The organism is Lacinutrix sp. Hel_I_90, from assembly GCF_000934685.1.
In the GTDB taxonomy this organism is placed as follows: Bacteria; Bacteroidota; Bacteroidia; order Flavobacteriales; family Flavobacteriaceae; genus Lacinutrix.
This window is the reverse complement of record NZ_JYNQ01000001.1, coordinates 115343-173013: the sequence shown is the minus strand read 5'-3', so window position 1 is coordinate 173013 and position 57671 is coordinate 115343. Positions and strand designations below refer to the sequence as shown.

Annotated in this window: 56 protein-coding genes and 1 tRNA gene (2 of these 57 running past the window's edge); 38 read left to right on the top strand and 19 right to left on the bottom strand. The window is 34.0% G+C overall.

The window, feature by feature from the left end:
- The 8 genes from GQ46_RS00730 to GQ46_RS00695 form a co-directional block, all read left to right on the top strand.
- Positions 1 to 482: the 3' portion of a universal stress protein gene (locus GQ46_RS00730; protein ID WP_044397461.1), read on the top strand. The gene continues 373 nt to the left of window position 1, outside the view; 482 of the gene's 855 nt are visible here — the last part of the coding sequence; the start codon falls outside the window, past its left edge; the stop codon is at positions 480 to 482.
- A 12-nt stretch (positions 483 to 494) separates the two neighbouring features.
- Positions 495 to 902 carry a hypothetical protein gene (locus GQ46_RS00725; RefSeq protein ID WP_044397460.1) on the top strand — a complete coding sequence of 136 codons (408 nt, stop codon included), beginning with the start codon at positions 495 to 497 and terminating at the stop codon, positions 900 to 902.
- 72 nt (positions 903 to 974) lie between these two features.
- A complete protein-coding gene (locus GQ46_RS00720; RefSeq protein ID WP_044397459.1) occupies positions 975 to 1817 on the top strand; it encodes an ATP cone domain-containing protein in 843 nt (280 codons plus the stop codon).
- A 10-nt stretch (positions 1818 to 1827) separates the two neighbouring features.
- Positions 1828 to 3201, top strand: coding sequence for an MBL fold metallo-hydrolase RNA specificity domain-containing protein (locus GQ46_RS00715; protein WP_044397458.1), 1374 nt, complete (start codon positions 1828 to 1830; stop codon positions 3199 to 3201).
- A gap of 13 nt (positions 3202 to 3214) precedes the next feature.
- Entirely contained in the window at positions 3215 to 3634 is a 420-nt protein-coding gene (locus GQ46_RS00710; protein WP_044397457.1) for a hypothetical protein, read from the top strand.
- Positions 3635 to 3728: 94 nt separating this feature from the next.
- Positions 3729 to 4181 (top strand): Hsp20/alpha crystallin family protein, encoded by a 453-nt coding sequence (locus tag GQ46_RS00705; RefSeq protein WP_044397455.1) that lies wholly within the window; start codon positions 3729 to 3731, stop codon positions 4179 to 4181.
- 73 nt (positions 4182 to 4254) lie between these two features.
- A complete protein-coding gene (locus GQ46_RS00700) occupies positions 4255 to 4704 on the top strand; it encodes a hypothetical protein (RefSeq protein WP_044397453.1) in 450 nt (149 codons plus the stop codon).
- 54 nt (positions 4705 to 4758) lie between these two features.
- The gene (locus tag GQ46_RS00695) at positions 4759 to 5400 is read left to right on the top strand and encodes a hypothetical protein (RefSeq protein WP_044397452.1); all 642 of its coding nucleotides are present in this window, start codon (positions 4759 to 4761) and stop codon (positions 5398 to 5400) included.
- A gap of 226 nt (positions 5401 to 5626) precedes the next feature.
- Here GQ46_RS00695 and GQ46_RS00690 read toward each other — a convergent pair whose 3' ends face one another.
- The 7 genes from GQ46_RS00690 to GQ46_RS00660 form a co-directional block, all read right to left on the bottom strand.
- Positions 5627 to 7087 carry a hypothetical protein gene (locus GQ46_RS00690; RefSeq protein WP_044397451.1) on the bottom strand — a complete coding sequence of 487 codons (1461 nt, stop codon included), beginning with the start codon at positions 7085 to 7087 and terminating at the stop codon, positions 5627 to 5629.
- Between the two features lie 47 nt (positions 7088 to 7134).
- Positions 7135 to 7572 carry a hypothetical protein gene (locus GQ46_RS00685; protein WP_044397450.1) on the bottom strand — a complete coding sequence of 146 codons (438 nt, stop codon included), beginning with the start codon at positions 7570 to 7572 and terminating at the stop codon, positions 7135 to 7137.
- Between the two features lie 8 nt (positions 7573 to 7580).
- Entirely contained in the window at positions 7581 to 7994 is a 414-nt protein-coding gene (locus GQ46_RS00680) for a hypothetical protein (protein ID WP_044397449.1), read from the bottom strand.
- 186 nt (positions 7995 to 8180) lie between these two features.
- Positions 8181 to 11513: a sigma 54-interacting transcriptional regulator gene (locus GQ46_RS17325; RefSeq protein ID WP_082041687.1), complete on the bottom strand. Its 3333-nt coding sequence runs from the start codon at positions 11511 to 11513 to the stop codon at positions 8181 to 8183.
- 14 nt (positions 11514 to 11527) lie between these two features.
- Positions 11528 to 11899, bottom strand: a complete 372-nt coding sequence (locus GQ46_RS00670) for a response regulator (RefSeq protein WP_044397447.1) — start codon at positions 11897 to 11899, stop codon at positions 11528 to 11530.
- Between the two features lie 85 nt (positions 11900 to 11984).
- Complete coding sequence (locus GQ46_RS16980; protein ID WP_052503366.1) at positions 11985 to 14135, bottom strand: ATP-binding protein; 2151 nt, start codon at positions 14133 to 14135, stop codon at positions 11985 to 11987.
- A gap of 26 nt (positions 14136 to 14161) precedes the next feature.
- Positions 14162 to 16597 carry a PAS domain S-box protein gene (locus GQ46_RS00660; RefSeq protein WP_082041686.1) on the bottom strand — a complete coding sequence of 812 codons (2436 nt, stop codon included), beginning with the start codon at positions 16595 to 16597 and terminating at the stop codon, positions 14162 to 14164.
- Positions 16598 to 17104: 507 nt separating this feature from the next.
- Here GQ46_RS00660 and GQ46_RS00655 point away from each other — a divergent pair.
- From GQ46_RS00655 to GQ46_RS00620, 8 genes are all read left to right on the top strand, one after another.
- Positions 17105 to 18451, top strand: coding sequence for an exonuclease domain-containing protein (locus tag GQ46_RS00655; RefSeq protein ID WP_044397445.1), 1347 nt, complete (start codon positions 17105 to 17107; stop codon positions 18449 to 18451).
- The gene (locus tag GQ46_RS00650) at positions 18448 to 18864 is read left to right on the top strand and encodes a hypothetical protein (RefSeq protein WP_044397444.1); all 417 of its coding nucleotides are present in this window, start codon (positions 18448 to 18450) and stop codon (positions 18862 to 18864) included. Before GQ46_RS00655 ends, GQ46_RS00650 begins: the two co-directional genes overlap by 4 nt.
- A 70-nt stretch (positions 18865 to 18934) precedes the next feature.
- Positions 18935 to 19720 (top strand): DUF3108 domain-containing protein, encoded by a 786-nt coding sequence (locus GQ46_RS00645; protein ID WP_231567300.1) that lies wholly within the window; start codon positions 18935 to 18937, stop codon positions 19718 to 19720.
- Between the two features lie 5 nt (positions 19721 to 19725).
- Complete coding sequence (locus GQ46_RS00640) at positions 19726 to 20085, top strand: hypothetical protein (RefSeq protein ID WP_044397441.1); 360 nt, start codon at positions 19726 to 19728, stop codon at positions 20083 to 20085.
- Between the two features lie 55 nt (positions 20086 to 20140).
- Positions 20141 to 21178, top strand: coding sequence for a M28 family peptidase (locus tag GQ46_RS00635; protein WP_044404321.1), 1038 nt, complete (start codon positions 20141 to 20143; stop codon positions 21176 to 21178).
- Between the two features lie 82 nt (positions 21179 to 21260).
- Complete coding sequence (locus GQ46_RS00630; protein WP_044397440.1) at positions 21261 to 22820, top strand: M28 family peptidase; 1560 nt, start codon at positions 21261 to 21263, stop codon at positions 22818 to 22820.
- Positions 22821 to 23109: 289 nt separating this feature from the next.
- Positions 23110 to 23310 carry a hypothetical protein gene (locus GQ46_RS00625; protein ID WP_044397439.1) on the top strand — a complete coding sequence of 67 codons (201 nt, stop codon included), beginning with the start codon at positions 23110 to 23112 and terminating at the stop codon, positions 23308 to 23310.
- Positions 23311 to 23424: 114 nt separating this feature from the next.
- Positions 23425 to 23500, top strand: a tRNA-His gene (locus GQ46_RS00620).
- A 69-nt stretch (positions 23501 to 23569) separates the two neighbouring features.
- On the opposite strand, the gene bshB1 is transcribed toward GQ46_RS00620, so the two are convergent.
- The 3 genes from bshB1 to GQ46_RS00605 all read right to left on the bottom strand — a co-directional run bounded on the left by bshB1 (position 23570) and on the right by GQ46_RS00605 (position 26435).
- Entirely contained in the window at positions 23570 to 24286 is a 717-nt protein-coding gene (bshB1, locus tag GQ46_RS00615; protein ID WP_044397438.1) for a bacillithiol biosynthesis deacetylase BshB1, read from the bottom strand.
- Between the two features lie 91 nt (positions 24287 to 24377).
- Complete coding sequence (gene rlmF, locus GQ46_RS00610) at positions 24378 to 25268, bottom strand: 23S rRNA (adenine(1618)-N(6))-methyltransferase RlmF (RefSeq protein ID WP_082041685.1); 891 nt, start codon at positions 25266 to 25268, stop codon at positions 24378 to 24380.
- A gap of 18 nt (positions 25269 to 25286) precedes the next feature.
- Positions 25287 to 26435 carry a PLP-dependent aspartate aminotransferase family protein gene (locus GQ46_RS00605; protein ID WP_044397436.1) on the bottom strand — a complete coding sequence of 383 codons (1149 nt, stop codon included), beginning with the start codon at positions 26433 to 26435 and terminating at the stop codon, positions 25287 to 25289.
- A gap of 189 nt (positions 26436 to 26624) precedes the next feature.
- Between GQ46_RS00605 and GQ46_RS00600 the strand changes: the two genes are divergently transcribed.
- The 3 genes from GQ46_RS00600 to GQ46_RS00590 all read left to right on the top strand — a co-directional run bounded on the left by GQ46_RS00600 (position 26625) and on the right by GQ46_RS00590 (position 28407).
- Entirely contained in the window at positions 26625 to 27230 is a 606-nt protein-coding gene (locus GQ46_RS00600; protein WP_044397435.1) for a hypothetical protein, read from the top strand.
- Positions 27227 to 27961, top strand: coding sequence for a DUF3307 domain-containing protein (locus GQ46_RS00595; protein ID WP_044397433.1), 735 nt, complete (start codon positions 27227 to 27229; stop codon positions 27959 to 27961). Before GQ46_RS00600 ends, GQ46_RS00595 begins: the two co-directional genes overlap by 4 nt.
- A 74-nt stretch (positions 27962 to 28035) precedes the next feature.
- Positions 28036 to 28407 carry a hypothetical protein gene (locus GQ46_RS00590; RefSeq protein WP_044397432.1) on the top strand — a complete coding sequence of 124 codons (372 nt, stop codon included), beginning with the start codon at positions 28036 to 28038 and terminating at the stop codon, positions 28405 to 28407.
- A 65-nt stretch (positions 28408 to 28472) separates the two neighbouring features.
- Here GQ46_RS00590 and mscL read toward each other — a convergent pair whose 3' ends face one another.
- From mscL to GQ46_RS00570, 3 genes are all read right to left on the bottom strand, one after another.
- Complete coding sequence (gene mscL, locus GQ46_RS00585; RefSeq protein ID WP_044397431.1) at positions 28473 to 28925, bottom strand: large conductance mechanosensitive channel protein MscL; 453 nt, start codon at positions 28923 to 28925, stop codon at positions 28473 to 28475.
- Between the two features lie 339 nt (positions 28926 to 29264).
- Positions 29265 to 32519: a cytochrome c biogenesis protein CcsA gene (ccsA, locus tag GQ46_RS00575; RefSeq protein WP_044397429.1), complete on the bottom strand. Its 3255-nt coding sequence runs from the start codon at positions 32517 to 32519 to the stop codon at positions 29265 to 29267.
- 89 nt (positions 32520 to 32608) lie between these two features.
- Positions 32609 to 33016: a group III truncated hemoglobin gene (locus GQ46_RS00570; protein WP_044397428.1), complete on the bottom strand. Its 408-nt coding sequence runs from the start codon at positions 33014 to 33016 to the stop codon at positions 32609 to 32611.
- 60 nt (positions 33017 to 33076) lie between these two features.
- Between GQ46_RS00570 and GQ46_RS00565 the strand changes: the two genes are divergently transcribed.
- The 9 genes from GQ46_RS00565 (at position 33077) to GQ46_RS00520 (ending at position 43498) form a co-directional block, all read left to right on the top strand.
- Positions 33077 to 33838, top strand: a complete 762-nt coding sequence (locus GQ46_RS00565) for a Rossmann-like and DUF2520 domain-containing protein (RefSeq protein WP_044397426.1) — start codon at positions 33077 to 33079, stop codon at positions 33836 to 33838.
- Positions 33825 to 34355, top strand: coding sequence for an HAD family hydrolase (locus GQ46_RS00560; protein ID WP_044397424.1), 531 nt, complete (start codon positions 33825 to 33827; stop codon positions 34353 to 34355). The genes GQ46_RS00565 and GQ46_RS00560 overlap by 14 nt, the downstream gene beginning before the upstream one ends.
- 358 nt (positions 34356 to 34713) lie before the next feature.
- On the top strand, positions 34714 to 35622 hold the full coding sequence (locus GQ46_RS00550) for a geranylgeranylglycerol-phosphate geranylgeranyltransferase (RefSeq protein ID WP_082041684.1): 909 nt from the start codon (positions 34714 to 34716) through the stop codon (positions 35620 to 35622).
- 2 nt (positions 35623 to 35624) lie between these two features.
- Entirely contained in the window at positions 35625 to 36218 is a 594-nt protein-coding gene (locus tag GQ46_RS00545; RefSeq protein ID WP_044397418.1) for a Maf family nucleotide pyrophosphatase, read from the top strand.
- 31 nt (positions 36219 to 36249) lie between these two features.
- Positions 36250 to 37158, top strand: a complete 909-nt coding sequence (locus GQ46_RS00540; RefSeq protein WP_044397416.1) for a hypothetical protein — start codon at positions 36250 to 36252, stop codon at positions 37156 to 37158.
- A 36-nt stretch (positions 37159 to 37194) separates the two neighbouring features.
- Positions 37195 to 37725 (top strand): mechanosensitive ion channel family protein, encoded by a 531-nt coding sequence (locus GQ46_RS00535; RefSeq protein WP_044397414.1) that lies wholly within the window; start codon positions 37195 to 37197, stop codon positions 37723 to 37725.
- Positions 37726 to 37735: 10 nt separating this feature from the next.
- On the top strand, positions 37736 to 38815 hold the full coding sequence (corA, locus tag GQ46_RS00530; RefSeq protein WP_044404318.1) for a magnesium/cobalt transporter CorA: 1080 nt from the start codon (positions 37736 to 37738) through the stop codon (positions 38813 to 38815).
- Between the two features lie 220 nt (positions 38816 to 39035).
- A complete protein-coding gene (locus GQ46_RS00525; RefSeq protein WP_044397412.1) occupies positions 39036 to 41561 on the top strand; it encodes a PIG-L family deacetylase in 2526 nt (841 codons plus the stop codon).
- A 230-nt stretch (positions 41562 to 41791) separates the two neighbouring features.
- On the top strand, positions 41792 to 43498 hold the full coding sequence (locus GQ46_RS00520) for a sodium:solute symporter (protein ID WP_044397410.1): 1707 nt from the start codon (positions 41792 to 41794) through the stop codon (positions 43496 to 43498).
- A gap of 623 nt (positions 43499 to 44121) precedes the next feature.
- Here the strand turns inward: GQ46_RS00520 and GQ46_RS00515 are convergent.
- Entirely contained in the window at positions 44122 to 45573 is a 1452-nt protein-coding gene (locus GQ46_RS00515; protein WP_044397408.1) for a hypothetical protein, read from the bottom strand.
- A gap of 316 nt (positions 45574 to 45889) precedes the next feature.
- On the opposite strand from GQ46_RS00515, the gene GQ46_RS17510 reads away from it, so the two are divergent.
- Positions 45890 to 46063, top strand: a complete 174-nt coding sequence (locus tag GQ46_RS17510) for a Lacal_2735 family protein (protein ID WP_044397406.1) — start codon at positions 45890 to 45892, stop codon at positions 46061 to 46063.
- Positions 46064 to 46102: 39 nt separating this feature from the next.
- The gene (locus tag GQ46_RS00505; protein ID WP_044397405.1) at positions 46103 to 47218 is read left to right on the top strand and encodes an SDR family oxidoreductase; all 1116 of its coding nucleotides are present in this window, start codon (positions 46103 to 46105) and stop codon (positions 47216 to 47218) included.
- Here GQ46_RS00505 and GQ46_RS00500 read toward each other — a convergent pair.
- Both GQ46_RS00500 and GQ46_RS00495 read right to left on the bottom strand, forming a co-directional pair.
- On the bottom strand, positions 47215 to 47997 hold the full coding sequence (locus GQ46_RS00500) for an alpha/beta fold hydrolase (RefSeq protein WP_044397403.1): 783 nt from the start codon (positions 47995 to 47997) through the stop codon (positions 47215 to 47217). The two genes, GQ46_RS00505 and GQ46_RS00500, sit on opposite strands and share 4 nt — an antisense overlap.
- A gap of 77 nt (positions 47998 to 48074) precedes the next feature.
- On the bottom strand, positions 48075 to 49217 hold the full coding sequence (locus GQ46_RS00495; protein WP_044397400.1) for a cysteine desulfurase family protein: 1143 nt from the start codon (positions 49215 to 49217) through the stop codon (positions 48075 to 48077).
- A 170-nt stretch (positions 49218 to 49387) separates the two neighbouring features.
- Here GQ46_RS00495 and GQ46_RS00490 point away from each other — a divergent pair, with 170 nt between their 5' ends.
- Entirely contained in the window at positions 49388 to 50329 is a 942-nt protein-coding gene (locus GQ46_RS00490) for a hypothetical protein (protein WP_044397398.1), read from the top strand.
- On the opposite strand, the gene GQ46_RS00485 is transcribed toward GQ46_RS00490, so the two are convergent.
- Positions 50326 to 50898, bottom strand: a complete 573-nt coding sequence (locus GQ46_RS00485; protein ID WP_044397396.1) for a DNA mismatch repair protein MutS — start codon at positions 50896 to 50898, stop codon at positions 50326 to 50328. The two genes, GQ46_RS00490 and GQ46_RS00485, sit on opposite strands and share 4 nt — an antisense overlap.
- On the bottom strand, positions 50895 to 51095 hold the full coding sequence (locus GQ46_RS00480) for a hypothetical protein (RefSeq protein ID WP_231567299.1): 201 nt from the start codon (positions 51093 to 51095) through the stop codon (positions 50895 to 50897). The genes GQ46_RS00485 and GQ46_RS00480 overlap by 4 nt, the downstream gene beginning before the upstream one ends.
- A gap of 188 nt (positions 51096 to 51283) precedes the next feature.
- On the opposite strand from GQ46_RS00480, the gene GQ46_RS00475 reads away from it, so the two are divergent.
- From GQ46_RS00475 to GQ46_RS00455, 5 genes are all read left to right on the top strand, one after another.
- Positions 51284 to 53095 carry a T9SS type A sorting domain-containing protein gene (locus GQ46_RS00475; protein ID WP_044397391.1) on the top strand — a complete coding sequence of 604 codons (1812 nt, stop codon included), beginning with the start codon at positions 51284 to 51286 and terminating at the stop codon, positions 53093 to 53095.
- 87 nt (positions 53096 to 53182) lie between these two features.
- Positions 53183 to 53467, top strand: coding sequence for a DUF2752 domain-containing protein (locus GQ46_RS00470; RefSeq protein ID WP_044397390.1), 285 nt, complete (start codon positions 53183 to 53185; stop codon positions 53465 to 53467).
- A gap of 12 nt (positions 53468 to 53479) precedes the next feature.
- Complete coding sequence (locus GQ46_RS00465) at positions 53480 to 53794, top strand: CCC motif membrane protein (RefSeq protein ID WP_044397388.1); 315 nt, start codon at positions 53480 to 53482, stop codon at positions 53792 to 53794.
- Between the two features lie 24 nt (positions 53795 to 53818).
- The gene (locus tag GQ46_RS00460; RefSeq protein ID WP_044397387.1) at positions 53819 to 54103 is read left to right on the top strand and encodes a CD225/dispanin family protein; all 285 of its coding nucleotides are present in this window, start codon (positions 53819 to 53821) and stop codon (positions 54101 to 54103) included.
- Positions 54096 to 54503, top strand: a complete 408-nt coding sequence (locus tag GQ46_RS00455) for a DUF2752 domain-containing protein (RefSeq protein ID WP_044397385.1) — start codon at positions 54096 to 54098, stop codon at positions 54501 to 54503. The genes GQ46_RS00460 and GQ46_RS00455 overlap by 8 nt, the downstream gene beginning before the upstream one ends.
- A 59-nt stretch (positions 54504 to 54562) precedes the next feature.
- On the opposite strand, the gene rocD is transcribed toward GQ46_RS00455, so the two are convergent.
- On the bottom strand, positions 54563 to 55843 hold the full coding sequence (rocD, locus tag GQ46_RS00450) for an ornithine--oxo-acid transaminase (RefSeq protein ID WP_044397384.1): 1281 nt from the start codon (positions 55841 to 55843) through the stop codon (positions 54563 to 54565).
- 216 nt (positions 55844 to 56059) lie between these two features.
- Between rocD and rlmD the strand changes: the two genes are divergently transcribed.
- Both rlmD and GQ46_RS00440 read left to right on the top strand, forming a co-directional pair.
- The gene (gene rlmD, locus GQ46_RS00445) at positions 56060 to 57472 is read left to right on the top strand and encodes a 23S rRNA (uracil(1939)-C(5))-methyltransferase RlmD (protein ID WP_044404315.1); all 1413 of its coding nucleotides are present in this window, start codon (positions 56060 to 56062) and stop codon (positions 57470 to 57472) included.
- 13 nt (positions 57473 to 57485) lie between these two features.
- On the top strand, positions 57486 to 57671 hold the beginning of the coding sequence (locus tag GQ46_RS00440) for a hypothetical protein (protein ID WP_044397382.1). The gene runs 372 nt beyond the window's last position; the window shows 186 of its 558 coding nt (coding positions 1-186); its start codon is at positions 57486 to 57488; its stop codon lies beyond the right edge, outside the window.

Here is a 57671-nt window from a genome sequence, read left to right as displayed (position 1 = left end):
GAAAATCAGCTTTTGGTAGTGTCTCACTTTATGTAATGGAGAAGGTACGTAATTGTCCTGTTATCGTTGTTCCAGAAAGCGCAACTTACAAACTGCCTAAAGAAATAGTATTCCCTACAAGCTACAAAACACATTTTAAGCAACGTGAATTAAATTATCTAGTAGACATCGCAAAAAAATGCGAGGCCACTATTGCTGTTTTACATATTTCCAAAGATGGGAAACTAAATGAAGAACAGGTGGAACGAAAAAAAATGCTAGAAACTTATTTTGAAGAAGTAGCTACGACATTTCATAACTTAAGTAATCATTCTATTCAAACCGCCTTAAATCTATTTGTAGAAAGTAGACCTAGTGATATGGTCGCCTTTATAAACAAAAAACACACTTTTTTTGATAGTGTACTTACACATCCAATGGTAAAGGAATTGAATTTTAATATGAAGGTTCCTGTACTAGTTATGCATGATTTAAGAAATTAAAATATATTCAAGATGAAAAAAACAGGTATTTGGTTAGATAAAGATCACGCAAAGATTGTAACCCTAGAAAACGAAAAGGTAACCCTCACGACAGTGGCATCAAACATGGATCATTTTCATGTAAAAGGAGGCTCTGGTTCCAAAGGTAAAGGTGGCCCACAAGATGTTGTGCAAGACAGCACGTATTTAGGTAAAGAAAAGCAACAGCTAAAAGACTATTTTAAAAATATAGTTTCTAAAATTAATGATACCGAGGCCTTAGCTCTTTTTGGACCAGCGCAAACCAATGAAAAATTCAGTAAAGAATTGCATGAAAACTATGCAGATTTGGGCAGCAAAATAGTGGGTTTAAGAAAGGTTGACAGTATGACCGATAATCAGGTAAAGGCTTTGGTTAAAGATTTTTTCCAGTCGATGTAAAAATCGACATTTTATTAGTTAGTGTGACTGCCAAAATCAAGTTCGATTTTGGCAGTTTTTAAATCTATTATAATGAATACAGAAAACATAGACGTCATAAAATATTCTGGTGAAAAGGTGAGATTTTCATTAGAAAAGCTGCGCAATTCACTAAAACGTTCAGGAGCAGACAAACAGACTGTTAACCAAATTATAGATACCGTTAGAGATGAGTTGTACCAAGGGATTTCTACTAAGGAAATATACAATCGCGCGTTCGCTTTACTCCGAAAAAAGAAACGAATCTTTGCATCAAAATACAAACTAAAAAAAGCAATTTACGAACTCGGCCCTACAGGTTTTCCTTTTGAACGGTTTGTAAGTGCCATTTTAAAATATTCAGGCTATACCACTCAAGTTGGAAAAATAGTAGACGGCAAATGTGTCGCTCACGAAATTGATGTCCTTGCGACTAAAAATAACGAGAGTACTATTATAGAATGTAAATTCCATGGAGATCAAGGACAATATTGCAATGTTAAAGTACCCTTATACATCAATTCTCGCTATAACGACATTAAAGACCATTGGAGATCTAGTTCTAAAAAGAACACAAGCCTTACTGAAGGTTGGGTGGTCACAAATACTAGATTTACAAAGGATGCTTTACAATATGGAACCTGTTGTGGCCTATACCTATTAAGTTGGGATTATCCAGAAAATAATGGACTAAAAGACCGTATAGATCGATTAGGACTATACCCAATAACGGTATCTACCTTATTAACCAATAGAGAAAAACAGTTTCTATTAAGTCGCGAAATAGTGCTTTGTCGTGAACTTATTGGTGATGCGTTCTACTTAGACCACTTGGGCGTTTCCGAAATAAGAAAAGAAAAAATACTAAGCGAAATAAATCAGCTTTGTAATTTATAAAACAATTAATATGAAACCGTTCGTAAACGTTCATTTTTTAGGAGCTTCGGGTACTGTAACAGGTTCGAAATTTCTTATTGAAACTTCAGAAAAAAACATTTTAATCGATTGTGGTTTATTTCAAGGTTTAAAAGTATTACGCGAGTTAAACTGGAATAATCTACCCATTAAAGTCAATGAAATAGACCTTGTTTTACTTACCCACGGTCATTTAGATCACGTGGGGTATTTACCAAGACTCTTAAAACAGGGGTTTAAAGGAAAAATTATAGGAACAGCCCCAACGCTTGCTATTGGCGAAATTATACTAAAAGACAGTGCTAAAATTCAGGAAGAAGAGGCTAAAAAAGCGAACGCCGATAAGTACACAAAACACCATCCCGCTTTAGCTTTTTATACTATTAAAGACGCCGAAAACACCATTAAACTCTTTCAAGCGGAAGAAATAGATACATGGATTCAATTATCTAAAAACATAGCTTATCGTTTTCAATATAATGGCCATATCATTGGTGCCACTTTTATAGAACTGGATATTTTTGAAAAACGCTTCGTATTTTCAGGTGATATAGGGCGAGAACAGGATTATTTATTAGAGACACCTAAGAAACCTGATAAAGCAGATGTTCTTTTTATAGAAAGTACTTATGGTAATAAATTACATCCAGATGAAGCTATTGAAACACTGCTCTCTGATTTAATAAAAGACACGATTAACAAAAAAGGACAGTTAATTATTCCAAGTTTTGCAGTTGAACGTTTACAAACCTTGATGTACATTCTTTGGAAACTATATCAAAAAAACAAAATCCCTAACATTCCCATTTTTATAGATAGCCCCATGGGAAATAATGTTTTAGACGTCTTTAATCGTTTTCCAAAATGGCACAAGTTATCTGATACTGAGTACAGAGCCATGTGTAATCATGTTACCATTGTACAATCTTATAAAGAAACCTGGGATACGATTGACGATAAACGTTCAAAAATAATCATTGCAGGCAGCGGCATGGTTACTGGCGGCCGTGTTCTAACCTATTTAAAACAACTTATTGATGAGCCGTCAACCACCGTTTTACTCGTTGGTTATCAGGCCGAAGGGACTCGGGGTAGACAATTACATGATGGCGCTCATGAAATCAAACTCTTTGGAAAATATTATCCAGTAAAAGCGACTATTAAGCGTATTGATAGTCTCTCGGCTCATGCAGATCAACAAGAACTTTTAAATTGGATGAGCGCTATAAAAAACACCCCAGAGAAAGTGTTTTTAGTTCATGGAGAACCCACGGCACTCGATGCCTTTAGAGTTAAAATAAAGACGGTTTATGATTGGACTGCAACCATTCCAAAACTTGGTGATGTTGAAAAAATAATTCAATAAAAAATAAATCAAAATGAAAAAGTCACTTCCCTACAAAAGTTATAACAGTACTAAAACGGTAGATGAATTAATATTTAATTTACTTAATTACGAACTGCGAATTAAGTCACTAAAAAAGGAATTAGACTTTATCTTATTTGTAATTGATACTGCACATTTCAAGGAACACGTTATCAATTTATTCGAAATACTATCTGTTTTTAAAACCGACATAAATGACATTAATAGTACTCAAAACATAGTATTAAATAAGATAAGCAAAACTTCAAAGATTCTGTATCAAAAAAGAGAATGTGAAGATTTAGTTTGTGATGACTTTTTCATTAAAGACTATGAGCGTTTAGAAAAAGAAATACTCCATTTTATGGATAGTGCAACAAATTTAAAAGCAGATGTAATACAATATCTACAAAGTGTTATTATTGCAAAATAATAACCTAACAAACTGATATTTATCATTTTAAAAAACATTTTCTATAACTATTTTAGAGTCATAATTATAAGTTTAATCTCAAAACAAAAAAACTATGTCACTTATTAAATTCAACAACACCAACAGATTATTTCCATGGAGTAATACTAGTTTAAAAGATTTTTTAGGTTCAGATGACTTCTTTAATAATGATTTTTTTGAAGAAGACAGTTTAATGCCTGCAATGAATGTAAAAGAAAACACGAATGATTTTCAAATTGAATTTGCTGCTCCAGGATTTAACAAAAAGGATTTTGAAGTAACGATTGAAGATAATGTGCTTCATGTTTACGGTGAAAAAAGCACAAAAGAAGAAGAAAAAGACAATGACTACACACGCAAAGAATTTAGTTATAATTCTTTTAAAAGGTCTTTAACATTACCAAAAACCATTGATTTAGATCAGAAAGTAAAGGCCACTTACAAAGATGGAATACTTCATTTAGATCTTATGAAAAAAGAGGAAGCAGAAAAATTACAAACAAAAAAAATAGTTCAAATTGCTTAATTTTATACTAAGCAGAAAGTAAAAATTATAAATTCCTTTCTGCTTTTTATTTTAGTCAAAAAAATAAAAATTTATGATTACTTCAAAAACAGAAAATATATATTTTGAATGGCTCACTGCAGAAGACATGCATGAAAATTCAAAAAAATGGCTCTCAGAATTACAATTCGTAAAAGATGAACACTTGTTTTTTCAAGACTTAATTACCACTTATACACTACAAATTATTGATTTTGAAGATTTCTCTGACACTAAAGAAATTGTAGACGCCTTAAATAGATCTCAAAAGAAAAACAATGAACTTATTGAAGCCGTTTTAAATCACGAAAAAGACTTGGAAATTATGGTTGATGGTATTGACGATGTAAAGAAAGAGAAACACTATAAAAAACTTCACAGACAGCTTCTAACAAGTGTTAGCGAATATTTATATGACTATAAAAAAGTTAAAACGCAACTCTTCAGTATTGTAAAAGATGTCATGAAAAAAGAGAAGCAACAGCGTCTACTTGATAAACGATAATATTATTCAAATAAATAATGTGCAAAATCTGCAACGCTTTAGATATAAACGACTATGAAATATAGCGCTCTTTTTTTAGTTTTTGTATTACTGTTAGGCTGCTCTACTACCAGACTAAAAGACAGCTGGAGGAATCCCGCCTATAAAGAATTTAATCCTAATAACGTATTAATCATTGGTGTAACTCCAGATTTGGAAACCAGAAATGCGTTTGAATTACAATTAAAAAATGAATTTTATAAAAGGAATATTAAAGCACTTCAAAGCGCTATTGTATTTGAATCTTCATTCAAAGATTCTAAGCAAACCGAAATAGAAATAGAAAACCAAATAGATACCTTATTAAATAAAGGCTACGATACGGTTATTGTCTCTTCTGTTAAAGGAGTAGATGATAAAATAGCTTATGTAAGTGAAACTTCAAAAACAGATTATAATCTTAGAAAATTTAAAACGTATTACTTATTAAGTCAAGACCTCTATTTTAATGATGATTATTATGAAAACTATAAGGTATACCATATAGAAACGTCTCTTTATAATTTAAAAAAGGACAATGAAAAAGCGTTAATTTGGGTTGGCTACTACGATATTATCGATCCGAAAGACACAAAAAAAACAGTAGATAATTATATAAACGCAGTCATTAAGTCTTTAGAAAAAGAGCAGTTGATTCCAAAAAGCACATCACATTAATTTTTGATTATTAGGCACTAGAACTATCGTCTTCATATATAAAGCCTGAGCATCAAGTTGGAGTTCGTATCACATATTCGACGTGCTTTTTACCAGATTTTTAAGGTCTTCCTATGTATATTAATTACTTTGTCATTTAGTTTAAAAAAAAAACCTCTCTTTACCAGGTAAAAAGAGGCGTTTTAAACAAAGCTTACCTCCCAATAAGCCCGTCATACTATTGCTATTATTTAATATTTAAGTTCAATGAAAATACGGTTATAGAAGTCGTGCCAGAACCTGTTAACCGTTGTCCCCAAATTTCTATATACTCATTTGGTGCCAACTCAACTGTACCAGAAATGGAATTACTTGAGATATCAGTGTTGCTATTGATTCGCATTAATGAATTTGTTTCGGTTAATGTGGTATTCCCATTTTTCCTAATGAAGAAAGCATAATAATCACCCGTACCAGAGTTTCCTCTAATAGACAATGCCGCATTGATTTGAAAGGTTCTTGTTTTCTTTCCTAAATAGGTTATTCTATTATCTTGAGGAGAAGCTACTCTTAATAAATTTACGGCGGTAGTTGTATTAGTGTTACTATTACCAACTAAATTAAATGGATTATTATTTGTAACGGTTTGCACAAAACCAAAGGTTATGGGTCCATTAAAATAAATATTACCCGTTGAAACCTGATCTGATTCTACTGGGATTCCAGGACAATTTACGGTCCAAGCGTTAGTAAAATTATAACCAGCATACGAACCTGTTGTATATCTTTTCACATATTGCGTACTGGTACCACTAAAAGTAGTTTGTGTTAGTACTCCAATATTAACTGTTGGATTACTACTCACATCAATCCCAATATTGGCACCATCTATCTTAGAATAGCCCCCCTGCTTTTTAATTAATCCAAAAGTACCAGTGAACGTCTCATAGGTTCCGGAATTATTTATCGACCAAGCAGCATTATTTAATAATAAATCGGTAATATTAGTATAGGTAATGCCGTTTGCATTTCCAGAATATTGAATAACACTAAAAAACACCAAGCCAAAGCCACTTACAGAACCCACTGATGCTGAATTGGCAACTATAGAATCTCTAAAAATTATATTTTGAGTGGTACTACCTGTTAAACCAAAAACAGTGCCTCCCGAAGCAATGAGTGTTAAGGTTTTTATGGTCCCGCCTGTTGTTCCTGTAAACATAATCCCTCCCGATTTAACCAATTTATCTTCATTGGCATCTTTTCCAACTAAATAGGCGTTATTTAGTTCTATAGGGTGCGCTAACGAAATGGTTCCATTTATTTCATATAAGGTATTAGATGATAATAAATATTTAGCCCCTCCTCCCGCGGTAAGTTCTGTACTTAAATCTGCGATAGACTTAATAAGTTTATAGTTATCTCTTACAACAGCATCCATTTTTGTCCACAATGTCGCCTTATAAAAATAAAACGCGTTCTCTGAAATGTCAAAAACAAGCAACCCATTCGCTGGGTTTGAAATTGCCATTCTTTGAGCCGTGGTCATTCGAGGTGTTAAAATCCCGCCAATTGTAGAGTTAATGTCAAGCGCTGATGACGCATCTGGAGACATTGTTCCAATACCCACTTGAGAAAAGGCACCATAGTTACAGCAAATAAAGGCTGCTACTGTATATATAATGAGTTGATGATTAATACTTTTCATATAATATAATATATTACTTTAATTGTTAAGGCCCATGACAAGTACCATTAAGCGAGTTTGGATAATTCTATTTTATTACTTCGATAAAAATTGTTTTTTATTTCTCTGCAATACGCTTCTGCCTCTGCCATATTTTCAAACACCGAAAATGGAGTCCTGGGATCATAAAGTCTTTTATAAGACATTATTAATAATTTTATTCCAATAGAGTTGAGTATAAATGCTTCAGAAATTCTAAGCTTAATTAAAGCTGGTGAGTTAGCAAATAAATTTGCAGCTGACGAACAATAGGTCCCTCTAGAGTTTCTTAAATCAATTAAAAAAGGCATCGCTTTACCCTTGCATAATTTGGTAATGGCATCGATATATAATGCTACTCTTTCAGGTTTTAATTTAAGTTTAGGACTGTCATTATTAAACTGGCAGTAAAGAATATTATTATCAGTCCAAAATTTCGCATATCCAATCTCAATTAAGTTCTCCATACTGAATGTTAGCTTAATGCATTAAATACCATTATTTTATGATCGCAATACGTCATTGCCGCAGTATCATTATTAAATATTGCGTTTGGAACAATCGGGTCGTTTGTAAAATTATAGAGCGATAGATAGGCTTTTAATACAAAGGAATTAACTAAAAAAGTTTTCGAAAGTACTGCTGTATTAATTAGAGCGTTGCTTGACAAAAGCTTAAATAATTTAACAGAAAGCAAAAAATTTACCGCCTGTATATCTATCATAATAGGCATGTATCTATCGTTTGATAATGTTGAAATGGCATTAAAAAACAAAGCTTCAATGTCCTCTTCAAGGCTATGCTCCTCAAAACCATTAGGTATGCTACAATGGATTATATTTTGGTCTACCCAAAATTTAATGTCATTAACTAGATTTTTGTTTTTCATTACTATATGTTTGAAAAACAGAAGACAATAGAAATGCCAAAAATTAAATTCACCTAAATACCACAACTAAAACACCTATAATCAACACTTTAAGAATTATTCAGGAAATTGCATGGAATTCTAATTCATCGGTATAACGTGCATTTTTTAAGATAAAATGCAAATAACACGGTATACCGTTTCTTGCTAAGGTTTCATTATGCCGAGTTTTGTCATTTTATCACGTAGTGTGCTCGGTTTTAATTTAAGTAAGGCAGATGCACTTTCTGCCCCACTAATTTTCCAGTCACAGCGCTCTAACACTTGAAGAATATGATTGCGCTGGGCGGCATCAAAGGATAGATCTTTCTTATTAATTGGTTTTGTTGTATGCGCTGAAGATTCAAAACCTGGAATTACTAGCGTATCACTGGTTGCTAATATTGAAGCACGTTCAATTAAATTCTCCAGTTCTCTAATATTACCAGGCCAATCGTATGCTTTTAGTTTACTCATGGACTCATCAGCGATATATTTTATGTTTTTACCGTAAGCCTTATTAAACTTATCCATAAAATGCTCAACTAGAAAGGGTATATCTTCCACACGTTTCCTTAGTGACGGTACTTCTATAGGAAAGACGTTAAGACGAAAATATAAATCTTCTCTAAACTGTTTTTTCTCTATTGCTTCTTTAAGGTTTCTATTAGTTGCTGCGATGACTCTAACATCTAATTTTTTTGATCCAGTGGTGCCGCCAACCACCTCGATTTCACCCTCTTGTAAAAACCGCAATATTTTGGGTTGCATATCTAAAGGTAACTCTCCAATTTCATCTAAAAACAGGGTACCACCATCTGCTAATTCAAATTTTCCAATTTTATCACTTGTTGCTCCCGTAAAAGAGCCTTTTTTATGTCCAAACAATTCACTTTCCATTAATTCTCTAGGAATCGCAGAACAATTCACTTTTATTAATGGCTTATTATTACGTGAACTCGTATTATGTACAGCTCTTGCTAATAATTCTTTTCCTGTACCAGATTCCCCTATTAATAATACAGTGGCAGTCGTTGGTGCCACTTTTTCAACCTCAGAGAGTACATTACTAAAGGCCTCACTGCCATAAACCATTTCCTCATAATTAAAAACCAAGTCTAACTCATTACGCAAGTACACGTTTTCTTGTTCTAATTGCTCACGTAAAGCGTTCAGTTCACTATTAGCATTAGAGAGTTCTGTGTTTGCCAAAACTAGGTTTTCTTCAGCCACTTTACGCTCATGCCCTTCAACCATTAAGGACACAATACTTGCAATGGACGAGGCAAACTCTTGCTCATCAGCTGTCCATTCTCTAGGTTCGCCAATATGCTCAAAACAAAGAATCCCATAATAGCCTTCTGTACTATTTATGAATACATCCATAAGAGAAGCTATATTATTAGGGATCAGGTAATCTTGAGCTAGTCCTTTTGTAACACTGTCATTTACAACATCAGGAATAAGGATGGCTTGCTCTTTATTTAGCAAATCAAAATAAGTCTTATTATCAGCCATTTTTAATTCAGGACCACTGGTATGTAATCCGTCGCTTAACACAAATAGTTTTTCACAATAAATGGTTGTTTTTTCAGAATTAAAGCTCCAAATACTCACGCGTTCAACGTTTAGTGTTGTCGCTGCTAATTTTGTTATGCTTTGTAAAGCGACATCTAAATCTTCACCTACAAGACGTGCTAATTTTAAAATAACGTCTTTCTTTTGCTTAGACCTAGCAACGTTCTCTTCTAAAATTCTTTTAGCTCTTTCCTCTTCAGAAACATCTTTTACGGTGCCAAACAAAGCAATAACCTCGCCCTTATCATTTTTTATGTTTCCTGATAAAAAGGAAGCCAAGAATTTCTCTCCATTTTTTCTAATAAATTCAAATTGGAAAGAAGATATGTCTCCTGTAGCGACTTTCTCCTTAGTCTTTGACATGTCTTCAAAATCTTCCGTTTTTGCAAAAGGATAAGGCAGGTCAAGCCCTATTAATGCTGCTTCAGAATACCCAAGCATTTCACAGAAAGAATCATTAACCATCATGATTTTACCTTCCAGATTAACAATTAATAAGCCTTCTTGCATAGACATGACGAGATTGTCTGTAAATTCTTTGGCTAATTTTAAATCTAATTCGGCTTTTTTACGCTCGGTAACATCGCGTATGATACCAAGTATTAGTCCGTCTTTTTGGAGCTTAGAAGAAATCTCTACATCAATACGGGTGCCTTTCTTGTGCAAAAATTGTCGGTAAGTAATGATAGAATGTCCTTGCAACAACTTTTGTTTATTTTCAGGATACTGTATGACATCCCCAATAATAATATCTTGAATTTTTAATTTTGAAAATTCACTTTTTGTATAGCCTAAATAATTCAAGGCCGCCTTATTAAAATCATATATCGTTCCATCAAACGAGCAAGTAATTATAATATCACTTGCTTGATTAACTAAAGATTTATAAGATTCATCTTTTTCCTTAACTTCTGCCATGATATTAAATTTCACAATGGCAATCCTGGCTAAACGCACTGCAGAATTTAATTCTTGAATATCTTCTAATGCTGGTGTTTTAATAGTATTACTATAAATTGCAAAAGTACCTAAGACCTCATTTTTTTCTGAAAGAATTGGAATAGACCAGCACGATTTTAAATGGTGTTTTAAAGCAATAGCCTTATAGTCTACCCACAGCGCATCTGTACTTATATCGGATACAATTACAGGCTTTTTAATAAATGCCGAGCGCCCACAAGATCCTACATTTTCTCCTATTGCCACTCTTTCAAGGGCTAACTTGTATGGTTTTGGTAGTGATGGTGCCGAAACAAGATCTAAATGAACACCGTCGTCCTGAAGCACACTTATAGATCCTTTATTTTCAGGATTAACCGATTCATAATTAAGGAGTATATGATTAAAAATTTTTTTAAGTGCTGTATTAGTAGCTATTAAATCTAAAACTTCATTCTCTTTTTTTAATACTTGCTGTGCTTTTGTTCGTTCTAAAACCTCGTTTTCAAGTTCTAAATTTTTTTGCTCTAATTTACTTATAAGACGTTTGCTATAAAGTTTTAACACCTCTTTTTCAGTAAATTTTACTTTTGTAGTTGGTTTAATATTTGGGTTACTATCGGCCAATAAATCACCAACTAAACTGAGTATAACATCTGGATCTGTAGGCTTTCTTAAAAAATGATTGGCACCAAGTTTTAAAGCAAATTCTTCATCTGGTTTTTCGATATAAGTAGACGTGTAAAACACAAAAGGGATGTCTTTATACTCTTTATTTTTCTTACAAGCTTGACAGAACATGTACCCATCCATAACGGGCATTAAAATATCTGAAATAATTAAATCAATACTATTTTTATCTAATATGTCTAAGGCCTCCTTGCCATCTTTGGCTTCAATAACTGTGTAACCAGCTTTCTCGAGTATAACTCTTAGAAAGTAAATGTTTTCAAATATGTCATCAACAATTAAAATTGTTTTCATGTTCAATAATTCAATTATTTAGCCCTATAAATACTTTCCATTTGTTTTACAAACGTATCTGGGTTAATAGGTTTCTCTAAATATCCATCTGCTCCGGCTTCCATGGCCTTTTCTTTATCCCCTCCCATAGCATATGAGGTCACCGCAATTATTGTCGTGTTCTTAGGCAAACCATTATGCCTTAATTTGTTACAAATTTCATAACCATCCATATCTGGCAGTTGTATATCTATTAAGATAATTTCAGGATGATTCTCATGTGCTAATCTTAAGCCATCAACCCCGTTATAAGCCTTAATAACCTTATAATTACTGCTTTCAAGAAGATAGGATAACATATACATGTTTTGCTCGTTATCTTCAATTATTAAAATGCTAGGTTTCATATCATTTGAGGTTTAAAATTTAAATAGTAGCTCCTCAAGTACTAAATATATTACATTTGAGTATAACATTATACTTACAATCTTATTATTTCTTTTGGGGTTGATCTAATGGCAACTTAAAGGTGAAATTACTACCTTTTCCTAATTGACTGTCTACATGAATAGTACCGCCTAATTTTTCAACTAAATTTTTACAAATAGCTAAGCCTAGACCAGTGCCTTCATGTGCTCTACTCAAGCCGCCTTGAAGTTGAATAAAAGGCATAAATAGTTTAACAAGATCCTTTTTACTTATTCCAATACCTTGATCTATAACTTGCGTTATCAATACATTATTTTTCACATCCACTTTAATCAAAATGATTCCCTCTTTTGAAAATTTAATCGCGTTCGAAAGTAAATTTAATAGAATTTGCTCCACCCGTCTTTCATCACTTACCAGTGTGATCGCCATTTCAGTAATTTCAGTAGTCATTTTAAGCCCTTTAGCTGAAGCCTGTGGTAATAAAAAAGCGATAGTCCTTTCTAAAGAACTTAAATAATTAAAAGGATAAAATGATACTTTTAATTTACCTGCTTCAATTTTAGAAATGTCTAAAACATCATTAATTAAACCTAACAAATGCTCCCCACTCGTTTTTACCATCTTTATTTGCTTCTTCTGTTCCTCATTTAATGGTCCAGCTAATTCTTTTAAAAGAATTCCTGTAAAGCCAATAATAGAGTTCATAGGTGTTCTTAACTCATGTGACATGGTTGCCAAAAAAGCAGACTTCATTAAATCTGCCGATTGTGCTTTTACTTTTTCTTTTTCTAATGCCAAAGATTGAGAATTAAGATCCTCTAAGAGGTTTAATAAGGCCTCTTTGCTTTCATTGAGTTCTTCTGTTCTCTCGGCCACCAATTTCTCCAGATCGTTTTTATAAACCAATAATTCTTTTTCGTTATTGAACCGCTCTGTGATATCTTGTATGGTGCCAAACGATTTTATAGGATTCTGGTATTCGTCATAGAATGTTTCACATTGTTCGTTAACATATTTCATTTTTTGGTTACCAAGATCTAAACGGTAAATTATTTGATATGGAGTCTTATTTATTACAGATTCTGTATATGCTTTTAATACCAGCTCTCTATTTTCTGGAGAGACCACATCAAGGAACGTTTCACGAGTGACCGCAAAGGTTTCTGGATTTTTTTCAAATATCCTAAACATTTCTTTAGACCAAGACAATTTATTTGTTTTCATATCCAGCTCCCAACTCCCCAGCTTAGCTATCTGTTGTGCCTGATTTAAGTTAGATTCACTTCTTTCTATTTGACGCCTCGTATTGTCATACATGAACTTTAATTGTGATTCTTGTTTTGCTAGTTTGGTATGCATTAAGGTATTGAATCGTTCGGACTGTCCAGCTAAAAACCAAACCCCCCAACTTCCTAAAATGGCGATTATACAACCAAATATTCCAAACCAGAAAGCTGTATTTAAGGTGTCTTGTAATGGTACAACATAGAGCTTCCATTCACCAAAAGACATTTCTATAGGGACCGCAAAGGTTTTGAAAGACGACACATCGTTTTCAAGAAAAAATTCTTCTTCACCAGTTTCATCATTAACCCTTGATAATTGATACATGAATTGGCTATCACTGGAAGTATCGATATTGAGATCATTAAAAAAAGTAGACAGTTTAGTAACCACTGCCGAAAACCCCACGAATGTGTCATTTATAAAGATGGGTTGCCTGCTTACTATGGCGACGCCACCTTGTTTTAGATTAATTGGACCGGCAATAAAAAAATCTTTTCGCTTTATGGTAGCAATTGCGCCACTACTCGCTTCTTTGCTTGTTAGAATATTAAAACCAATGACTTCATTGTCCTCTATTGGATAAACGTGAGTAATAACCCCCTTACCATTTACCAACTCTACAACATCAAAATATTTATAACGATCTAATAACTCAATGGCTATAGCATCAAAATCTGTGGGAATGCCATTTCTTTCCACAATGTACGCAAGAGTTTTTGTAGCTGAATAGCTATACATAACCAAGGCTTGCAGTTTTTCTTTAATTAAATCTACGCGATTGTTTATCTCCCTTTTTTGTTCATTTTCATTAATTAAATACTTTTGATACGTAATATATTGGGTAATTAAAATTAAAATAATAAATGTTGTAAAACCAGCTACCAAAGGTTTTTTAAAAAAATCATATAACGTGCTACTTTTCATAAAAAAATTTAAAAGGATTATAGGATTTAATCTTCATTTTTTAATTGCATTTCTTTAATTATGGTCTTTAGTTCTTTCATTTTTAATTCTCTACCAACAAACAATTTATTCATGCGCTGTAACTCTTCGTTTTTTAAATTGACCTCTTCTGTTCTAATTTTAACTAATTCTTCTAGTTTAGTTCTATAATTTTCTAACTCTGTTTCTACTTTTTTACGGGTAGTAACATCTCTAATAATACCAATGAGAAATTTATTGCCACTTTCATCGATAAATCGGGTTTTTTTTGTAGAAATAATTTGTTTCTCTTTTCCTTTTAATGTCAAGGTCTCTTCGTTAACATTTTCAATACCAGTAGAAAGCACCTTTTTATCAATCCGTAAAAATACTTCTCTTTCTTCTGGAGATACGTTTTCAGCTAAGGTTTTACCAATTACCGCTTCTCTTTTAAGATTAAAAATGTCACAAAAGACATCATTCACCAAAAGTAAACGACTGTGCTCATCTTTAACAAATAATGGGTCTCCAATATTATTTATAATATTTTTTAGATACGCTTTGTTTTCTTTTAATAGTTTTTCTGCCTGTTTTTGTTCAGTAATATCTAAGGCCATACCAATATAACCATACAAATTATTTTGGGCATCGTAAGTTCCTACCGCTTTTACAGATAACCAAGTGACCTGATTGTTTTCTTTCTGAAACCTGTATTCTGAAACAAACTCTTTTCCATCACGTACTGCTTGTTGCCACTCTTGTAATGTGCGTTCTTTATCCTCGGGATGAATCACCTTAGACCACCCAAAACCCATGGCTTCAATAGACGGTATGCCAGCATATTTTACCCACTCTTCATTTACATAATTGCAGGAGCCAACTTTATCCGTTTGGAATATCCCTACAGGGACATTAGATGATAAATGACGAAATAGTTTTTCATTCTTGATTAACTGATCCGCCACTTTTTTACGACTGGTAATATCTCTAGTAACGCCAAGAAGCGAAATAATGGTTCCTTTATTATCTTTTAATGGCACAGCATGTGTTTCTAACCATCTTTTGGTTCCTTTTAGCCCTTTAATCTCAAACACCAGATGCTCAGTATTTCCTTTAAAAACATCGCTTAAGAGTTTTTTGAAGTTCTCATGGTGCGCAGGAACTATAAGTTTTAAAACAGATTTGCCTTTTACCTCTTCGATACTATCGGCTTCAATCATTTCTAAACCTAAAGGATTTATACTAATTAATTCAGCTTTATCACTTAGCTGTTTTATACATACTGGTTCTGATTCTAATAAGGTTCTCAGCTGATTTTCACTTTCTCTTAAGGCCAATTCCGCCTTTTTCTGTTCAGTAATATCTTTAAAGTAAATGGCTACCCCCTCTTTAGAAGGGTAAATTCTGTTTTCATACCATTTGTCAAAAGGCTCAACATACTCCTCTAAGCGTTGTGTTTTCTGTGTTTCTATAGCTTTGTTACAAACCTCATAAAACGCTAATCCTACTCCCTGAGGAAACTCAGTCCAAATATGTTTTCCTAATAACTGACTTGGTGTTTTACCAAAAAAATCACCTGCTTTTTTATTGACAAACGTATAGCACCAATGTGTATCTAAAGCAATAAAACCATCAGAAATAGTATTTAAAGTAGACTCCAGTTGAGATTCTGTTTTTTTTCCTACTGGTACCTTTTCTACTTTAAGGGTCTTATTTTTAGCGCTATATTTTAATATGGAAAATACATCTCTATTTTGATTGGCACTAAAACCTCTGTTTTTATTTTCTACACCTATATATTTTATATAGCTATAGAGTACTATTGAAAACACTAAAGCCGTGAGAGTTCCGCCTATTAAATGCCCTGTTAATGACGTTCTAAAATCTGGTGTATCATACTTAAGAAGAATATTGAATACAAAAGCGTCAAAAACTAAAACAGAAGCTAAGGCAATAAAAAGAATTAAAAAAAAATAGTTTTTTTTAATTTTATAAATCAAAAATTGATATACTATAATGAGTAAAACACTTTCAAATAATAAGAGGATCGTATTTGTTATAAAATTTTTATAATCTAAAATAAAAAACGCTTTTGATGAATGGGCAGCTATGACGCCTAAAAAACTTTCATTACGATAGGTTATACCAAACCATACTAATAATAAGAAATTAAAAACAAAAACACCTATAATAATCGCTCTTGACCTTTTAACTCCTTCTGTTATATAAATTAATAAAACAGTAAATAATACGGTCGGAAAAACAAGCATTGATTCTGGAAATAAGGTATGCTTCCCCCACAATTCAAAATTTAAATTACTACTAGAAAAAGCTAAAAGACATTGTGCAGCACCCAGTAGCATATATAAGGGCGCCAAACCAAGCAGTGATCTAAGTCTAAATAATAAGAGAATACTTGAAGAAAGAAATAAAAACGCTACCAGTATAGTAGTATATATAGTCATATAATGATTTGATTAAGCTTGGCAGTTACATACTCTTTTTACATATGCCTCCTTTTAATTGGTTATCGGGAGATTAGCAAAATTCAAGACAGTTTAAAATATTATAGAACTATTTCAGCCTATTAAACGCTTATATTAAAGATAACATTTTATTTTTTGTCATAAAAAAATGGAGTTCAAATTTCAATCGATTCCCGCAATTGAATTCCAAAGTAACACAAAAAACATAAACTTATATTGATATAGTTTATTATTTCGTAAATTTTAAAAATCGGGTAATAGTGCGTTAGTCTCAATTCATAAATAAAATTGATAACTAGAAATTCACTTTTGAGGCTCACAATTTAGGCCTACAAGATCTGCAGAATTTTATCGAAGGTCCTTTTAGATGCAGTGTTGTTACCACCGCAAAAAGTTCTAAAAAGATGATTGCTCCCTTACACTTGACTAAAATTAAGATAGAATGTTTAGTATTCCTTATCTTTACAGCGCTTAAAAGAAAAACAGTTGCACTACACTATAATTGACGTTGAAACTACGGGTAGAACCAATCGCATTACTGAGATTTCAGTGTTTAAATATGATGGTAACACAATCATTGACGAATTTACGTCTCTGGTTAATCCTAACTGCTACATCCCAGATCACATTACCGCTTTAACGGGGATTGATAATGGTTTGGTTGCCGATGCTCCTGAATTTAGAGAGATCGCACAACAGCTTTTAAATATTACCGAAAACACCATTTTTGTGGCGCATAATGTGAATTTTGACTACAATGTGATTAGAAACGAATTCAAATTGCTCGCCATAGATTTCGACAGAAAGAAGTTATGTACCGTACGGTTAAGCAGGCATTTATTACCTGGACATCGCTCCTACAGCTTGGGTAAATTATGTAAAGATTTGAAAATCAATGTAGTCAACAGACATCGCGCGCGAGGAGATGCTGAAGCGACCGTAATTCTGTTTCAAAAACTACAGGCCCAAGAAAATGCTGAGAAAGTGTTTGCTGATTTTCTTAACAAAAATAATAAACAGGCTACCTTACCTCCCAACCTACCTAATAAAGTTTTTAATGCCTTACCGAATGCGACAGGCATTTACTATTTTAAAAATAAAAAGGGGAAGATCATTTATGTTGGTAAAGCAAAAGACATCAAAAAGCGCGTGCTGAGTCACTTTTACAGTAAAGCACAAAAATCATTAGATATGGTGCGTGAAACTGCCGATATTGATTATGAATTGTCCGGCAGTGAACTTATTGGGCTGTTAATGGAAGATGCTGCTATTAAAAAGCATTTTCCGCAGTATAACAAAGTGGCTAAAAACACCATCAAAGGGTTTGCTCTATTTAGTTATCAAGACAGAAATGACCTTATACATATGGCAATTAATAATGCAAAAACGACACCAAACCCAATCATTACGTTTTTTAGTATGCGGGAAGCCCGATTGTTTTTAGAACGTATTTGTGAGCAGTTTGATTTATGCCCAAAATTTTGTCATTTGCAAGAAGGGGTTACCCAGTGTTCTCATTACACGATTAAAAACTGTAAAGGCGTTTGTAAAGCTGAAGAGCCCATTGAAAGTTACAACGAACGTGTTACCAATGCCATTTGTGAGATTATAAATCAAAATAAAGATGTGGTTCTAAAAGAAAAAGGAAGACATGCACAAGAAGCGGCCTTTGTACTCATTAAAAACGGCACGTATTTAGGCTATGGTTTTATAGATAAAGACGAACAGATTTCTCATGAAGCCCAATTAGAATCTTTTTTAATTAGACAAAAAGATAATAACGAGGTGCAAAAAATATTGCGAACCGTATTACTAAATTCAGCCCAAGTATGACTTGGATCATACTACAACTCATCGTTGATTTTGGATTAATCGTGTTAATCTGGATGGTTCAATTACTCATCTATCCTTCTTTTAAATACCTCAATAAGGAAGCATTATTTAGTTGGCATAATCGCTACACCATGCGTATAGCTTTTGTTGTTATTCCGCTTATGTTTTCACAATTAGCATTAACACTTTTTAGTTGTTTTAAAAACACAACATTGCTTTCCTGTTTGCATTTGATTTTAGTCCTTTTGGCTTGGGTTACAACCTTTGGCATTTTTGTACCTATTCATAAAAAGCTTTCTAATAACAATAGTAACCCACAGTTATTACAGAAACTAGTAAACTATAATTGGCTTCGTGTTATTATTTGGAATGCTGTGTTTGCCGTATTAGTTATTCAAATAAATAATTATTAAATAAAAGCCAAACACAATACTTAGGCACAATTAGTGTTCTACATTTTCTATATTTGAACTTTAAATAAAAATGATGAAATATTTTTTTACATTGATTATAGGTTGTCTTGCGCTTAGCTTACATGCGCAAAACAAGGCTTTCCATGCAGATGAAAAGCTAACCTTTACAGCGGGTTACAGCATGTCTGGTATAATGACTGATTTTGCTCAAATTACGATGGAAACCAGTACGGTTAAAACAAAATCGGCGACACTCTTACGTCTAAAATGCAAAGCGACCACCTATTCTAAATGGGATAACTATTTTAAAATTAGAGATCTGTATGAAAGTTATGTAAGCCCGAGTAATATAACACCCTATTTATACAAACGTGAAATTGATGAAGGCGGCTATTATAAGTTTGTGAAATATAATTTCAACCACAAATCGAAAACCGTTAAAAGTTTAATTCGCAAAAAAAGCAAAAAATCTGAATCTGGTTTTTGGGATACCAATAACACTGTAAAAATCAAAAGTGAAACAAGAGATATTGTTTCAACGCTATATTATCTAAGAACATTAGACATTAAAAAAGCGTCTCCAGGGGACAGTGATACCTTTAATGTGCTATTCGACAATAAAGAAACTAAGATGTCTTTTACTTACGTCAAAAAAGAAACTATTAGTACCGCCATTGGTAAAAAAGAATGCTATAAATTAAAAATAAGTGCCGCGGGCACTGATGCTTTAAAAGGTGGTGATAATTTTCTTTGGCTTACTGCAGATGAAAATAAAATTCCGGTCTATGCAAAATTTAAAATTGCTGTAGGTAGTGGAGAATTAAAAATTAAAAGTGCATCAGGCTTAAAAAATTAAATATCATGAGAAAATTAAGTATTATTTTAGGGTTTATATTTGCTGTGTTAGGCATTATCTTAACTGTTTTACCACTCTATAACTTTGCTTTTATTCCTGCCATTTTAGCCTTTGTATTTGGCTTAATTGCTTTTCTAAAATCTAGAGGTGAGAATAAACCACAACATACCGTACAACTCATTTTTCTATTAACAATTATCACCTTAGCATTAGCCACCTATAAATCTGTTACAACGGTCACAGAAGTTGGAAACACAGAGCAACTGGAACAACGTGATCAGGAATCAAAAGAAGAGGCTATCGAAGAATTAGAAGATATTGAAATTGATATTGAAGAAATAGACGACATCGATATTTCTGAGTAAGGTAATCTTTTATTTTGTACTAAATTATATATTTATGACAGTCAAATTTTTATACATGAAGCCCTTAGTCATATTTAGCATCTTAACTTTTATTGGCTCATGTGCAGAAACTAAATACACAACAAAAATTGAAAACTTAAAAAATGGTATACAAATCACAGATAGTACACTTATAAATAAGTATTCAAAAACCATTACCGCCGAAGAGTTAAAAATCAATCTATACAGTTTCGCTTCTGAAAATTTTGAAGGTCGAGGTGTTGGAGAACAAGGCCAAAAAAAGGCAAGCACTTTCTTAAAAAATTTCTACATCAAAGAAGGTATTAATCCGGGAGTCAACGACTCGACGTATTACCAAAGTATTCCTTCAGACTTTCTCCCCAAGGGTATTAATACCACAGAAAACGTATTAGCCTATATTAAAGGCAAAGAAAAGCCTGATGAAGTCCTTATCATTTCTGGACATTTAGATCATTTAGGTAAAGAAAATAACAAGATACATTTTGGGGCAGACGATAATGGTTCAGGTTCAATGGCCATATTAGAAATAGCACAAGCTTTTAAAGCGGCAGAAAAAGCAGGACATTCTCCAAAACGTAGCATCTTGTTCTTACACCTTACTGCAGAAGAAATTGGTCTTCAAGGCTCACTTTATTATGTTAAAAATCCTCTTTTTCCATTAAATAAAACCATTGCTAATTTAAATATAGACATGATTGGGCGTGTCGATAAATCACATAAAGACAACCCAAATTATATTTATATTATTGGAGCAGATAGAATAAGTAAGGAACTTCATTTTATTTCAGAAAAAACAAACAATACCTTTTCTAATTTAAAATTAGATTATAAGTATAACAACGAAAAGGATCCCAATAATTACTACTACAGAAGCGACCACTATAACTTTGCAAAACATAATGTTCCAGTCATATTTTATTTTAATGGCGAACATGCAGACTATCATAAACCAACAGACACTCCAGATAAAATCAACTACGCATTATTAACGAAACGTACAAAGCTCATTTTCGCTACGGCATGGCAATTGGCAAACAGGCCGTCATTTTTAAAACATAATACTGAGTTATAAACCTGTTAAAATATGTTAAAGAGAATGGGTTTAGGCCTTAATTTCATGTACATTTACAATATATAAACTTTATATCTATCTAATGAAAAGAGTATTATCCTTTTTTACTATTGCTACAATTTTAGTCGCTTGCGGCTCAACCAGCAGTCCTAGTAAAGTAGAAAAAACAACTGAGGTTTCTGCAAATCCTGTAACCTATGCAGAAACGATAACCGCTACTGATTTAAAAACATTATTGTACACCTACGCTTCAGACGAGTTTCAAGGTCGTGAAACGGGAGAGGAAGGTCAGAAAATGGCTGTAAATTTCCTTAAAGAACAGTATATTGAAGATGGCATTCCTGCAGCTAAATCAGATGGAAATTATTTTCAAAATGTTCCATTAGAAGTTTTGTCTGCTCCAAATGTAAGCTTTTCAATTGATGGAAAAACCTTTACGGCAATTGATGATTATGTTTCTGTAACCTCAAGTAATAACGCTGTTGTAAACACAGACGAAGTCGTTTATGCAGGTTATGGTATTGAAGACGAAAAATATTCAGATTATGAAACTATAGATGTAAAAGGTAAAATCGTCCTATTTAAATCTGGTGAACCTAGAAATGCCGAAGGTATATTTACGGTTTCAGGCACCAATGAAGCCTCAAAATGGTCCAACTTTCGTCAGCAATTTGCTTCTAAAAAAGAGCTTGCTGAAAAAAAAGGTGCCAAAGCTGTTTTGTTTTACTACCCTGAAGTTTATGCTATGGCAGCTGCTCGTTTTGGTGGGTCTAGTGGCCGCATGGCTTTAGCTGGAAATGCAGATGACATGATGTACTTTATTATAAACGACAACATCGGTAAAACTTTAGTTAACGACATAGAAACTAATGATAAAGCACAGTTATTAAGTACAAACATCTCAATAGATTATAAAAACAATTCTAAAGAAATTACTTCAGAAAATGTTGCAGCAATTATTCGTGGTAGTGAAAAACCAGACGAGTATATTATTATTTCTGCACACTTAGATCATGAAGGTATAAAAGACGGAAAAATTTATAACGGAGCAGACGATGATGGTTCTGGTACCGTTGCCGTGCTTGAAATAGCAGAAGCGTTTGCAAAAGCAAAGGCAGACGGTAATGGTCCAAAACGTTCTCTTGTTTTTCTTAATGTAACAGGGGAAGAAAAAGGCCTTTTAGGTTCTAAATATTATACCGATGTAGATCCTATTTTTCCTTTAGCCAATACGGTTGCAGATCTTAACATTGATATGATTGGTCGTACAGATCCAAATCGTGAAAAGAAAAATAGAAATTATGTATACCTTATTGGAAGTGATAAATTAAGTTCAGAGTTGCACAACATCTCAGAAATGGTGAACACCAAATACATGAATATCGATCTGGATTATACTTTTAATGCTGATAATGATCCAAACCGTTTTTACTACAGAAGTGATCACTATAACTTTGCAAAAAACAATATTCCTGTTATATTCTATTTTAATGGTACACACGAAGATTATCACCAACCTGGTGATACACCAGATAAAATACAGTACGATTTGTTAGAAAACAGAACGCGTTTAGTATTTTACACTGCTTGGGAATTAGCGAATAGAGACGCAAAAATTGTTGTGGATAAAGTTGTAGAGTAAATTAAGTGACGTTCTATTAAAATGGTGTCATTTCAACTACTAAGTCATTACGATATCACTCTAATCAATTAGGGACGCGCATTGCTAGTATAAAAAAAAGGTTCAAGAAAAACTAAATCGTTTTTCCTGAACCTTTTTTTTGTTATTGTATTTGTATAATGAAACAACTACGCTATTCTCAAAACCGAAGACCATAATGCTTCAAACAAGCAAATATTGCGAGTAATTATAAATACCAAGTTAATTCCGCTATTTAATAAAGGATCAAACACTCTAAATATTGGAAAAGATGTTATTATTTTACCAAATGACTATTTATTTTTTTACAATCTTAAAACAAAACGCAAGTTCTTATAATTTCTCCATGTATTCCAAACAGAATGACAGCCTAAAGCCCTTATATTTAGATGGTTTTATTTCCAAAACCTATCTGCCGGCTAAAAATAAAACAGCTTTAGATGGGGAGTTTGAAGTGATTATGGCGTTCTAAAAATAGAAGCATGGGCATAAAATTTCATTTTTAATATAAATTATTAAAAAAATACTTTGTAGAAAATATTTAATAAATTACATTTGCACTCGCATTAGCAATAGTGCGTTAAATGGTGGTTGTAGCTCAGCTGGTTAGAGTATCGGTTTGTGGTACCGAGGGTCGCCGGTTCGAACCCGGTCTTCCACCCAAAAAGCAAAAAGTCTTCAATAGTTATTGAAGACTTTTTTTGTGACTTAAAGTTAGACTTTTAACTGTTTTATTTTAGATCAAAAAGACTATCTACAGCAACATAGCGCTCTACTGTAAAGCCTTCTGCGTGTTCCACACCTACCAGTCTTCCTAAATCTCTTGCACGATAAGCAATACTGTCTATAAAGGTTTTACTAGTAATTGGAGTTTCAGGATCTTTACTATTAGGGTCATAAAATTGTGTTTTGTAAGCTTTCACAGATTCCATTTTGGTCTCTATAAAACCTGAAACATCAACCAAGACATCTGGTGTCAAGGGTTGCCATTGAATGTAGTGGTACACTAGTTTTGGTCTCCATTTTTCTTGAGGTATTCCATCTAACTGCGTTTCAATTTTTAACAAGCCACTTAAAAAACAGGCATCACTTACGAGTTTGCTTCCCTTTCCATGATCGATATGCCTGTCTTCAATAGCATTACAAAGCACTAACTCTGGTTGATACTTACGTATCATTTTTATAACCGCTATCTGATGTGCTTTATCATTTATAAAAAAACCGTCCGCAAAGCCTAAATTTTCTCGTACAGTTAGGCCTAAAATTTTCCCTGAAGCAGCAGCTTCACGGTCTCTCGTTTCAGCAGTACCACGCGTTCCTAATTCTCCTCTTGTTAAATCGACTATTCCTACTGTTTTACCCTCACTAACTGCTTTTGCAAGGGTTGCACCTGCTCCTAATTCTACATCGTCAGGATGTGCTCCAAAGGCTAATATGTCTAATTTCATTGAAAATTTATTTTACATTCCCATAAATACGGAAATCTTATTAAGTATTTATTTAAGTTTCTCGACCCTTTAGGACCATTAAGGATACTTGCTATCTAACCCAATCGTTTTGTTCTTTCTCTGTTAAAAAGGACCAGGCTACTACTCTACTCTTTTTGTTGCCTTGGGCCATATCTATCGTTTTAACACTGGTTGCTCCTAATTTAGCTAAGGATGTATACATCGATTTAATGTGCGCTTTATTAGAAACTAATGACGTATACCAATGGCATTGTTTTTTGAATAATGAACTTTCATATAAATAGGTATGTAAAAAAGCCTTTTCTCCTCCTTTAAACCACAATTCGTTGGCCTTACCTGCAAAATTTCTAGTTACTGAACCTGTTTCTTTTCCTAATCCTATGAGTTTCCTTTTTGTGGCTTCTAATGCTTCTGATTTATTTTTATAGAATGGCGGATTACACAGACTCGCATCAAAACGATCAGTTTTAGTGATTATATTTTCAAAAACATGTGCTACCTCTTTTTGTTTTCTAAGTTGAATATTTGCTGTTAATTTGTTTTCACTGATTATTTTTTCGGCGAAAACGAGCGCCGTTTCATCACAATCTGAAGCTACAAAATTCCAATTGTATTCTGCGTTCCCCAGTAAGGGATAAATACAACTTGCTCCTGTACCAATATCTAAAACGGTAACCTTCTGATTAATTTTTGAAGCCTGTAGCAGGTCGTTTATGACATGTATGTAATCGGCACGACCAGGAATTGGTGGGCATAAATTCGCGTTTGGGAACTCCCAAAAATGAATGTCATAATCTGCTTTTAAAAGAGCAGTGTTAAGCATTTTTACAGCCTTTGGGTTCGCAAAATCTATGGTTTCAGTGCCCTGTTTATTAACGGACACATGACTTTCTAATTCTGGTAAAACGCTGATTAGTTTTTCAAAATTGTAGCCCGTATTATGTTTGTTATTTTTATGCAAGTAAAAGCGATTATGAATTTATAATTGACTCAAAGCTTGTTCAATATCATCCTTTAAATCGCTAACAGATTCTATTCCTACAGAAAAACGAATCAATCCATCGCTAACACCTATAGCGTCACGTTCTGCCTGACTTAATAAAGAATGAGAGGTTTGCGCCGGACTTAACATGGTACTTTCAATCCCTGCTAAGCTCATTGATGCTTTAATGAGACCAAGTGCCTTTTGAAATTTCACAGAGTCAATAGTATCAATTAATTCAAAGGATAGCATGGCCCCATAACCTTTCATTTGTGCTTTTGCAAGTTCATATTCTGGATGGCTTTTTAAGCCTGGATAGTATACTTTTTTAACAGACTCATGCTGCTCCAACCATTGCGCCATTTTCTTTGCATTTTTGGTTTGGGCTTTCACGCGTAATCCCATTGTTTTCATACTGCGCTCTAACATCCAAACCGTGAAATCACTAAGACTACCTCCATAATTTTTAGAAACATTCCAAATCCTGTCCATATGCGCTTTTGAGCCAGCTACAGCGCCCGCACAAATATCACTATGACCACCAAAATATTTTGTTGCAGAATGCATGATTAAATCAATGCCAAAATCGGCTGGATTTTGATTTACAGGACTAGCAAAAGTATTGTCTATACTTGTTACAATACTTTTAGATTTAGCTAATTTAGCAACAGCTTCAATATCTGTAATGGTTAATAACGGATTAGAAGGTGTTTCAATATGAATCAATTTTGTGTTGGGTTGAATGGCTTTTTCAAAATCTTCAACAGCATACCCGTTTGTAAAAGTGAATTCTATTTTCAGTTTTGGAAATTCTTCACGTATAAAATTACTGGTTCCGCCATATAATGTGTTTTGCACTACAATATGGTCACCAGATTTTAAAAACGCCAAAAACATGTGGCTAATAGCCGCCATACCAGACCCAAAAATCATCGCGGTTTCTTTATGCTCTAAAGCTGCGACTTTCTTTGATAGATATTCTTGATTTGGTGTATTAAAGTAACGGGGGTAGCGCTTAACATCTACATCTAGAAACTCATATGAAGACGATAAATAAATGGGCGATACCGCTCCTTTAAATTGTTCATCTTTTATTTCACCAATGTGTGTACAAATGGTATTTAAACCTAGTTCTTTTTTACTCATACGGTAAAGATACTAATTGTCTTCATTTGGTTTTAAGTTCTTTTAAAAAAATGTAAATCCGCTTTAGTTGTCCATATGTCATTATATTCGCCTTAAAGCAGATATTTGTAATTATTCGCTAAAAAGCAGATATTTACAATTATTCGTTAAAAAGCGAATATTTTTAGTATATTTATTAAAATTTTACTGATGAAATTAGTAAGTATCATTACAGGAGATATTATAAACTCGAGAGATAGTGAACCAAAAGCATGGTTACCTATTTTAAAAAAAGAGTTTAATAAATACGGAGAAGAACCAAAGGCATGGGAAATTTTTAGAGGGGATAGCTTTCAATTGGAAGTCGATAAAACAGCAGGTTTAAGAGCTGCTTTACTAATAAAAGCGGCTATAAAACAAAACTCAGACATAGACGTGCGAATGGCTATAGGTATTGGTGATAAATCTCATGATGCCGATAAAATCACCGAAGCCAATGGTACTGCTTTTATAAACTCTGGACATTGTTTTGAAAATTTAAAACGGAATACTCTAGCGCTAGAAACAGGTCATGACGCAATAGACACCCCTTTAAACATCATGATAGATTTAGCGGCACTTACTACAGATAACTGGACACCAACTGCTGCAGAAACACTTAAAGCCGCTTTAGAATATCCAGACTATAATCAAAAAGACCTAGCAAAACTTCTGAACAAAACACAAAGTAATATTAGTGCTGGTTTAAAACGTTCTGGTTACGATGACCTACTAAAACTATTAAATTATTACGAACAACAAACGCAAACCCTATGATGCTCTTATTTATAAAATTATTACTGGCTCACTTTATTGGAGATTTTTTGTTTCAGCCTAAAAAATGGGTGACTCATAAATTGGATAAAAAACATAAATCAAAATACTTATACTATCATATTCTTATTCATTTTATTGCATTGTTTATTGTATTGAAAGCTGATTTTAAATCCTTTTGGCTTGGATTTATAATCATAATTATATCACACTATTGTATTGATGTTATTAAACTTCATCTAAACACTCCCAAAAACGCCAGAGTTCTATTTTTTGTAGATCAAATAGCACATCTCCTTGTTTTATTTCTGGTAACCTTACTTTATTCTCAATATCCATTAGATTTTGACTGGCTATTTACTCCTACAACCATTGTATTTATAACCTTTTTACTATTTACAACCAGTGTTGCTTCTGTTATAATGAAAGTTATTATTTCTAAATGGAACTTAGACACGGCAGATGAAAATAGTATCGATTCTTTAGAACACGCAGGCGCTTATATTGGTGTTTTAGAACGTGTTTTTGTCTTCTTATTTATTATTACAGACCATTGGGAAGGCGTTGGTTTTTTAATGGCAGCAAAGTCTATTTTCAGATTTGGAGACTTGTCTAAAGCAAAAGACAGAAAACTTACTGAATATGTTTTAATTGGAACTCTTATTAGTTTTATGCTTGCCATAATAGCAGGATTATGTTATTTATATTTTATAAATGACTACAAAATTTCTTAAAATACGTTAAAAATGAATGCTTTAACAACCCGTTAACAGTTACTAAAGCACATTTGGACTAACTTAGAGGTACTATGACACATACAGAAAAAAAAGAGAACGAAGTATTCATCAAAGAATCAGTAAACTACTTACAAAATTTAGGTTTTGAAAATATCAAAGCTGATATTGATGGTTTTGAGTCACCAAAATCTTATGTAAAAAAGGACGGTGAGATCAAAATAACACCAGACATTACAGCTACTAGAAGAACTAGAAAGTATTATTTTGAAATCGGACTAAAAAGTGACAAACAACGACTTCTTAAAACAAAATGGCGCTTTTTAGATGTATTATCAAGAATGAACGACCACAGATTTAGAATCATAACCAAAAAAGGGCACTATAAATTTACTAATGATATGCTCAATGATTTAAATTTAAATAAAACATTAATAAAGCTATAACCTCACATTTATAGTTTTTTGGAAAAGCAACAAAACATCCACTACTTGTTGCTTTTTTTATGCTTTTATTTTTCTGAAGTGTTTGCTCTCAGCAATTTGTTTTGCTCTTCCATTAATTCAGTTAAATCTGTAAGCAACTGAATGTCTTTAGGCGTTTTTACCGTTTTATCTTTGGTGTTATCAGATTTTTCTCTTAATCTGTTCATGGCTTTTACAACAAGAAATACCGTTAGTCCTATGATGATAAAATCGATAAAAGCTTCTACTAATGCGCCATATTGAATTGCGACCTCTTCGGCCAAAACTTTACCAGCACTATCCAATTCTGTTTCTCGAAGCATTACTTTTTTATCCTGTAAATTAATACCACTGCTCATTAAAGACAGCGGTGGCATTAATACTTTCTTAACCAATACATCAATAACTTTATTAAATGAAGCGCCAATAATGATACCTATAGCCATGTCCATCATGTTGCCTTTTACGGCAAACTCTTTAAATTCCTTTAAAAACCCCATAATTAATTTTTAAACTTTTTGTTGAATTCGCGAATCATAACATAAGCCCATATGACTATGCAAACCGAGACGAAGATTGAAAACCAAAGAATGACATTATTGACGCTATTTATTTCCATTACTGACTAATTTTATAAATATCATAAAACCAAGAAGCGTAGGTGCCCATAGCCCAACAAAGATACCGTGTATTTCTTTTCCGGTAAGGAATAAGTATTCTGCAAATAATATAATGATCACACAGAGGAAAATCATCAAAATATTACCTGTTCCGAAGTTTTTAAAAAAGTTCATTTGGATGCGTTTAATCCTTAAATGTAATAAATATCAAACAGAAATCTATTTTTTATAGTATTTAGCATACTTTTTATAGGCAAAAAAGCCTAAAACAGCTACAATAGCAACAGTAACCCCAATAAACTTTAAACTTACAATTTGGTCTCCACTGGCGTAAGAATGTAATCCAGCAAGATAAAAATTCACACCAAAATAGGTCATCATAATACTCGCAAAAGCCACAATAGACATTAAATTAAAAAACCAGCGTCCGCGTAAACCTGGTACTAATCGCATGTGAATAACAAAGGCATACACCATAATACTTATTAAGGCCCAGGTTTCTTTTGGATCCCAGCCCCAATAACGTCCCCAACTCTCGTTTGCCCACTGACCTCCAAGGAAGTTCCCTATCGTTAACATCACTAAACCAACGGTAAGTGACATTTCATTTATTATGGTTAACTCTTTAATATTTAAGAGCATTTTTTCTTTATTCTTTTCGGTGGTAAAGATCATCAACAGCAATACGACCACGCCTAAGATCATCCCTAAGGTAAATGGCCCATAACTAGCAACAATAACAGCTACATGAATCATTAGCCAATAACTGTCTAAAACAGGCTGTAAATTTGCGATTGCAGGATCCATCCAGTTCCAATGGGCAATCATTAATATCATTGCGGTTACAAAAGCAGTGGCTGCTATTGTTAGATCACTTTTTCTTCCAAAAGCTAAACCAAAAAACATGGTCGCCCAAGCAACATAAATCATCGATTCGTAAGCATCACTCCAAGGTGCATGACCTGAAATATACCAGCGGGCGACTAAACCTAAAGTATGCAGAATGAAAAGCCCTAAAATGATAACTTTAAAGCTATTTACCGTAATATTAATGCCCTTGCTTCTATCTCTAAATATTTGAACAATTAACACCACAAAAAGTAATGCTCCAGCATACATATACCAACTAAACAGTTTCTTGAAAATATCGTATTTGTTATAACGTATTTCTGTATTAATTTTATCGTCACTTAACATGACTTCACTCCCTAAATTCCTTTGATTCTTTTTAAAGGCTGCCAATAACTTATTAGCCTCTTTATAATCACCTGATTGCTTTGCTGCGTTCAAACGATACAAATACACATCAAAACTACCGGCTATAAAGCCTGCATAAATAGAATCTGAAATCTTTTCTTTGTAACCCTCTTTTTTATATTCTTCTGCAGAAATCCATTTGTTATTTTCATCTTCAGGAACAGGGAAAATTCTTAAAGACTTGCCCTGAATAGTGTTGTACAATAAGTTAACACGCTGATCTGTTTCTTTAAACTCTTTTTGAAATCCACTAGGTATTTGCGCTTTGTAAGCTTCCTCTAAATAGGGTTGTAATTTGTATTCTCCGCGGTTCGTAAAAAAGTGTCCTAAAGTGGCATATTTTTCACTTGTATCTAGGCCAATGATTTTTCGAATTGAATCTGCCTTTTTTGATTTCAAATAAATGATGGGTACATTATACCACAACAACGGACTTTCTTGAATAGAAAGGAAAACTTGATCTGCAGTAAAATCTTCGTATGTATCATTTTTACTCAGTTTTCTTAAAAACTCCGAAGCATAGGTATTAACAGGCATCATGCGACCGCCAATATCCTGTATGACCAATTTTCCAAAATTCTCAGCTTCTTCTTTTGGGACAACATTAACCTTTAAAATAGAATCAACCTTTGCCTTATTTTCGGCAAAAGAAAATTCTTGATCTTCTTTAATATTAGCTGTTTCTTCATTTCCATTCGCATGTTCACTATGGTCATGTCCATCATCGTCACTATGCTGTTCCTGAGCAAACCCTGATAGCGTAAGGCAAAACAATAAAATGGTTACTAACTTGCTTTTCTTTTCCTTTACTTTATCTAATGCGCGTTTTAAATCAGCAAAACGTGTATTCTTATCAAATAAAATTGCCATTAAACCAAAATACAAAAGAAAATATCCAAAATATGTAAACCAGGTACCCCAACGGTCATGGTTTACAGAAAGTATGGTACGTTGTTCATTATTATCAAATCCTGATTGAAAGAAACGGTAGCCACGATGATCCAAAACGTGGTTCATATAAATTTTATAATCAAAATTCTCTTTTTCCTCGTCTAAAATAGTCACCTGACTTGAAAATGCCGAATAACTATTTTCTGTTCCTGGATATTTATCAGCAACAAAATCATTTAATTTAATGCTAAACGGCAGTTCTAAAACTTTTGAACCAAATTTTAAATCGAATTGTAAACCGCCAACAGTTACTTTTTCCCACTGATTGTTGGTCCCTACGCCTCCTATTAAATTAACCTGCTTAGTTTCTCCATTTGCTGTAACATTAACCACAATGCCATCTTCATCGCTTTTAAGTAATTTTGATTTCTTTACGATATCAAAATACCCTTTAACAACCGGTTTTGGGAATACCATTTGCATGTTTCCAATAACGTAACGTGAGCGTAACGCTAAAGGCTGAATACTATCTTTAAGCAACTTACCTTGTTCCATAGTTGCCATGGTAAGATATTCCCCTTCAAATGGCGACTGTATATTTAAAGAATCCCCTTGATAGGTTATGTTAATAGCACCTTCTGTTGGTTTATTTAACGCAATTAAAACATTATGTATGTTTTGAATTTCTCCAACTTTAAGGAAATGGTTGTGTGGTGCGCCATCTCCTGCTTCAACAATTTTAAGATATTCTTCTCCGACTTCATCTGGAATAATATCTTCTTCAGCATTAGAGACAAACTTAGCCAAGGTAATACGTACTGGTGTATCCCCATATTCCGCATTAAGCTCTAGTGTGTTGTTTAAGCGTTCAGAAAAATCTACTTTTTCTTCAATACGCAAGCGCTGTGGTATACCATCAATTTGATAATCACCATTGACTAAAGCAGAGAGATATGTTTTTTCAGAAAGAAAGGTGTTTTCAGTTTCCCCTTCAAAAATGGGCATTTTACCTTCATATCCAATATATCTGGTGATAAAAGCACCCAATAAAATAAAAATAAAAGCTAAGTGTAACGTTAATGTCGCCCACTTTGCTTTTTTATATAAACCGAATCTAAAAATATTTCCAACAAAGTTGATCACGAAAAAAGCCATAATCGCCTCAAACCAAAGGGTGTTATAAATCCAATACCTTGAATACGGTGTTGGAGAGGTTTCTTGTCCGGCATCCATAAAAGTCCCGATACCCATCGCTAGGGCAAAAAGAAAAAATAAGATGGCAGTTAAACGTGTAGAAAAGAGGATCTTTGCGAGTTTATTTTGCATAACAATCAAGGCTATATTTAGCTCGTGCAAAGATAAGGGTTTTTGTTTGTTTTTAAGGACAGGAATTAGCGCAAATAAGTGTTAAAATTCTATTTGTTTTTTGCTCTGGCTTCAAAAATTTTCAAATACATAAAAGTCCCCATTTTACGAGCTCTTCGCTTAGCATTATCGGCTACTTCACCATAAAACAAGGCCTCTATCGTTTGTATCCAATGGTTCAACCAAATACCAAAATGTAACTCAGTAATACTATTATTATTTTCTTTATCAACAGTAACATGCACTTCTAAGGGATTTCCACTGTATTTTTCCTCTAGTTTTCTAGACATAAACAAACTAGATTCCCAGAATGTCGTAAGCTGTTGCAGGTGTGCTTCCCAGTCTTCTATTCTATTGTTAAAGAAAGGACCTAAAACATTATCCTTTCTCACTTTCGCATAAAAAAGAGTCATTAATTGATAAATATCTTCCCGAGTTTGAATGTCTTTTTTTCCCATTGTTTACAAAGATAGCTTAAACGTCTTTTATATGATTACAGAGATACTTATTTTAGCCGCATGATTTCAGTAGTACTTTTAGGCGCAGGAAATGTGGCCACTCATTTATTTAAAGCATTTTCTGCTTCAGAAGATGTAAATATCAAACAATGGTATAATCGTAGTTTAAAAACAATTGACCGTTATAAGAATGTTGTTGCTATTACAGATGATTTATCACAACTAGTAGTAGCCGATATTTATATATTAGCAGTTAGTGATGATGCCATTGAAACACTTTCAGAACATTTACCTTTTGAAAACAGATTGGTCGTTCATACCTCAGGAAGCACCAGTTTATATGCGGTTGACAAAAAACAAAAACGAGGTGTATTCTATCCGCTACAAACCTTTTCTAAGGATGCTGAAGTCAATTTTACGCAAATCCCTTTATGCATAGAAACACTAAATAAAAAAGACTTACCTAAACTAAAAGCTTTAGCAAAAGCCATAGGTAGTAAAAGCCATAAAGTGAACAGTGACCAACGTCAAGGTCTTCATTTAGCCGCTGTTTTTGTGAATAATTTCACCAATCAGTTATACCGAATAGCACACGAAATCACGGAAGCCAATGGTGCTGAATTTGATATCTTAAAGCCTTTAATTCAAGAAACGGCTAAAAAAATTGAAACGCTTTCACCGTACATGGCGCAAACTGGGCCAGCGCTGCGCAATGATAAAAAAACAATTAAAAGACATTTAAAACAACTGGAAAGCGAGCATCATAAAGCGGTTTACGAGTTGTTAACCAAATCCATACAAAAAACACATGGCAGACGATAAAAGTTATAAAGAATCTCTAAAACATATTACCTCCTTTATATTTGATATAGATGGTGTTTTAACTGATGGTTCGTTACTCATTACATCTACTGGCGAAATGCTTCGCAGCATGAATGTAAAAGATGGTTATGCTTTAAAACAAGCACTAAATAAGAGTTATAATGTTTGTGTTATTTCTGGAGGAACCAATGAAGGTGTGCGCATACGTTTAAATCATTTAGGTGTGAAATCCGTCTATTTGGGTGCGCATAAAAAGAAGGATCAATTTCTAGACTATATAAAAACGGAAAATATAAAGCCAGAGCACATTCTATATATGGGGGACGATATTCCAGATATTCCAGTGATGCAACTCGTGGGCTTGGTAGCATGTCCGCAAGATGCTGTTCCTGAAATAAAAGCATTATCGCATTATATTTCTCACAAAAATGGTGGTAAAGGTTGTGTTCGTGATGTTATTGAGCAGGTTCTAAAGGTTCGTGGTGACTGGGATGGTCACTTTGACGCCTCTCTTTAATTTTTTTTCACAATATTTATGGAATAATTATTAATTTTGACAAGTAACAAAAGAAGACCTATTACTGGATCTAATTATACAAGTTCGGGCAACAGGCTTCCGTATTTAACAGAAAACTAAAACAGGTGTTTTCAAAAATAAAGGCGCAATTAAATACTAAAAGTCAGGCTGAATTTAAGCGCGTATTCAACGATAACATATTGTCTGACCAAGCTAGAAAATCTATAATAGACAACATACGTTCAGAAAACAAACAGAAAAATACTATTGCAGTATTGATTTTAATTTTAACACCTCTCCTTTTAGTAATAAAAGCTATTTTTGAGGGATTTTTATATCATTAACAAACCCACACACTTTGAATATACTTAAACTTATCCGTTGGAAAAACCTTGTAATGATTGCCGTAGTGCAACTTTTAATTAAATACACATTATTTCCAGCCTTTGCTGTTAGCACAACATTAAACGCTTTGGGTTTTACATTTCTCATTCTAGCCACCCTATTTATAGCAGCTGGCGGTTATGTGATTAATGACATCTATGATATGGAAACCGATGCGGTAAACAAACCAAACAAAGTGGTTGTGGGTAAGTCTCTTTCAGAAAAAACAGCGAACTACCTGTATATCATTTTTACTGTCATTGGTGTTTTTTGTGGCTTTTATCTATCGCATTCGGTTGGTAAACCCGAATTTTTTGTCATGTTTGTAATTATTTCAGCAGCCCTTTATGTCTATGCCTCCTATTTGAAACAAATTGCAGTTGCTGGTAACATACTAGTCTCTCTTTTAGTTTCGTTAAGCGTGATGATTGTAGGTATGTTTGAACTAATTCCTGCCATTACTCCTCAAAATCAAAGTGTACAGTCAACGATGTTTGAAGTTTTAGCCGATTTTGCCATTTTTGCCTTTTGTATCAATTTTATTCGTGAAATTGTAAAAGATATCCAGGATGTCGATGGTGACCATAAAGTAGGTATGCAAACACTTCCTATCGTATTTGGAAAATTACGAACAGCAAAAATTGCTTTTAGTTTAACCTGTCTTACTATTTTAATAATAATATATTACATAGGCACCTTCCTTTACATGCATACCGAAGCCATTATTTATTTCTTAGTAGCTGTTGTTGGTCCGCTAATTTATATTGCCCTAAAATTATTTTCAGCAGAAAATAATCATCAGTTCAAACACATTAGCTTCATGTTAAAAATGGTCATGATCACAGGCATGCTTTCTATGGTCCTTTACTATATTATTTTATAATAATGCTAAACGAAAAACTTAAAGATTATAATATTATTCTGGCTTCTGGTTCGCCAAGACGGCATCAATTTTTTAAAGATTTAGGTTTAGATTTTGAAATCAGGTTAAAAGAAATAAAAGAAGAATATCCGCCAAAATTACGTCATTTTGAGATTACAGATTACTTAGCCCAACTAAAATCGATGCCTTTTTTAAAGGAATTAAAGGCTAACGACATTTTAATAACCAGCGATACCATTGTATGGCATAAAGGTACTGCTCTTGGTAAACCTAGAAATAAAGAAGAAGCGTTTGCTATTTTAAAATCGTTGAGTGATACTACTCATGAAGTCATTACCTCGGTTTGTGTGCGAACAAAAAAATTTCAAAAAACGGAAAATGCAGTGACTCATGTCACCTTTAAAGCGTTTACAAATGAAGAAATCTGGCATTATATTAATACGTATTCACCTTTAGATAAGGCCGGTGCTTATGGGATTCAAGAATGGATTGGGCTCATTGGTGTTACGAAAATAGAAGGCTCTTATTTTAATGTTGTGGGATTACCCACACATTTAGTGTACAAAACGTTAAAGGATTTTGTAGACGGGCTTTAGAATTGTAATTTTATAACAGAAACCTTCTGTGATGACAAAAACAATTCTTTGCCGCTTTTTAATTATACTCCTTCTGTTTCAATCTTGTGAAAAAAAGGCAAGAGAAGTTATTGCTAATAATTTATTTGAATCCACTGTAACCGAGGAAAAACCTATTCAAACAGCTTCAGTATTAAGCCAAACGTTTAAAGACTATTGGTATGCTGGCGAAGCAGAAATTTCATCCTATCAATTAGAACAAATGCGTTATGGAGAACTAAGAACAGGGAAAGCGGTTCTGGTTTATGTGACTGAGCCCTTTTTAGCCAAAGCGCAAGTAAAAGCAGATAGGAATGCTCCAACAAATATTCCCGTTTTAAAATTAAATAGTACTAAAAATTTTAATTCAGGCATTTACCCGTATGCTATTATGCAAAGTACTTTTTACCCAGTACGTAACGACCAACATGCTATTAAAGTAAGCTGTTCTATTCAAGAATGGTGTGGTCATGTCTATCTGCAGCTCAATAACAAAGAACAGTTTGATATTACGTCTCATTCTTATTTTGAAGGTGAAGCAGATGAGGATTTCAGTTTAGAAAAAGTGCCTCTAGAAAATGAAATCTGGACACAATTACGTATCGCTCCAAAATCGCTTCCTTCAGGTGATTTTAAAATGATACCGTCTTTAGAGTATATCCGGTTGAAACATAAAACACTTAAAGCCTATGACGTTACAGGTGAAATAAAAGACTATACCTATTCATTAACTTATCCAGAATTAAACCGAACACTAGCGATTACTTTTAGCGCTAACTTCCCTTATACTATTTTAAGTTGGGAGGAAACCACAGATGGAAAAACGACTAAAGCAAGCCTATTAAAAACCATTAAATCGGACTATTGGAATAAAAACAGGAATAGTAATGAAGTCTTGCGCAAAACACTCCTCTTAGAATAAAAACTCTTCTATATTTGCAAGAAATTGAATCTAATTATGTTTTTAGAAATTTATAAAACCGAACTCATAAACACAGGTATTTTACTAGCCATTGTAATTATAATTCGTTTTTTAGGAAAAATAACCATCAGAAAAATTGGTCAAAAAAGTAGTATAAACGATGCCCGAGTAAAGTTGATTTCGCGTTATTATACAGTGACGCTATTTCTCATTTTTATGTTTGTTGAAGCTTTTGTAGTAGGAACCGACATTAAAGACATTTCTGTAATGTTTTCTTCTGTATTTGCTGTTATAGGCATTGGTTTATTTGCCATTTGGTCTATTTTAAGTAATGTAACTTCTGGTATTATCATGTTTTTCTCATTTCCTTATAAAGTAGGCGATAAAATAAAAATACATGATAAAGATTACCCTATAGAAGCTGTTATTGAAGACATTAGAGCCTTTCAACTTCACTTACGAATTGAAAATGGCGACCTGGTGACCTATCCCAATAATTTGATTCTGCAAAAAGCTGTAACTTTAGTCGAGAAAGATGCCATTGAAGATTTTGGCGATTTCCATTAACACCTATTTCATGGCAAAACGCAAACCGAAAAAACGCACAGAAGACTATAAAAAGCAGGTTGGTCAAGTACCTGGAGCAGTTATTTATACAGGAAAAAAAGACTTCAACCCCCTATTAATGGAGTCTTTTGATTATAATTCAGATTTCTGCAACGAAAAACAACTAAAAAGTGTTGAAGAAGCTTTCGCCTATAAAGCTACAGATTCTATTAGCTGGATCAATATTAACGGACTTAATAATGTTGATGAAATTGAAAAAATAGGAAACCATTACCATTTGCATCCGCTCGTTTTAGAAGATATCGTAAGTACTAATCAGCGTCCAAAAATTGATGAGTATGAGGACTATATTTTTATCGTTTTAAAAATGATGTATTATGATGCTGAAGAGAAAATTGTTTCAGAACAAGTCAGTTTTGTGCTTGGTAGTAATTATGTACTTACATTTCAGGAAGCTGAAGGTGATGTGTTTGACCCACTAAGAGAACGTATTCGCCAGGGTAAAGGACGCATTCGTGGACTTGGTTCCGATTATTTATTGTATGCTTTAATAGATTCGATTGTTGATCATTATTATGCCATTATTGAAACAATGGGCAATAAAATTGAAGATTTAGAAGATAGTTTATTTGAAGGGCTTACTAAAGATGAAATCTCTACCGAGATTCAATCGTTGAAACGGGAAGTCCTAAAAGTACGTCGCGCTATTTTTCCACTTCGTGAAATTATTAGCCGCGTCGATAAAAGTGAAAGCAAACTTATAGACCAGAAAACACTTCATTATTTTGCCGATGTTTACGATCATATTATTCAAGTGTCTGATACTATAGACATCTATCGTGAAATGATTTGGGGATTAATGGATATGTACATGACCACGATTAGTAATCGTATGAATGAGGTGATGAAAGTACTAACCATTATAGCCACTATTTTTATTCCGCTAACTTTTATTGCTGGTGTTTATGGCATGAATTTCGACAATATCCCGGAGCTGCATTATAAATATGGGTATCATATTGTTTGGGGCGTAATGATCATTATTTTTATAGGAATGATGTATTATTTTAAGCGGAAAAAGTGGTTGTAAAACTACTTTTTAAAAGTTTGTCGCAGTTAGCAGACTCAAAATAAAGTTAATACAGTCCATTTTATAGCGCTAATATTAGTGTCTTCCCCTAAAGCGTTTAATAAACAACTGCAGGTCTTCTACCCAACTACGTTAAAGAAATCTAAAAACTAAATATTCCAAAGGCGTTTGTTTATATTTGAAAACTCCCTGAAATTCGGGACAAATTGAAACCAAACCCATGCGAAAAATAATTGCTACACTCCTATTATCTTGTCTATTTCTATTCAATAGTCACGCACAACAACCTAAAAAGCCAAACGCTTCAGAAATTTATGAATCTATAGAAAAACTCAATTTCTTAGGTTCTGTGTTATATGTTGCAGCGCATCCAGACGATGAAAACACGCGACTAATTTCCTATATGGCCAACCACCTCAAAGCACGTACCGCCTATTTATCGTTAACCCGTGGTGATGGCGGACAAAACCTTGTAGGACCAGAAATTAGAGAGCTCTTAGGGGTGATTCGCACACAAGAATTACTGGCTGCAAGACGTATAGATGGCGGTGAGCAACGTTTTACACGAGCCAATGATTTTGGCTATTCTAAGCATCCAGATGAAACATTGGCCATTTGGAATAAAGAGGAAGTACTAAGTGATGTCGTTCTAGCTATTCGCCAATTTAAGCCAGACATTATTATTAACCGTTTCGACCATAGAAGTCCAGGGTCAACCCATGGCCATCATACCAGTTCTGCCATGCTAAGTGTTGAAGCTTTTGATCTGGCAGGCGATCCAATGGCTTATCCAAATCAAGCAGAGCAATACGGTATCTGGCAACCAAAACGTGAATTCTTCAATACCTCATGGTGGTTTTATGGGTCTCAGGAAAAATTTGATGCAGCAGATAAAACCAATTTATTAAACTTCGATGTTGGTGTGTATTATCCCTCTAAAGGGTTGAGTAATACTGAAATTGCTGCATTAAGCAGAAGTCAACACAAATCACAAGGTTTTGGAAACACAGGAACACGTGGTGAACAACAGGAATACATCGAACTAATAAAAGGTGATTTACCAGAAGATAAATCCAATATTTTTGATGGCATTGATACGAGTTGGAATCGTGTTAAAGGCGGAAAAGCCATTGGCATGCTTTTAGAAAAAGTATTACGCGCGTATGATTTCACAAATCCCTCAGCTTCTGTCCCTGACCTGGTTCAAGTCTATACCATGATTCAGAAATTAGAAAATGAACACTGGAAAACATATAAAACTAAAGCGATAAAAGAAGTCATTGCTGCTTGTACTGGTTTGTACTTAGAAGCGGTAGCAGAAGTGAATAACGCCACACATGGTGACGAAATAAAAGTAAAAATTGAAACCATAAACAGAAGTGCTTCAGCTATAGTTATAGAAAATATTGAATATCCATATATAAAAGGAAACACATTAAATCTCGCTTTAAAACAAAACATAGAAAACGAAGATACATTTACTCTAAAAATCCCAACTTTAGAGAAAGAGTCTACCCCGTATTGGTTAACGGAAAAAGGTAGTTTAGGCATGTATAATGTCCCAGACAAAGCACAAATAGGCTTACCAGAAACACCTAGAAATCTCAAGATTATTTTCAACGTAACTATAGAAGGCACAAAAATACCATTCACTAAAGCTATAGTCTATAAAACCAACGACCCCGTTAAAGGCGAAGTGTACAAACCCTTTGAAATCATTCCTGAAGTTTCAGCAAAAGTAACTGAGAACGTGATCATTTTTGAAAACGATCAGCAAAAAGACATTCCAGTAGTCGTTAAAGCAGGCCGCGATAATCTAGAAGGCGTTGTGGCGTTGGCATGCCCTAAAGAGTGGCAGGTATATCCCAAACAACAAAACGTAAACATTGCCCATAAAGGCCAGGAACAAACCCTTGTTTTTAGCGTGACGCCTCCAAAATACCAAAGTGAAGGTTTACTTAAACCACTTGTTACAATAGGCGATAAAACGTACTCCAAAGAACTCATAGAAATTGATTACGATCACATTCCTTTTCAAACAGTAATATTGCCAAGTGAAAGTAAAATTGTACGCTTAGACATTAAAAAGAAAGGCGAAAACATCGCTTATATTGAAGGTGCTGGCGATGTGGTTCCAGAAAGCTTAAAACAAATCGGCTATAAAGTCTCTATTTTAAAACCAGACGCTATTACACCAGAAAACTTAAGCAACTTTGATGCAGTCGTTATTGGTATTCGCGCCTATAATACCATAGAAGCACTGAATTACAAACAAGACATACTCTTTGAGTTTGTTAAGAATGGTGGTAATATGATTGTGCAATACAACACCAGGCATCAAATAAAAGTTGATAAAATAGCGCCCTACCCTATCACTTTATCTCGTGACAGAGTTACCGATGAATTTGCCGAAGTCACTTTTTTAGAGCCCAATCATGAGTTGCTAAATGCACCCAACAAAATCACCAAAAAGGATTTTGAAGGCTGGACACAAGAACGCGGTTTGTATTTCCCCAGTGAATGGTCAAGCGAATTCACACCTCTACTTTCCATGAACGATAACGGTGAAACACCAAAAACAGGAAGCCTGTTAGTTGCAAAACATGGTAAAGGCTATTACATCTATACGGGACTAAGCTTTTTTAGAGAGTTTCCAGCAGGTGTTTCAGGTGCCTACAGATTATTTGCTAATATGCTATCTATTGGAAAAAATAATATTACTGACCAATCTGAAGCTAAAAATTAAAGAAAAGTTAAGCTTGAGCCTTATTGAAATAAAAATACAGGAATGGCAAAGAGCCATGTAAAACTGGTCGAAATACTTTTATTCTTAACAATGTAATGCGCTCATCATAACAACTAATAAAAACCAACCCCATGGAAAAATACAAATGGAATAAACTCTATACGCTCATTCTCTTAGCAAACGTGGTTTATATTATTGTTTTCTATTTAATCATGAAAGCCTTTTAGATTATGCAAACACTTGATTGGATTGTCTTAGCAGGCACACTTTTAGCCATTGTTATTTACGGCACATTAAAAACCAGGGGCAGTAAAAATGTAGAAGACTATTTAAAAGGTGGCAATACCTCAAAGTGGTGGACCATAGGGCTCTCGGTCATGGCAACACAAGCCAGTGCCATTACCTTCCTCTCTACTCCTGGCCAGGCCTTTAATGACGGTATGGGCTTTGTACAATTTTATTTCGGACTCCCTATCGCCATGGTTGTGATTTGTATGGTATTTATTCCATTATATCACCGACTAAAAGTCTATACGGCTTACGAATTTCTCGAAAATAGATTCGATAGAAAAACACGAACGCTAACCGCTATTTTGTTTTTAATTCAGCGTGGCTTAGCGGCTGGAATCACCATTTTTGCGCCTGCTATTATCCTGTCTGCTGTTCTAGGTTGGAATTTATTATTTCTTAATATTATTATTGGTTTTTTAGTCATTATTTATACGGTATCTGGCGGAACAAAGGCCGTAAACGTGACACAAAAACATCAAATGATTGTCATTTTCACAGGAATGATTATCGCTTTTATTTTGATCCTTAATAAATTACCAGACAACATCACCTTTTCAAGTGCTTTAGACATTGCTGGTGCCAGTGGTAAGATGGAAATACTCGACTTTTCTTTCGATTTAAATAACCGTTATACCATTTGGTCTGGTTTAATAGGCGGCACGTTTTTAATGTTGGCTTACTTTGGTACAGACCAAAGTCAAGTGCAGCGTTATCTCTCAGGTAAATCTGTACGTGAAATGCAGTTAGGTCTGGTTTTTAACGGACTTTTAAAAGTACCCATGCAATTTTTTATTTTGTTGGTGGGTGTGATGGTTTTTGTGTTTTATCAGTTTAATCAAGCCCCGGTTAATTTTAATCCGACAGCTACTGATGTGGTTTTAAATTCTGAATATAGTGAAGCTTACAAGGCTATTCAAAAGGAACAAAACGCTTTATTTATTCAGAAAAAAGAAGCCATAGAAACCTTTGTGCAAGAAAAAAACAGCACTAGTATTACCGCTATTGAAGCCAATGAGATAAAATACCGGGAATTACGCGAAAAAGGTCAGGAATTAATTGAAAAAGCTGGTGAAGCAAAAAGTATCAAGGTAGAAAGCAACGATAAAGATTATGTATTCATTCATTTCATACTAAACAACCTACCAAAAGGGTTGATTGGCCTATTATTGGCCGTTATTTTAAGTGCTGCTATGTCCAGTACCGCTAGCGAATTAAACGCCTTAGCCAGTACCACCACCATAGATTTATACAAACAACAAGTGGGCGAAAAAACCGAAGCAGAAATGGTAAAAGCCTCTAAATGGTTTACACTTATTTGGGGAATCATGGCCATTGGTGTCGCCTGTGTCGCCAATTTAGCAGAAAATTTAATCCAGCTGGTTAATATTATAGGCTCGATATTTTATGGTAATGTATTGGGTATTTTTCTACTCGCCTTTTTCTTTAAGTTTGTTAAAGCCAACGCTGTGTTTGTCGCCGCCTTTATTACACAGGCTATTGTAATTACATTATTTCTTTTAAATGAGTTTGAGGTTATAAACCTGCCGTTTTTATGGTTAAATTTCTTAGGTTGTGTTATTGTGATAGCCATTGCAAGTGTATTACAGAGCATCACTCCAACAAATGACACATTACATTCTAGTTAAAAATAAATTGTATAGTATTTAAAAAAGTAGCCCAATAAAGACATCTGTTAATTGTTATAAAGGTCGTTAGCATAAAATTACAAACTGAAATGCCTACACCTCAAAACGCTAGAGCTATTATGGAATTAGTAATCGTAAGCATCACGTATAAAGCAAGAGTAATCACTAGTGACCTATTTTCAATCTAGGTTATTTTTAGGAGTTTTAACAATTATTACCACTCCAATCCTGCCAAACGGGCTTTTAAGAACATGGAGTGTGACTATTAATCTCGCTGTGACTATTAATCTCGCATTTAAGTTAAACTAACATGGATATGGGTATGGGTATGGATAAAAAATGGCTTATTAAGATACCTAAAGAAGTCTATAGAATTATATGCCAGAGAGAAATATATTCAATATAGTCCAGAGTTAAAGCCGATAAAAAAAGAGTTATTGAATGCTTTTAACGTATGCAAAATGGCTATCTAGAGCAAGTAACTAAATGTGTAAAGCATTATCCTATTACTTGTATGACGCAAGTGTTATTACTTTTTAGGGCGTTTAGAGTAAGGTACTATTATAGCACTTTCATAATTATATAAAAGAGTTACGCATTACGTTTAAATTCCAATATGGATGTTAATTAGCCACCATATTCATTGAAATCACGACTATATTTCCAGATCCAATCCATCGTTCTCCCCAAACTTCAATAAAATCGCCTGGTGAAAGTTCTACTGAACCTAATATTGGTACGGAACCGATATCAAAATTTGAACCTACCTCTCGGTACACTTTAGTGGTTACATCCACTGTAGCTGTTGGGTCTCCACTATTTCCTTTGGCGATGTAAAATATAAATATATCGTTATTACTATTACCTTGAAATGAAAGACTAACATTTACTTTAAAATATCTGGTTTGGCTTCCATCATAAACCAATCGGTTATTGCCGCTTGAAACAAAACGAAACAAATCATTTCCAACCGTAATCCCATTTAATTTTGTTCTGCTACTTGCTCCTGTGCCGGTGAACGTTGTGGTAAATCCAGAACCAACTGCAACATCCAAACTAAAATCTCCCTGAGCATTATCGTCTGTTTCAGCAGGTATTCCGGGACTCCTAATACTCCTATCATTTGTGAAATTATAACCTGCATAAGGTGAGTTACCAATGATGTAGTTGCCTCCTCCAAAAAAATCAACAATCTGTATTCCTCCACTACCAATAATTGAAGTAACGCCTGTAACATCGATAGCTGCTGTAGCCCCATCAACTTTACAGTAGCCACCTTGTTTTGTCAGAATATCAAAAGTACCTACGTACGTTTCATATACACCAAGGTTATTGCCGTCCCATGCTGTAGAATTTAAAAGTAACTGTTTAATATCTGTGTATGTAATTCCAGTAGTATTACCCACAAACTGAATAACATCTAAAAAAACAATATTATAATTCGTAATCGTTCCAACCGATCCTGAGTTTACAACCGCACAATCTCTAAAAATAACATTTTCAGTGCCATCTCCAGTCATATTAAATACAGCACCACCAGCACCGGGCGCAGTTAAAGTGACTCCTTTAATTCCTCCACCCTTATTTCCACTAAATATCACGCCTCCAACACGCACTAAGACATCCTCATTTCCATCTGCCCCAAAGACATACGCACCATTAATATCAATGGGTGCAGCCAACATAATTGTACCATTAATTTCATACAATGTATTCTCATCTAAAAGATACACGCTTCCTCCAGCCGCAAGTTCATCGGCAAGATCTAAATCAGATTGTACTAGTTTATAATTATTCCGTTTTTCTGCGCCTTCTAATGGCAACCAACCTGTTCCATCGTAAAAATAAAATACAGCTTCAACGGTGTCAAAAACCATTAATCCTTTGGCAGGTGTAGCTATAGCTGTACGCTGGGCAGTAGTCATCCTAGGTGTTAATATGCCTTGCGTTGTAGACGTGATATCTAATGCTGAGGAAACATCGGGATTAGTAGTCCCAATACCTATTTGTGCTTGTAATGAGGTCGCAATAAAAAGTATAACACCTGCAATAAAAATTAGCTTATTTGATTTCATAGCGTTTAGGGATTCTGATTATTTGTATCGTAGGTAATAACAAATACATAAAAATTATTACATTATTTTGGCAATATAACAAAAAAAACAGTTAAAAAGCAATAATAATCGTTTAAATACACAAATATTAAACCTTTGTTTTTCCTTTCATGTTTTTAATCGATTAAAACAACTTGTAGTACAAACAAGCTTTACGACATTCTAAACCTGAACAAGGCTCTTGAAAAAACGACCAACTCAGGATAAAGCCTTTACAATTAACAAAACCTTACCAAAAACGGACTAACACAAGTCTTATCTTTGTAAAAAAACAATTATGTTCGGATTATTTAAAAAGAAAAGTAAGCTCGATAAACTTCAAGAGCAATACAAAAAACTATTAGAAGAGTCTTTTAAGTTATCAACAACTAACCGCAGTGAAAGTGATAAAAAGCAAGCGGAAGCACAAGCAATTCTAGATCAAATCGATATTTTAAAGCAAGGCGAGTAAATTTAGATTAAATTTACACTCTAAAATATTTAAAATAATATGAACTGTTTGCTTACTGGTGGTACTGGAATTGTTGGAAGCCACGTTATTTTCGATTGGCTCAAAAAAGCATTGGTAGATCAAACGGTTAATCATCTATTTGTGGTTATTCGTAATAATGCTGTTGCCGCAGAAGAACGTTTACTTCACATTTTAAATGATGCCTCGCGTCCAAGCTATCTCGATGCCTTTAGCATTAAAGACTGCTTGTCTAAAATTACAGTAATCGCTGAAGATTTAATCGCTATTTCTAAAAACACGTTAGAAGCCTACGATTTCAATACCATTATCCATTGTGCAGGTTCTACAAACTTATCTAACGCAGCTGATACAAAAACACAGGTACATGAGCAGAATTTTTTAGCAACCAAACAGTTGTTAGATAATTTACCAACTAGGGTTGATCGTTTTATTTACATTAGTACCGCCTATTCTTATGGCATTCAAAAAGAAAAAGTAAACGATACTATTGGAGATTACCGCGTTAGCAATTTTAGAAATCCTTATGAGCAATCTAAATACGAAACCGAGCGTTTTGTACAGGAAGCCTGCCAACAACAACAAATTACCGCACAAATTTTAAGACCTAGTATTATTTGTGGCCGCTTAATTGATAAACCTTTTTTTGAAACACCAAAATTTGATGTCTTTTATGCCTGGGCCATTTTCTTAGACAAGTATGCCCCAAAGTTTAAAGATGCTTTTAGGATATGGATTGATAAAGATAGCGGACTCAATATCGTGCCTGTAGATTTTGTATCGAAAGCCATATTGCACGCGTTTTTAAATCCTGATCTTAAAGAACTCAATATCGTCAACCCAAAACAGATTTTACATAAGGATTATGTTGGTGACGTTTTAGAATCTTTTGCCATTACTAACTATGAGTACGCTTCAGAAAAACCAATAAATCTTAATGGCTTTGAGCAGTTATACTATAAAACGATTGGTTCTGTTTTTGAAAAATATGTTTCTATTCCAGATTTACAATTTGATGCTAAACGCATTCAAAAATTAATTGAACACTTAAAATTAGATGCCACACTAGGTGTGCATGAGAATTTTATGAATCTCATTGATTTTTCAGTCGAAAAGAAGTTTAGAAAGAGTTACTAAGCCAATCCTTTTATAAATTGAATCGTTCTGGTATTAAATAGTTCTGGCTGTTCTACATTGACTACGTGTCCGCAATTTTCAATAACCAATAACGTGGCTTGTAAATGTTTAGACACCACATTTTTAATAGAAGGTAGAAACAAATGATCTTCTTCTCCCATAACATATAGGGTAGGAATCTTAATATCCTTCGCTCTAAAGAAGCGTAATAGCGGGTTAATTTCCGAGGTTAACTTAAACCAACGCACAAATTCCTTTTGATAGAGTTTCTTGGCTTCATTTACAAAAAGTAAACGCGAGCTTTTGTGATTTTTCCTTGGCATAATTATAAACGCAAAGAACTTATACAAGAGCATATAAGGCACTACCGATTTAAAAATTACGCCCAATCGTATTAAAATTTGAGAGCGGACATTTAATTTCATAATCGCACCACCCATAATCATACTTTTTACACGCTTGGGATGCTTTTCAGCAAGATTTCTTATTAAAATAGTCCCTAAAGAAATCCCCACAAAGTGAGAGCTTTCAATCTTTAAATGATCTATAACTTCTACAATGTCATGCGTTATAGAATCGAAAGTATACTTTTTATTAAAGGCATCTTTAAGTGCTGGCTTAGAATTTCCGTGTCCACGCAAATCTAAAATAAGCACATTAAATTGTGCACCAAAACTACGTATTTGCTTAAACCAAATAGAAGAGCTTCCGCCCGCGCCATGCACAAAAGTAACCCATTCAGTTGCCGTTTTATGTAAGTATGTTGTGTAGTTAAGCACCGATTAATTTTTATGCAAAAGTAAGGTATTACAGATTATAAATTCGAAATAAAAAATCAAAATCACCGAAGCTGCTTTTATGAGACAAATTCTTTCAAGACTTCTATAACATAGTCAACCTCTTCTTTTGTATTGTATTTGCAGAATGAAAATCGCAAAGACGGTTTTTGCATGTCTTCATCAGATAATATTTGAGATAATACATGTGAGCCTTTAGCACTTCCGCTTTGACAGGCACTCCCTTTGGAACACGCGATGCCTTTTAAATCTAACTGAAACAATAAAATCAATGCTTTTTCTGCCGCAATAGGCAAACAAACATTCACCAAGGTATAGGTACTTTTTTCTAAATCGGCACTATTACCGTTAAAGGTTGCTTTTGGAAAAGCTTCTGTAATACGCTTAATAAAATAAGCCTTTAACGTGGTCACATAAGCACGTTCTTCAACTAAATGTGCATAGGCCAATTTTAGCGCTTCCTCCAGACCCACAATATTATGTACCGCTTCTGTTCCTGCACGATGGCCGCGCTCCTGCTCTCCACCAAAAATGAGCGGCTTTAAACCAGAATGTTTTCTTATAAAAGCAAACCCTACGCCTTTTGGACCATGAAATTTATGTGCACTCACCGCCATAAAGTCAATATGAAGCTCTTGTAAATCCATTTCATAATGCCCAACAGATTGTACAGTATCACTATGAAATAAAGCACCGTATGTTTTGCATAACGTACCTACTTTTTTAATATCTAAAATGTTTCCTATTTCATTATTGATATGCATTAAACTGACTAGCTGTTTTTTATCGGCTTGCAATAACGCTTCTAAATGTTTGTAATCCATACTACCATTCTCATCCAAATTAACAAACTTAACCGAAATCCCGTATTCCTGTTCTAATTGAGTAACCGTATACAAAACCGCATGATGTTCTATCCTGGAAGTAATAATCTCTTTAACTTCTAAATCACGTACAGCACTGCGCAACACTAAATTATCTGCTTCCGTACCGCCAGATGTAAAGACTATCTCTGAGGCCGACACGTTTAATAATTTAGCCACTGTTTTGCGCGCATTTTCTATACATGATTTTGAGCTGCGCCCAAAACTATGAGTTGATGAGGCATTGCCATAGCATGTTTTCATAGAATCTGTTATTTTTTCAATAACTTCTGCTCTTAATTGTGTTGTTGCTGCACTATCAAAATAGACTTGTTTCATTTTTTTGTGAAAACTTTAATGTTTTTAAACCAATTTAGTCATACTGTAGCTTTACAGCGAAAAAAACGGCTTTTAAAAGCACAAAAATAAGCCAAATAAAATTAATGCTAGCTCATGGCGTTATCATTAACACAATTCTATTATTTTTGTGAGATAATCTACTTTTTTCTATGAGAGCTTTTTTTTCTTTATTAGTGACCGTTTTAGTTTTAACTTCATGTAATGATGGTGACATTATCACTACTGAACTTGATTTTGATAATACGTATAAAGCCTGTGGTGATTTAGTACTATACAAAACGAAAACAAGTCCTAATGAATCGCTTTCTTTGCAATTAACTGGTGTAGATTTAGAAACCTTTTTTGAAACTCAACCTATTGAACCCGGTTCTTTACTCGTAGAATTGGTATTAATTCAACAACCTACAATTACAATTAACGGCACTACTAATCGTTTTAATTACAGAACCTATAACACGGAGCCTGTGAACTTATTTTGCAACGATATACCTCCTGCAAATCCAGGTGTGACTAATGATTATAGTTCTAACGTAGGTACCGTTCTATTTACCACCAACTTAGTTGAAGATGACAATGATGGCATTCCCGCAGCATTTGAAGACGAAAATTTAGATGGTGATAATGATCCTTCCACAATGCCTACTGACACAGATGGCGATGGTCTACCCAATTATTTAGATCCCGATGATGATGGAGACAATGTGAATACCTCTACTGAAAATCCAAACTATTCGGTCGAATTAGGGTTAAGCGATGCTCAGGATACCGATGGCGATGGCACACCAGATTATTTGGACACCGATGATGATGCTGATGACGTGTTAACAAGAAATGAAGAAAGTATCTCTCAAAATAATAATCCAACAGATGATATAACTAATAGCGCGGTTGGCCCAGATTATTTGAATGCCGAAGTTGCAGAAAGTTTTACAACGACAACATATAAAGCGCATACTATAAGACAAGAATTTTCTATACAATTAGTCCTTTCAGGTATCGTTTTACCAGTATTAATCCAAGATACTCTTGATTTTGGATTCCTTGACAGTCCTATTACTTCAAAAACAAGAACTGTAACACCTACATTTTAATAACTACTATCGTTAGCTTTTTTGTTTTGATAAATGTAAACTTCTGTCGCGCCTTGTCCGTATTTTTTATAATCGGCTTCGTAAAACTTAACGTTATCATAGCGTCCAAATAAATATTCAAGTTCGATTTTTAAAGTTCCTTCGCCTACGCCATGAATAAATACAATTTTTGGAATATTCTTTTTCATTGCGAACTCTAACTTGTGTTTGGCAGTATCTAATTGCAGCATTTTTTTATCATGACTACTCATCCCGCGCTCGCTTTTAACCAAGTGATGAATATGCAAATCGACTTCCATTGTAGGCTGAAAGCGTTCTTTTGGTTTTACTTTTGGAAGGGTTCTGCGTTTTTCAGGTGTTTTTTCTGAAACTATTTCAGCAATGTTTTTACCCGAAAAAGCATCCCGTTTTAACGAATTATCTTGCTGTTTTACAATTTCTGAAGCATCAAAAATGAGTTCAAACCCATTGGTATCTTCAAGAGTTACATTATTTCCACTAATTTTTATAATTTCTCCCGAAAGATTTTCATCTAACACAAATACGACATCACCGACTTTAAAATTCATTCTTCTTCCTCTTGATTATGTGTTTTAGATGCTTCAACAGACTTGCTTGATAGCTTTCTGTTCAAGCCATAAATGCCAATCATTAAGGTAACAATACCAATAATGAGTAGCATTACATTTTGCTTTTCAGTTGCATTTGCATAGATAGCAATAGAACCACCCATAAGTATTAAAAGATAGCTAATTATATTTTTCATTCTTATTAATTTCTTTGCTAAAATATTAAATTAAAATAAGAATGCTGTTCTAATAAAACCGCTTCTATCAATTTTTCGTAAGTCTTTATAAATAAAAATTATAGAAATTATTGTAACTTATAACACATTAGCTTACCTTTGTGGATGCTATTAAATCTATATGTTACTAATTAACAACCTATTCTCCTATGAAAACTCCTACTTGGTTTTTAACACTTTTTTTAATATCCAGTGCTTGTTTCGGCCAGTTAACAGTCCGAAATGATGCCTACCTCTTTGTTAGCGACACCTATGTGTACGTCGAAGACGATGTAAATTTAAAAGAAACTAATTCTACCGTTTATTTACGTAATGATGGACAATTATTACAAGGCGCTGGCACAACGGGTAATGCTGGTTCAGGAAAACTTAGTGTTTATCAAGAAGGCACAGTTCACAATTATGCTTATAATTTTTGGGCTTCTCCAGTAGGCAATGTAAATATTGATGCAAATGGCAACAGTGCGTTTAAATCTGATGCATCCATTTTAAATGACGTTACAGATTTAACATCTAGTACTCCAGCAGCTATGATTGGGGGTTATGATGGTACGTCATCCCCTCTAGGTATTGCCCGATTTTGGTTACATGGTTATTCTCCAGGCACCTTATATGCTGAATGGGATTATATTGGTGATGGCTCAGACTTAGCACCTGGTTATGGTTTTACAATGAAAGGTACCACCGGCTCAACAAGTCAGCAGTATGATTTTAGAGGAAAGCCAAATTCTGGTACACTAAACACGGCGGTTCTAAATGGCAATTATACTTTGGTGGGCAACCCCTATCCTTCGGCTTTAGATGCGGCAGCTTACATTCATGATACAAACAACTCAAGTGTTATCACTGGTACATTATTTTTCTGGGAACAAGACATGACGGCTATGACTCATTATCTTAATCAATCGGTTGGGGGTTACGCCATATATACCATTGCTTCTGATGGTACAATGGAAAATTTTGTTCCTGCAGTTTTCACCACTTTTGGACCCGACGGTTATCCTAATTCAACAGGCTCTTCCTCTATGAGTGGAAAAACGGTAAAACGCTATCTTCCAGTTGGACAAGGCTTTATGATTGAAGGTGCTGCAGATGGTAATGCGCAAGTAAAAAATGAGCATAGAGTGTATTACAAAGAAAGTGATAGTAATAGTGAATTTTTTAAAACAGCATCTTCTACTAATTCCGAGCCTGATGGAGAGACACAATCTACAACAAGTGGTGTTGTAAATGAGTTTCAGTACGATGAAAACGGTTTACAAATCCTGCCAGATTTACCAGGTTTAAAGCGTTTTAGACTAAATGTAGATTTTAATAACGAAACAACTAGACAATTATTACATAATTTCCATCCTGATGCTACCGATGGGTTTGATTATGGTTTAGAGTCTAATAATCTAGAACCAAAGACCAGAGATGCTTACTTTATTTTAGGTGATATGCCTTACATAACACAGGCGCACAGCTTTGATATCAATTTAAAAATACCATTGGTTATTAAATTAAATGCCAATATGCCATTAAGAGTTCGCCTATTCGATGTACAGCATTTTGATTCGCAACCCATTTACATGCATGACAAAGTAACCGACATCTATTACGATTTAACAAGCCTGAATTTTGAAGCTAATTTAGAAACAGGAACTTATACAGATCGTTTTGAAATTACGTTTACAAATGGCGTCACTTTAAGCACAACCCAGTTTGAAGATAGTAATTTTACTGTTTTCCAAAATAACACCTTGTCACAATTAGTGATTGCTAATCCAGAATCTCTGGACATAAAGTCTGTATCTCTAGTAGATATCGCGGGTAAACAAATTTTTAAAAGAATGGATTTAGACACTAATGAGCGCCATGAGTTTTCTACTAAAAACTTAAGTGAAGGGGTTTATATTGTGACCGTTACTTTAGATAATAATAATGTATTAAATAAAAAAATCATAGTTTCTAATAAATAATATTAGAATAGAACATAAAAAATGCTGCTATTTAAAAATAGCAGCATTTTTTTGTGCTATTTTTTTACATTTACAAAAAACAACTTCATGCGTTTACCAGAAGATTACATGCTACCCTGCTTGAATAAAAAACTGTTTGGTTTTGATTGTTTAGGCTGTGGGCTGCAACGCGGATTGAACCTTTTATTTCATGGTGAATTTATAGCCGCTTTTAAAATGTATCCCGCGGTTTACACCTTAGTACCACTAGGTTTATTAATAGTCACCTCTCTTTTTTACAAGTTTAAATACATGAATAAAGTAATTAACGGACTTGCTATTGCCACTGTTTTAATAATTATTATTAGTTTTACAATCAAATTTTTTAATTAACAAAACCAACTTATGAAAAAAAAGCTCAACCCAACCTTAGTTTATGTGCTATCAATTATCGGCCTTTTATGCTGCTGTGTTGCAGGTTTAGGTGTTTTACTATCTGCTCCAGCTTACTTTATTGCTAGTAGTAAAATTAAAGCCGCTCAATTAAACCCAGAAGAGTATGAAGGTGATATAAAAGCCATGAATACCGCTAAAATTGTAGCTTTGGTAATTACTATAATAAATGCCGTCTATTTAATATATAATATCTATTATATTTCAACAGGAGGTTTTGAAGAAAGCATGCAGCGTTATCAAGAGATGATGGAGCAAATGCAATAAACTTTAACTAACTAAATTTTATAAATGGAACAAATAGAAAACACCAACAAACCACCAAGACCTAATAGTTATTTAGCATTAGCCATTATCAGTACCATATTGTGCTGTCTTCCTGTAGGAATAGTAAGTATTGTTTATGCTACAAAAGTAAATAGCGCTTATGAAGATGGTAATTATGCTTTAGCTGAAAGTGCTTCTAAAAATGCTAAAACCTGGGGATTAGTTTCTGTAGGATTGGCTGGTTTAGTATTTATTTTATGGATGGTTTTTGCAGGATTTGCCATACTTGCTGGAGCAGCAAATGGCTAAACCTATAAAAATACTTTTAATACTAGGTATAGTGATGGTCTCTTTCGGGATGCTATCACTATATTTTTTTTATGACCCTTCTGTTTCAAAATTATTCCCAAAGTGTTTTTTCTATACTACGACAAATTTACATTGTCCGGGTTGTGGTACCCAGCGTGCGCTACATGCTATTTTTAGTGGGCATATTGTTGAAGGGTTTAATCACAACTTACTCCTATTACTTGTTATCATCGTTTTAGGATACCAGGCTTTTATTAGCATTGCTAACACCCAGTTTAATAAACACTATAACAATTTGCTTCACAAATCTAAAACCACTAAAGCTATTTTAGTCGCTATTATTTTGTTTTGGATCTTACGCAATATAGATAGTTATCCGTTTTCAATATTAGCGCCATAAAAAAAGCGATTTTCAAAGATTATGAAAACCGCTTTTATTGTTACAGAAGTTTAAACGATCTATTTTTCAAATTGCTTTAATGTTTTAATAATAATAGCCACACAATCTAATAATTGTGCTTCTGTCATTACTAATGGTGGTGCAAAACGAATAATGTTCCCATGTGTTGGCTTTGCCAATAATCCGTTATCACGTAATGCGATACAAATATTCCAAGCCGTCTCACTATCTTCGGTATCGTTAATTAGAATGGCATTTAACAAGCCTTTTCCTCTTACCCCATTTACTATGTTTGACGTTTCAATAAACTTAGTTAATTCAGCTCTAAACAACTCCCCTAATTGTTGCGCATTTTCGGCAAGTTTTTCATCTTTAATAACCCCTAAGGCAGCAATACCAACAGCTGCAGCGACAGGATTTCCACCGAATGTGCTCCCATGGTTTCCTGGTTTTATAACATTCATGATGTTATCATTGGCTAAAACAGCAGACACAGGATACGCACCTCCAGATAAGGCTTTTCCTAAAATTAAAATATCAGCCTTTACTTCTGGTGTACCAGAGCAATGTTTATCTGCACAAGAGCAATTACCGCATGTCGCTAGTAAACGACCTGTTCTTCCAATTCCTGTTTGTACTTCGTCTGCAATAAATAATACATTATGCTTTTCACATAAGGCTTTAGCCGCAGCCAAATACCCGTCACTTGGCACATAAACACCCGCTTCCCCTTGAATAGGCTCTACTAAGAAACCGGCAACATTTTTATTACTCGTTAAAACGGCTTCTAAAGCTTTTAGATTATCATACTCAATCTTTATAAACCCTTTTGTGTATGGTCCAAAGTTTTTACGCGCTACCGAATCGTTAGAAAATGAAATGATTGTAGTCGTTCTTCCATGGAAATTATTTTCACAGACAATAATTTCAGCTTCATTTTCATCTATGCCTTTAACTTCGTAAGCCCATTTTCTACATAATTTCAAAGCGGTTTCCACAGCTTCAGCACCAGTATTCATTGGTAATAACTTATCAAAATTAAAGGTTTCTGTTGCGTATTTTTCAAACTTACCCAGCATATCATTATAAAATGCTCTTGAGGTTAAAGTTAAAGTTTTCGCTTGTTCTGTCATTGCCCCAACTATTTTAGGGTGACAGTGTCCTTGGTTTACAGCAGAATATGCCGATAAAAAATCATAATACTTTTTGCCTTCTACATCCCATACGTACACACCTTCACCTCTACTCAATACCACAGGAAGTGGATGGTAGTTGTGCGCTCCATATTTGTTTTCTAAGTCCATCGCTTGCTGCGAGGTTAAGTGTTCTAAAACAGCCATTTTTTTTTAATTTAAATTTATAAAGTAGCCATTCCTTCTGTACCTTTTTCCTTTCGAAGTCTAAACTCACTACAAATTTAATGACGGTGAGAATCGAAAATTCAGCGTGGGAGAGAAATCATCCCTTAAGAATTCGCAAATTACTAAATATTACGATTGAATTAAAATATTTGGATAGTGTTTTTTGTGACTAAAAAAGAAACTATTTTTGCAGCTATGGCAAGAAGTAAAAATAAAAAGCAAATCTTCACTAATGTTGAAGTATTAGATGCCGCTGCGAAAGGAAAAACCGTGGCAAAAGCACCAGACGGAAAAGTGATTTTCTTACCTAATGCAGTACCGGGTGATGTGGTAGATGTGCAAACCTTTAAAAAACGAAAAGCTTATTTTGAAGGTAAAGCGACCGTTTTTCATACTTTGAGTGACAAACGTACGGAACCAGAATGCCAACATTTTGGTGTTTGTGGTGGTTGTAAGTGGCAGAATATGGGTTATGAGCATCAGTTGTTCTATAAGCAAAAAGAGGTTACCAATAACCTCACCAGAATTGGGCATATCGAATTACCAGAAGTCACGCCTATTCTTGGTTCTAGCGAGCAGTACTTTTACAGAAACAAAATGGAATTCTCTTTTAGTGATTCACGTTGGTTAACTTTAGAAGAAATACAAAGTGATAAAGATCTGGGTGATAGAAATGCGCTTGGCTTTCATATTCCTGGTATGTGGGATAAAATTCTAGACATTAAAAAATGTCATTTGCAGGCAGATCCTTCAAACGCTATTAGAAATGGTGTCAAGTCATTTGCCGTAGCGCATGGTTTAGAATTTTTCAACACGAGAAATCAAACAGGTTTGTTGCGTACCTTAATGATTCGTACGGCATCGACTGGCGACATTATGGTACTGGTTCAGTTTTTTAAAGAAGACAAACAACAACGCGAGTTATTACTTGATTATATCGCTGAAACCTTTCCACAGGTTTCTTCGCTACAATACGTCATTAACGGAAAAGCGAACGACACCATTTACGATCAAGAGGTTATTTGCTATAAAGGTGAAGATCATATTTTTGAAGAAATGGAAGGTTTGAAATTTAAGATTAATGCAAAATCTTTCTACCAGACTAATTCCGCACAAGCTTATGAGTTATATAAATTAACACGCGCATTTGCCGATTTAAAAGGTGACGAGTTAGTTTATGATTTATACACTGGTACCGGAACCATTGCACAATTTGTGGCTAAACAAGTTAAAAAAGTGGTTGGTGTCGAATCTGTACCAGATGCCATTACCGCTGCAAAAGAAAATGCACAATTAAATGGTATAGATAACGTTGAGTTCTTTGTAGGCGATATGAAAAACGTGTTTAACGACCAATTTATCGCAGCTAATGGACACCCAGATGTGATTATTACAGATCCACCAAGAGATGGCATGCACAAAGATGTTGTTAAACAAATACTAAACATTGCACCAGAAAAAGTAGTTTATGTAAGTTGCAACAGCGCAACGCAAGCTAGAGATTTAGAACTGTTAGATGCCCTGTATAAAGTTACTAGAGTTCAAGCGGTAGATATGTTTCCTCAAACGTTTCATGTGGAGAATATAGTTCTTTTAGAAAAGCGTTAGAATACTAAATGAAATGAAAAACTTTAAAATAATTGTATTTGCCTTATGCGCTTTATCGCTATTTACCTGCGAACGAGACGACTTATGTGATGAAGATACACCAACTACACCACGGATGATTTTCGAATTTAGAGATTTAGCCAATCCTGAAAGCACAAAAGATGTTATGGACATACGCGTTGAAGATCCAGACGATAGT

What these genes read in the sequence shown, in the direction of transcription:
- corA (WP_044404318.1), top strand. Translation starts at nt 37,736, where the DNA reads ATGGCAAAACGCAAACCGAAAAAACGCACAGAAGACTATAAAAAGCAG.
- GQ46_RS00680 (WP_044397449.1), bottom strand. Translation starts at nt 7,994, where the DNA reads ATGAAAAACAAAAATCTAGTTAATGACATTAAATTTTGGGTAGACCAA.
- GQ46_RS00690 (WP_044397451.1), bottom strand. Translation starts at nt 7,087, where the DNA reads ATGAAAAGTATTAATCATCAACTCATTATATATACAGTAGCAGCCTTT.
- GQ46_RS17510 (WP_044397406.1), top strand. Translation starts at nt 45,890, where the DNA reads ATGTTCGGATTATTTAAAAAGAAAAGTAAGCTCGATAAACTTCAAGAG.
- GQ46_RS00600 (WP_044397435.1), top strand. Translation starts at nt 26,625, where the DNA reads ATGAAATTAGTAAGTATCATTACAGGAGATATTATAAACTCGAGAGAT.
- GQ46_RS00695 (WP_044397452.1), top strand. Translation starts at nt 4,759, where the DNA reads ATGAAATATAGCGCTCTTTTTTTAGTTTTTGTATTACTGTTAGGCTGC.
- GQ46_RS00480 (WP_231567299.1), bottom strand. Translation starts at nt 51,095, where the DNA reads ATGAAAAATATAATTAGCTATCTTTTAATACTTATGGGTGGTTCTATT.
- GQ46_RS00545 (WP_044397418.1), top strand. Translation starts at nt 35,625, where the DNA reads ATGCTAAACGAAAAACTTAAAGATTATAATATTATTCTGGCTTCTGGT.
- GQ46_RS00650 (WP_044397444.1), top strand. Translation starts at nt 18,448, where the DNA reads ATGACTTGGATCATACTACAACTCATCGTTGATTTTGGATTAATCGTG.
- GQ46_RS00490 (WP_044397398.1), top strand. Translation starts at nt 49,388, where the DNA reads ATGAGAGCTTTTTTTTCTTTATTAGTGACCGTTTTAGTTTTAACTTCA.
- GQ46_RS16980 (WP_052503366.1), bottom strand. Translation starts at nt 14,135, where the DNA reads ATGAAAAGTAGCACGTTATATGATTTTTTTAAAAAACCTTTGGTAGCT.
- GQ46_RS00705 (WP_044397455.1), top strand. Translation starts at nt 3,729, where the DNA reads ATGTCACTTATTAAATTCAACAACACCAACAGATTATTTCCATGGAGT.
- GQ46_RS00720 (WP_044397459.1), top strand. Translation starts at nt 975, where the DNA reads ATGAATACAGAAAACATAGACGTCATAAAATATTCTGGTGAAAAGGTG.
- GQ46_RS00685 (WP_044397450.1), bottom strand. Translation starts at nt 7,572, where the DNA reads ATGGAGAACTTAATTGAGATTGGATATGCGAAATTTTGGACTGATAAT.
- rocD (WP_044397384.1), bottom strand. Translation starts at nt 55,843, where the DNA reads ATGGCTGTTTTAGAACACTTAACCTCGCAGCAAGCGATGGACTTAGAA.
- ccsA (WP_044397429.1), bottom strand. Translation starts at nt 32,519, where the DNA reads ATGCAAAATAAACTCGCAAAGATCCTCTTTTCTACACGTTTAACTGCC.
- GQ46_RS00640 (WP_044397441.1), top strand. Translation starts at nt 19,726, where the DNA reads ATGAGAAAATTAAGTATTATTTTAGGGTTTATATTTGCTGTGTTAGGC.
- GQ46_RS00525 (WP_044397412.1), top strand. Translation starts at nt 39,036, where the DNA reads ATGCGAAAAATAATTGCTACACTCCTATTATCTTGTCTATTTCTATTC.
- GQ46_RS00645 (WP_231567300.1), top strand. Translation starts at nt 18,935, where the DNA reads ATGATGAAATATTTTTTTACATTGATTATAGGTTGTCTTGCGCTTAGC.
- GQ46_RS00565 (WP_044397426.1), top strand. Translation starts at nt 33,077, where the DNA reads ATGATTTCAGTAGTACTTTTAGGCGCAGGAAATGTGGCCACTCATTTA.
- GQ46_RS00570 (WP_044397428.1), bottom strand. Translation starts at nt 33,016, where the DNA reads ATGGGAAAAAAAGACATTCAAACTCGGGAAGATATTTATCAATTAATG.
- GQ46_RS00455 (WP_044397385.1), top strand. Translation starts at nt 54,096, where the DNA reads ATGGCTAAACCTATAAAAATACTTTTAATACTAGGTATAGTGATGGTC.
- GQ46_RS00635 (WP_044404321.1), top strand. Translation starts at nt 20,141, where the DNA reads ATGAAGCCCTTAGTCATATTTAGCATCTTAACTTTTATTGGCTCATGT.
- GQ46_RS00660 (WP_082041686.1), bottom strand. Translation starts at nt 16,597, where the DNA reads ATGACTATATATACTACTATACTGGTAGCGTTTTTATTTCTTTCTTCA.
- GQ46_RS00700 (WP_044397453.1), top strand. Translation starts at nt 4,255, where the DNA reads ATGATTACTTCAAAAACAGAAAATATATATTTTGAATGGCTCACTGCA.
- GQ46_RS00485 (WP_044397396.1), bottom strand. Translation starts at nt 50,898, where the DNA reads ATGAATTTTAAAGTCGGTGATGTCGTATTTGTGTTAGATGAAAATCTT.
- GQ46_RS00590 (WP_044397432.1), top strand. Translation starts at nt 28,036, where the DNA reads ATGACACATACAGAAAAAAAAGAGAACGAAGTATTCATCAAAGAATCA.
- GQ46_RS00505 (WP_044397405.1), top strand. Translation starts at nt 46,103, where the DNA reads ATGAACTGTTTGCTTACTGGTGGTACTGGAATTGTTGGAAGCCACGTT.
- GQ46_RS00725 (WP_044397460.1), top strand. Translation starts at nt 495, where the DNA reads ATGAAAAAAACAGGTATTTGGTTAGATAAAGATCACGCAAAGATTGTA.
- rlmD (WP_044404315.1), top strand. Translation starts at nt 56,060, where the DNA reads ATGGCAAGAAGTAAAAATAAAAAGCAAATCTTCACTAATGTTGAAGTA.
- GQ46_RS00670 (WP_044397447.1), bottom strand. Translation starts at nt 11,899, where the DNA reads ATGAAACCTAGCATTTTAATAATTGAAGATAACGAGCAAAACATGTAT.
- GQ46_RS00470 (WP_044397390.1), top strand. Translation starts at nt 53,183, where the DNA reads ATGCGTTTACCAGAAGATTACATGCTACCCTGCTTGAATAAAAAACTG.
- GQ46_RS00625 (WP_044397439.1), top strand. Translation starts at nt 23,110, where the DNA reads ATGTTATTATTTTACCAAATGACTATTTATTTTTTTACAATCTTAAAA.
- bshB1 (WP_044397438.1), bottom strand. Translation starts at nt 24,286, where the DNA reads ATGAAATTAGACATATTAGCCTTTGGAGCACATCCTGACGATGTAGAA.
- GQ46_RS00535 (WP_044397414.1), top strand. Translation starts at nt 37,195, where the DNA reads ATGTTTTTAGAAATTTATAAAACCGAACTCATAAACACAGGTATTTTA.
- GQ46_RS00515 (WP_044397408.1), bottom strand. Translation starts at nt 45,573, where the DNA reads ATGAAATCAAATAAGCTAATTTTTATTGCAGGTGTTATACTTTTTATT.
- GQ46_RS00710 (WP_044397457.1), top strand. Translation starts at nt 3,215, where the DNA reads ATGAAAAAGTCACTTCCCTACAAAAGTTATAACAGTACTAAAACGGTA.
- GQ46_RS00605 (WP_044397436.1), bottom strand. Translation starts at nt 26,435, where the DNA reads ATGAGTAAAAAAGAACTAGGTTTAAATACCATTTGTACACACATTGGT.
- GQ46_RS00465 (WP_044397388.1), top strand. Translation starts at nt 53,480, where the DNA reads ATGAAAAAAAAGCTCAACCCAACCTTAGTTTATGTGCTATCAATTATC.
- GQ46_RS00560 (WP_044397424.1), top strand. Translation starts at nt 33,825, where the DNA reads ATGGCAGACGATAAAAGTTATAAAGAATCTCTAAAACATATTACCTCC.
- GQ46_RS00520 (WP_044397410.1), top strand. Translation starts at nt 41,792, where the DNA reads ATGCAAACACTTGATTGGATTGTCTTAGCAGGCACACTTTTAGCCATT.
- GQ46_RS17325 (WP_082041687.1), bottom strand. Translation starts at nt 11,513, where the DNA reads ATGAAAACAATTTTAATTGTTGATGACATATTTGAAAACATTTACTTT.
- GQ46_RS00630 (WP_044397440.1), top strand. Translation starts at nt 21,261, where the DNA reads ATGAAAAGAGTATTATCCTTTTTTACTATTGCTACAATTTTAGTCGCT.
- mscL (WP_044397431.1), bottom strand. Translation starts at nt 28,925, where the DNA reads ATGGGGTTTTTAAAGGAATTTAAAGAGTTTGCCGTAAAAGGCAACATG.
- GQ46_RS00540 (WP_044397416.1), top strand. Translation starts at nt 36,250, where the DNA reads ATGACAAAAACAATTCTTTGCCGCTTTTTAATTATACTCCTTCTGTTT.
- GQ46_RS00715 (WP_044397458.1), top strand. Translation starts at nt 1,828, where the DNA reads ATGAAACCGTTCGTAAACGTTCATTTTTTAGGAGCTTCGGGTACTGTA.
- GQ46_RS00495 (WP_044397400.1), bottom strand. Translation starts at nt 49,217, where the DNA reads ATGAAACAAGTCTATTTTGATAGTGCAGCAACAACACAATTAAGAGCA.
- GQ46_RS00460 (WP_044397387.1), top strand. Translation starts at nt 53,819, where the DNA reads ATGGAACAAATAGAAAACACCAACAAACCACCAAGACCTAATAGTTAT.
- GQ46_RS00595 (WP_044397433.1), top strand. Translation starts at nt 27,227, where the DNA reads ATGATGCTCTTATTTATAAAATTATTACTGGCTCACTTTATTGGAGAT.
- GQ46_RS00475 (WP_044397391.1), top strand. Translation starts at nt 51,284, where the DNA reads ATGAAAACTCCTACTTGGTTTTTAACACTTTTTTTAATATCCAGTGCT.